At 71.1% G+C, this 57453-nt stretch carries 45 protein-coding genes, 1 tRNA gene, 3 pseudogenes and 1 riboswitch (1 of these 50 only partly in view); of the genes and pseudogenes, 24 read left to right on the top strand and 25 right to left on the bottom strand.

Features of this window, described 5'->3' with window-relative positions; translation table 11 throughout:
- Positions 1–11 carry the 5' portion of a tRNA (adenosine(37)-N6)-threonylcarbamoyltransferase complex transferase subunit TsaD gene (tsaD, locus tag J7F03_RS05475; protein WP_214947566.1) on the bottom strand. 1045 nt of this gene lie to the left of the window's left edge, so the window shows 11 of its 1056 coding nt (coding positions 1–11); it begins with the start codon at positions 9–11; the stop codon falls past the left edge of the window.
- A gap of 151 nt (positions 12–162) precedes the next feature.
- Here tsaD and J7F03_RS41915 point away from each other — a divergent pair, with 151 nt between their 5' ends.
- Entirely contained in the window at positions 163–1158 is a 996-nt protein-coding gene (locus J7F03_RS41915; protein WP_214947507.1) for a serine protease, read from the top strand.
- 348 nt (positions 1159–1506) lie between these two features.
- Here the strand turns inward: J7F03_RS41915 and J7F03_RS05465 are convergent, their stop codons facing one another.
- Positions 1507–1929: a hypothetical protein gene (locus J7F03_RS05465; protein WP_214947506.1), complete on the bottom strand. Its 423-nt coding sequence runs from the start codon at positions 1927–1929 to the stop codon at positions 1507–1509.
- A gap of 68 nt (positions 1930–1997) precedes the next feature.
- Positions 1998–2954, bottom strand: a complete 957-nt coding sequence (locus J7F03_RS05460) for an oxidoreductase (RefSeq protein WP_214947505.1) — start codon at positions 2952–2954, stop codon at positions 1998–2000.
- A 182-nt stretch (positions 2955–3136) separates the two neighbouring features.
- Here J7F03_RS05460 and cbiE point away from each other — a divergent pair, with 182 nt between their 5' ends.
- The 6 genes from cbiE to J7F03_RS05430 all read left to right on the top strand — a co-directional run bounded on the left by cbiE (position 3137) and on the right by J7F03_RS05430 (position 8802).
- Positions 3137–4405: a precorrin-6y C5,15-methyltransferase (decarboxylating) subunit CbiE gene (gene cbiE / locus J7F03_RS05455; RefSeq protein WP_214947504.1), complete on the top strand. Its 1269-nt coding sequence runs from the start codon at positions 3137–3139 to the stop codon at positions 4403–4405.
- Complete coding sequence (gene cobM / locus J7F03_RS05450) at positions 4402–5151, top strand: precorrin-4 C(11)-methyltransferase (protein ID WP_214947503.1); 750 nt, start codon at positions 4402–4404, stop codon at positions 5149–5151. Before cbiE ends, cobM begins: the two co-directional genes overlap by 4 nt.
- Complete coding sequence (locus tag J7F03_RS05445; RefSeq protein WP_214947502.1) at positions 5141–6019, top strand: cobalt-precorrin-6A reductase; 879 nt, start codon at positions 5141–5143, stop codon at positions 6017–6019. The genes cobM and J7F03_RS05445 overlap by 11 nt, the downstream gene beginning before the upstream one ends.
- A 116-nt stretch (positions 6020–6135) precedes the next feature.
- On the top strand, positions 6136–6777 hold the full coding sequence (locus J7F03_RS05440; protein ID WP_214947501.1) for a DUF6461 domain-containing protein: 642 nt from the start codon (positions 6136–6138) through the stop codon (positions 6775–6777).
- Between the two features lie 41 nt (positions 6778–6818).
- Entirely contained in the window at positions 6819–8048 is a 1230-nt protein-coding gene (locus tag J7F03_RS05435; RefSeq protein ID WP_214947500.1) for a hypothetical protein, read from the top strand.
- Entirely contained in the window at positions 8032–8802 is a 771-nt protein-coding gene (locus J7F03_RS05430) for a hypothetical protein (RefSeq protein ID WP_214947499.1), read from the top strand. Before J7F03_RS05435 ends, J7F03_RS05430 begins: the two co-directional genes overlap by 17 nt.
- A 287-nt stretch (positions 8803–9089) precedes the next feature.
- Here J7F03_RS05430 and J7F03_RS05425 read toward each other — a convergent pair whose 3' ends face one another.
- From J7F03_RS05425 to J7F03_RS05415, 3 genes are read right to left on the bottom strand one after another with little or no spacing between them, the layout of a single operon-like run.
- A complete protein-coding gene (locus J7F03_RS05425) occupies positions 9090–10577 on the bottom strand; it encodes a precorrin-2 C(20)-methyltransferase (RefSeq protein ID WP_214947498.1) in 1488 nt (495 codons plus the stop codon).
- Positions 10574–11221, bottom strand: a complete 648-nt coding sequence (locus J7F03_RS05420) for a precorrin-8X methylmutase (RefSeq protein ID WP_214947497.1) — start codon at positions 11219–11221, stop codon at positions 10574–10576. The genes J7F03_RS05425 and J7F03_RS05420 overlap by 4 nt, the downstream gene beginning before the upstream one ends.
- Entirely contained in the window at positions 11218–12441 is a 1224-nt protein-coding gene (locus J7F03_RS05415) for a cobalamin biosynthesis protein CobG (protein WP_251071468.1), read from the bottom strand. The genes J7F03_RS05420 and J7F03_RS05415 overlap by 4 nt, the downstream gene beginning before the upstream one ends.
- Positions 12442–12665: 224 nt before the next feature.
- A riboswitch (cobalamin riboswitch) is annotated at positions 12666–12823 on the top strand.
- A gap of 32 nt (positions 12824–12855) precedes the next feature.
- On the opposite strand from J7F03_RS05415, the gene cobN reads away from it, so the two are divergent.
- Positions 12856–16473, top strand: a complete 3618-nt coding sequence (cobN, locus tag J7F03_RS05410; RefSeq protein ID WP_214947495.1) for a cobaltochelatase subunit CobN — start codon at positions 12856–12858, stop codon at positions 16471–16473.
- 30 nt (positions 16474–16503) lie between these two features.
- Positions 16504–16782 carry a hypothetical protein gene (locus tag J7F03_RS05405; protein WP_251071467.1) on the top strand — a complete coding sequence of 93 codons (279 nt, stop codon included), beginning with the start codon at positions 16504–16506 and terminating at the stop codon, positions 16780–16782.
- 47 nt (positions 16783–16829) lie between these two features.
- Here J7F03_RS05405 and J7F03_RS05400 read toward each other — a convergent pair whose 3' ends face one another.
- On the bottom strand, positions 16830–17051 hold the full coding sequence (locus J7F03_RS05400) for a hypothetical protein (protein WP_214947494.1): 222 nt from the start codon (positions 17049–17051) through the stop codon (positions 16830–16832).
- Positions 17052–17209: 158 nt separating this feature from the next.
- Here J7F03_RS05400 and J7F03_RS05395 point away from each other — a divergent pair, with 158 nt between their 5' ends.
- The 5 genes from J7F03_RS05395 to J7F03_RS05375 all read left to right on the top strand — a co-directional run bounded on the left by J7F03_RS05395 (position 17210) and on the right by J7F03_RS05375 (position 23141).
- Positions 17210–18052 (top strand): hypothetical protein, encoded by an 843-nt coding sequence (locus tag J7F03_RS05395; RefSeq protein ID WP_214947493.1) that lies wholly within the window; start codon positions 17210–17212, stop codon positions 18050–18052.
- Positions 18049–19002, top strand: a complete 954-nt coding sequence (locus tag J7F03_RS05390) for an ROK family protein (protein ID WP_214947492.1) — start codon at positions 18049–18051, stop codon at positions 19000–19002. The genes J7F03_RS05395 and J7F03_RS05390 overlap by 4 nt, the downstream gene beginning before the upstream one ends.
- Before the next feature lie 62 nt (positions 19003–19064).
- Positions 19065–19802, top strand: a complete 738-nt coding sequence (gene aroD / locus J7F03_RS05385; protein WP_214947491.1) for a type I 3-dehydroquinate dehydratase — start codon at positions 19065–19067, stop codon at positions 19800–19802.
- Between the two features lie 9 nt (positions 19803–19811).
- A complete protein-coding gene (locus J7F03_RS05380; RefSeq protein ID WP_214947490.1) occupies positions 19812–20687 on the top strand; it encodes a sugar phosphate isomerase/epimerase in 876 nt (291 codons plus the stop codon).
- 234 nt (positions 20688–20921) lie between these two features.
- Positions 20922–23141, top strand: coding sequence for a germacradienol/geosmin synthase (locus tag J7F03_RS05375; protein WP_214947489.1), 2220 nt, complete (start codon positions 20922–20924; stop codon positions 23139–23141).
- 78 nt (positions 23142–23219) lie between these two features.
- Here the strand turns inward: J7F03_RS05375 and J7F03_RS05370 are convergent, their stop codons facing one another.
- From J7F03_RS05370 to J7F03_RS05340, 7 genes are all read right to left on the bottom strand, one after another.
- Positions 23220–24464: a GNAT family N-acetyltransferase gene (locus tag J7F03_RS05370; protein ID WP_214947488.1), complete on the bottom strand. Its 1245-nt coding sequence runs from the start codon at positions 24462–24464 to the stop codon at positions 23220–23222.
- A 128-nt stretch (positions 24465–24592) separates the two neighbouring features.
- Complete coding sequence (locus J7F03_RS05365; protein ID WP_214947487.1) at positions 24593–25867, bottom strand: YncE family protein; 1275 nt, start codon at positions 25865–25867, stop codon at positions 24593–24595.
- A gap of 128 nt (positions 25868–25995) precedes the next feature.
- Positions 25996–27159, bottom strand: a complete 1164-nt coding sequence (locus J7F03_RS05360) for an XdhC family protein (RefSeq protein WP_214947486.1) — start codon at positions 27157–27159, stop codon at positions 25996–25998.
- A gap of 83 nt (positions 27160–27242) precedes the next feature.
- Entirely contained in the window at positions 27243–28706 is a 1464-nt protein-coding gene (locus tag J7F03_RS05355; RefSeq protein ID WP_214947485.1) for an NCS2 family permease, read from the bottom strand.
- Positions 28707–29076: 370 nt separating this feature from the next.
- Positions 29077–31482: a xanthine dehydrogenase family protein molybdopterin-binding subunit gene (locus J7F03_RS05350; protein ID WP_214947484.1), complete on the bottom strand. Its 2406-nt coding sequence runs from the start codon at positions 31480–31482 to the stop codon at positions 29077–29079.
- Positions 31483–31484: 2 nt separating this feature from the next.
- Positions 31485–32093, bottom strand: a complete 609-nt coding sequence (locus J7F03_RS05345; RefSeq protein ID WP_214947483.1) for a (2Fe-2S)-binding protein — start codon at positions 32091–32093, stop codon at positions 31485–31487.
- 2 nt (positions 32094–32095) lie between these two features.
- Positions 32096–32992 (bottom strand): xanthine dehydrogenase family protein subunit M, encoded by an 897-nt coding sequence (locus J7F03_RS05340; protein WP_214947482.1) that lies wholly within the window; start codon positions 32990–32992, stop codon positions 32096–32098.
- Positions 32993–33246: 254 nt separating this feature from the next.
- Here J7F03_RS05340 and J7F03_RS05335 point away from each other — a divergent pair, with 254 nt between their 5' ends.
- Positions 33247–34926, top strand: coding sequence for a PucR family transcriptional regulator ligand-binding domain-containing protein (locus tag J7F03_RS05335; protein ID WP_214947481.1), 1680 nt, complete (start codon positions 33247–33249; stop codon positions 34924–34926).
- A gap of 199 nt (positions 34927–35125) precedes the next feature.
- A complete protein-coding gene (locus J7F03_RS05330) occupies positions 35126–35902 on the top strand; it encodes a hypothetical protein (protein ID WP_214947480.1) in 777 nt (258 codons plus the stop codon).
- A 61-nt stretch (positions 35903–35963) separates the two neighbouring features.
- Here J7F03_RS05330 and J7F03_RS05325 read toward each other — a convergent pair whose 3' ends face one another.
- Entirely contained in the window at positions 35964–36626 is a 663-nt protein-coding gene (locus J7F03_RS05325; RefSeq protein WP_214947479.1) for a GntR family transcriptional regulator, read from the bottom strand.
- Positions 36627–36742: 116 nt separating this feature from the next.
- Between J7F03_RS05325 and J7F03_RS05320 the strand changes: the two genes are divergently transcribed.
- A complete protein-coding gene (locus tag J7F03_RS05320) occupies positions 36743–37597 on the top strand; it encodes a (2Fe-2S)-binding protein (RefSeq protein WP_214947565.1) in 855 nt (284 codons plus the stop codon).
- Positions 37598–37908: 311 nt separating this feature from the next.
- Complete coding sequence (locus tag J7F03_RS05315; RefSeq protein WP_214947478.1) at positions 37909–38976, top strand: DUF2637 domain-containing protein; 1068 nt, start codon at positions 37909–37911, stop codon at positions 38974–38976.
- Positions 38977–39012: 36 nt separating this feature from the next.
- Here the strand turns inward: J7F03_RS05315 and J7F03_RS05310 are convergent, their stop codons facing one another.
- The 5 genes and pseudogenes from J7F03_RS05310 to J7F03_RS05295 form a co-directional block, all read right to left on the bottom strand.
- The gene (locus J7F03_RS05310) at positions 39013–39411 is read right to left on the bottom strand and encodes an ATP-binding protein (RefSeq protein WP_251071471.1); all 399 of its coding nucleotides are present in this window, start codon (positions 39409–39411) and stop codon (positions 39013–39015) included.
- Positions 39412–39604: 193 nt separating this feature from the next.
- A pseudogene (locus tag J7F03_RS05305) lies at positions 39605–40522 on the bottom strand (thiamine pyrophosphate-dependent enzyme); the annotation flags it as partial.
- 48 nt (positions 40523–40570) lie between these two features.
- A complete protein-coding gene (locus tag J7F03_RS42595; RefSeq protein ID WP_374104272.1) occupies positions 40571–40723 on the bottom strand; it encodes a hypothetical protein in 153 nt (50 codons plus the stop codon).
- Positions 40707–41408, bottom strand: a complete 702-nt coding sequence (locus J7F03_RS05300) for a hypothetical protein (protein ID WP_214947476.1) — start codon at positions 41406–41408, stop codon at positions 40707–40709. The genes J7F03_RS42595 and J7F03_RS05300 overlap by 17 nt, the downstream gene beginning before the upstream one ends.
- 56 nt (positions 41409–41464) lie before the next feature.
- Positions 41465–41536, bottom strand: a tRNA-Pro gene (locus tag J7F03_RS05295).
- 391 nt (positions 41537–41927) lie between these two features.
- Here J7F03_RS05295 and J7F03_RS05290 point away from each other — a divergent pair.
- Both J7F03_RS05290 and J7F03_RS05285 read left to right on the top strand, forming a co-directional pair.
- A complete protein-coding gene (locus J7F03_RS05290; RefSeq protein ID WP_214947475.1) occupies positions 41928–43133 on the top strand; it encodes an IS4 family transposase in 1206 nt (401 codons plus the stop codon).
- A gap of 598 nt (positions 43134–43731) precedes the next feature.
- The gene (locus J7F03_RS05285) at positions 43732–44850 is read left to right on the top strand and encodes an IS630 family transposase (protein WP_214947474.1); all 1119 of its coding nucleotides are present in this window, start codon (positions 43732–43734) and stop codon (positions 44848–44850) included.
- Positions 44851–44881: 31 nt separating this feature from the next.
- On the opposite strand, the gene J7F03_RS05280 is transcribed toward J7F03_RS05285, so the two are convergent.
- The 4 genes and pseudogenes from J7F03_RS05280 to J7F03_RS05265 form a co-directional block, all read right to left on the bottom strand.
- Positions 44882–46450 carry a recombinase family protein gene (locus J7F03_RS05280; protein WP_214947473.1) on the bottom strand — a complete coding sequence of 523 codons (1569 nt, stop codon included), beginning with the start codon at positions 46448–46450 and terminating at the stop codon, positions 44882–44884.
- Between the two features lie 30 nt (positions 46451–46480).
- Positions 46481–47221, bottom strand: a pseudogene (locus J7F03_RS05275) (thiamine pyrophosphate-binding protein); the annotation flags it as partial.
- A 66-nt stretch (positions 47222–47287) separates the two neighbouring features.
- Complete coding sequence (locus J7F03_RS05270) at positions 47288–48799, bottom strand: protein phosphatase 2C domain-containing protein (RefSeq protein WP_214947472.1); 1512 nt, start codon at positions 48797–48799, stop codon at positions 47288–47290.
- 105 nt (positions 48800–48904) lie between these two features.
- Positions 48905–52695, bottom strand: a pseudogene (locus J7F03_RS05265) (S8 family serine peptidase).
- A gap of 201 nt (positions 52696–52896) precedes the next feature.
- Here J7F03_RS05265 and J7F03_RS05260 point away from each other — a divergent pair.
- The 3 genes from J7F03_RS05260 (at position 52897) to J7F03_RS05250 (ending at position 54847) form a co-directional block, all read left to right on the top strand.
- Positions 52897–53874 (top strand): helix-turn-helix domain-containing protein, encoded by a 978-nt coding sequence (locus J7F03_RS05260; protein WP_214947564.1) that lies wholly within the window; start codon positions 52897–52899, stop codon positions 53872–53874.
- 24 nt (positions 53875–53898) lie between these two features.
- Positions 53899–54390: a DUF456 domain-containing protein gene (locus J7F03_RS05255; RefSeq protein WP_214947471.1), complete on the top strand. Its 492-nt coding sequence runs from the start codon at positions 53899–53901 to the stop codon at positions 54388–54390.
- Positions 54391–54469: 79 nt separating this feature from the next.
- A complete protein-coding gene (locus J7F03_RS05250; protein WP_214947470.1) occupies positions 54470–54847 on the top strand; it encodes a PPOX class F420-dependent oxidoreductase in 378 nt (125 codons plus the stop codon).
- 112 nt (positions 54848–54959) lie between these two features.
- Here the strand turns inward: J7F03_RS05250 and rsgA are convergent, their stop codons facing one another.
- On the bottom strand, positions 54960–56108 hold the full coding sequence (rsgA, locus tag J7F03_RS05245) for a ribosome small subunit-dependent GTPase A (protein WP_374104270.1): 1149 nt from the start codon (positions 56106–56108) through the stop codon (positions 54960–54962).
- A 400-nt stretch (positions 56109–56508) separates the two neighbouring features.
- On the opposite strand from rsgA, the gene J7F03_RS05240 reads away from it, so the two are divergent.
- Positions 56509–57393 (top strand): TetR family transcriptional regulator, encoded by an 885-nt coding sequence (locus J7F03_RS05240; protein ID WP_285440400.1) that lies wholly within the window; start codon positions 56509–56511, stop codon positions 57391–57393.
- The last annotated feature ends 60 nt before the right edge of the window (positions 57394–57453 follow it).

Below are 57453 nucleotides of genomic sequence, written 5' to 3'. Positions count from 1 at the left end.
CCGAGCACCACCGGAGACCCCGTCACACCCTCACCCTCACCCTTATTGCGAACTATTCGCAATAAGGGTACCGGCCTGCACGCGCCCGCCCGCCCACCACGCACCGCATCTCAGCGATCATGGACCGATCGCAGGAGTACTTCGTCGGGGCGGGAGTGCCACATGTTCACCAAGGTTCGCGGGAGGGCCGTACGGGGCTTCGCGCTGTCCGGGATCTGCTGCGCCCTGCTCCTCGGGGGCGCCGGGTACGTGTGGGGGCTGCGCGGCCTGGCCGGGTACGTCGCGGAGGGGGATCCCGGCCGGGGCCGCTACGTCCAGGACCCCCGGAGCGCCGACAGCGCGGTGGTCGAGCTGCTGGACGGCGTCGCCGGCGGCGAGGACTCCGGCAAGGGGGGCGCCGCCGAACCGCTGCCCGCCGGGTCCCCCGGGCCCCCCGGGTCCCCCGACTCCCCCATCTCCCCCGACTCCTCAGGTCACTCGGAGCTCTCCGTACGCTCCGAGCCCTCCGGCCCCCCGACCGCCGGACCCGTCCCCGCCGAGCCGGCCGTCGGCGCGCTGTTCTCCCCCGGCGCCGACGGCGACCCCGGCCACCACTGCTCGGCCGGCGTGGTCCACTCCCCCGGCGGTGACCTCATCGTCACCGCCGCCCACTGCGTCCACACGATCGGCTTCCGCACCAACCTCGTCTTCGCCCCCGGCTACCACGACGGCGCGTTCCCCTACGGGGTCTGGGTCCCGACCCGGATCCACGTGGATCCCCGCTGGACCGCCGGCCGCGATCCCGATCACGACGTGGCCTTCGTGCGCGTGCGCCGCCCGGGCCACCCCGGGGAGCGGCTGGAGGACGTCACCGGCGCCGCCTGGACGCTCCGCTTCGGCACCGAACTCCCGGTGCCCGCCCGCCTGGTGGGCTACCCGAACACCTCCGAACGGCCTCTGGCCTGCCTGACCCGGGCCGTGGCCGCCGGGCCCGCGCAACTGCGGCTGGACTGCCCGGACGTACCCAACGGCACCAGCGGCGGGCCGGTGCTGACCGACGGGGACGCCCTGATCGGGGTGATCGGCGGCCGGGACGGAGGCGGCGACGACGAGACCTCCTACAGCTCCTCCTTCGACGGCAGCACCCGCGAGCTCTACGAGCGCGCCGTCAGCGGTTAGGCCCAGCCGCCTGCCGGAGGCGGGCCATCCCTTCGGCTGCCCGTGGTGGGCCGGGCAGTCGGCGGTCTCCGGGACGGCCGGCAGCCCGGCCGTCCCCGCTCCGAGGACCACCGCGTGGGTCCCCGGGCTCGGAGTCGGTGTGGGTGGTTGTCCGTAGCGTCGTCGTCCATTCCGCCGAGTCTGCTGCGGACCGGGCGCCCGGGTCAGGGCCCGGACGGGGCGCCCTGAGGCTCGACGGGGGCGGACGGGCTCATACCGGGGCGCCCACACGGCCGTTCGACCTGGGCGGGGGCCCGGCGGGGGCCGGTCTGGGGCCCGATCAGGGGCACAGGACGGTCCAGGTGACCTTCACGTGCCCGCCGTCGTCCCCGTGGAAATCGCTCGTACGGGTCCGACGAGGAGCGCGACCACACGGCGCTGCGCGTACCGTCGCCGGTCCGGACCACGATGTCCCCGTACAGCGCGGGCCGGGTCGTGCCGTCGTCGAAGTAGGTCAACTCCGCCCGGTCCACGCGGACCCGGTCGCGGCCCAGTCGTAGCCGAACGCGGCGAGGTCCTCGACAGCCGGCCCTGCGCGTGCAGGAAGTCCTCGAGCCCGTCGAGGGAGGCCGCGGTGTCCCCGTAGCCGTGGACGAGGACGACCGGCGTACGCCGCTCCGCGCTCGCGGCGGCCCGCGCGGGCGGGGCGGTGAGGACGGCCGCGACGAGCGCGGCGACCGTGGCGATGAGCAGCGGGAACAGCAGGGGCACGGGCAGGGCGGCTCTGCGCATGGCTCTCCCAGGGGATGCGGCCCGACAGCCTGAAGTGACTGGCGAGTGGCAAGTTGGCCCCCGGGCATTCAGCGCGATAGGGACGTGTACGAGACTCCCGTGAGCTTTTCGGAGGCGGCCCAGAGCCGTTCGCCGGACGTGTCGTCCAAGGTCCATTTCGCGCGCCAGGAGCGGGCGGGCGCCCCGCGCCAGCCGAGCCGCGGGCCGATGAACTCGTCCGGCCGGATCCCGGGCGCGGTGGCCGCGTACAGCGCGGGCAGGGCGCCGGAGGCGGCGGACTGCGCGATGACGGTGTTGCCCACGGCGTTGCCGAGGTGGTTGGCGGCGACCGCGATCCGCGAGGTGAGTGTGGTGCCCGCCTGCGGGGTCGCCCCGACGTGCAGGTTGGTGGCGGAGTAGCCGGGATGGGCGGCGGCCGTGACGATCCCGGAACCGGCGGCCGCGAGCCGTCGGGCGAGCTCGTGGGTGAAGAGCAGGTTGGCGGTCTTGGAGCGGCCGTAGGCGATCCAACGCCGGTACCGGCGCTCGCCGTTCAGATCCTCGTGGTCCACGTCCCCCAGCGCGTGGAAGCCGCTGGAGAGGTTCACGATCCGGGCCCCGGATCCGGCGGCGAGCAGGCCGGGCAGGAGCAGCCCGGTGAGGGCGAAGTGGCCGAGGTGGTTGACCCCGAACTGCGTCTCGAACCCGTCGGCGGTCCGCCCGTACGGCAGGGCCATCACCCCGGCGTTGTTGACGAGGAGGTCGAGGCTGCCGTGCCGCTGCCCGAACTCCCGCGCGAACTCCCGGACGGTGGCCAGGTCGGCGAGGTCCAGCGGCATGAACCGCACGTCCGCGCCGGGCACTTCGGCGCGCAGCCCGACCTCGGCCGCCCGCCCCCGGGCCGCGCTGCGGCAGGCCAGCACGACCGTGGCCCCGCGCCGGGCCAGCTCGCGCGCGGCGAAATAGCCGATCCCGCTGTTGGCCCCGGTGACGACGGCCGTGCGGCCGCTCTGGTCGGGTATGTGCGCGGCCTTCCAGCCCGGCATGACAGCTCCTCACGTCGGCCGGGTCCGCCCGGGGCGGCCCCGGCGGCCTCCCGGCACCCTACTCCCGGCCACTCGCCGCCGCCTCCGGCCTGGTAATCCTCGTCACCCTGGCCCCGGGGAGCGGGCCCGGGCCCAGTAGGCTGCGGGTCCACCCCCTTCCCGTACCCCCGAGGTTCCGCGCAGTGAGCTCCGCACCGCCACCGCCCCCCGTACCCGTGTCGGTCGTCGGCCTCGGCGCCGACGGCTGGGGCGGGCTGACCGCTTCCGCGCGGGCCGCGCTGGCCGGGGCCGAGGTGCTGATCGGCGGGCCCCGCCAGCTGGACCTGCTCCCGCGCGAGGAGTGCGGCGGGGTCAGGGTGGCGTGGCCGAGTCCGCTGCGCCCGGCCGTGCCCAAGCTGACGGCGGAGCACGCGGGCCGCCGGATCGCGGTGCTGGCCAGCGGCGACCCGATGTTCTACGGGATCGGCCGCGCGCTGTCCGAGGAGCTCGGCCCGGGCGCCCTGCACGTCCTGCCGCACCCCTCCTCCGTGTCGTACGCCTGCGCGCGCCTCGGCTGGCCGGTGGAGGACACCGAGGTCGTCACCGTCGTCGGCCGCCCGGTGGCCCGGCTCGCGGCCGCGTTGTACGAGGGCCGGCGGGTGCTGGTCCTGAGCGCCGGAGCAGTGACCCCGAACGAGATCGCCGCTCTGCTTCGAGAGCGGGGCTTCGGCCCCAGCCGGATGCGCGTCCTGGAACAGCTCGGCTCCGAGCACGAGGACGCGTACGAGGGCCTCGCCCGGAGCTGGGACCACGCGCCCGGCGACCCCCTCAACGTGGTCGCCGTCGACTGCCGTCGCGACCCCGCCGCCGAGGCCCCCCGGCTCGGCGCGACCCCCGGCCTGCCCGACGCCGCCTACGAGCACGACGGCCAGCTCACCAAACGCCACGTCCGCGCCGCCACCCTCTGCGCGCTCGCCCCCGCCCCCGGCGAACTGCTGTGGGACATCGGCGGCGGCTCCGGCTCCATCGGCATCGAGTGGATGCGCACGCACCCCTCCTGCCGCGCCGTGACCGTGGAGCGGGTGACCGAGCGGGCCGCGCGGATCACCCGTAACGCGGCGGCACTCGGCGTGCCCGGCCTGCGCGTGGTCACCGGCGCCGCGCCCGAGGCGCTCGCCGGACTGCCCGCACCCGACGCGGTGTTCATCGGCGGCGGCCTGACCGCGCCGGGCCTGCTCGACGCGGCCTGGGAGGCGCTGGCCCCCGGCGGCCGGCTCGTGGTCAACACGGTCACCCTGGAGTCGGAGGCCGTCCTCACCGAGCGCTACCGGCGCCACGGCGGCGAACTGGTGAAACTGGCCGTGGCGCACGCCGTGCCGGTCGGCGGCTTCACGGGCTGGCGCCAAGCGATGCCCGTCACCCAGTGGTCGGTTACCAAGCCCTACCCCGAAATGGTGGATCAGACGATATGACCGTGTACTTCATCGGTGCGGGCCCCGGCGCCGCCGACCTGATCACGGTGCGCGGCGCCCGCAGGCTGGCCGCCGCCCCCGTCTGCCTGTACGCCGGCAGCCTGGTCCCGCGCGAGCTGCTCGCCGAATGCCCGCCGGACGCCCGGCTGATCGACACCGCGCAGCTGAACCTGGACGAGATCATCGCCGAGTGCGTACGGGCGCACGCGGCCGGCCAGGACGTGGCGCGGCTGCACTCCGGCGACCCGTCCGTCTTCAGCGCCGTCGCGGAGCAGATGCGGCGGCTCGACGCGGCCGGCATCCCGTACGAGGTGGTCCCCGGTGTCCCCGCCTTCGCCGCCGCGGCCGCCGCGCTGAAGCGGGAACTCACCGTCCCCACCGTCGGCCAGACCGTGATCCTGACCCGGGTCTCCCAGCAGGCCACGCCCATGCCGCCCGGCGAGGACCTCGCCACCCTGGGCCGCAGCGGGGCGCTGCTGGTGCTGCACCTGGCCACCCGCTACGTCGACCGGGTCGTGGACGAGCTGCTGCCGCACTACGGGGCCCAGTGCCCGGCGGCGGTGGTCGCGATGGCCAGCCGCCCCGACGAGCTGATCCTGCGCGGGACGCTGGGCGACATCGCCGGGCAGGTGAAGGAGGCCGGACTGGTCCGCACCGCGGTCATCCTGGTGGGCCGCACCCTGGGCGCCGAGCAGTTCCGCGACAGCCACCTGTACTCCGCCGAGCGCGACCGGCATGCCTGCTGATCCCGGTGGCCCCGGCCGCCCGCACGTCCTGATCCTCGGCGGCACCACGGAGGCCCGCCGCCTGGCGCAGGCGCTGGCCGCCGAGGACGGCGCCCCGTACCGGGTGACCACGTCGCTGGCCGGCCGGGTCGCCTCCCCGGTGCTCCCGCCGGGCGAGACCCGGATCGGCGGCTTCGGCGGCTCGGCCGGGCTCGCGGAGTGGGTCACCGCCCACAGGGTCACGCACCTGGTCGACGCCACGCACCCCTTCGCGGAGCGGATGAGCTTCAACGCGGCCGAGGCGGCGGCCCTTTCGGGCGTCCCGCTGCTGGCGCTGCGCCGCCCCGGCTGGGCCCCGGACCCGGGGGACGACTGGCATTTCGCGGACTCCCTCGCCGAGGCGGCCGCCCTGCTGCCGGGCCTCGGCTCCCGCGTCTTCCTGACCACCGGCCGGATGGGCCTGCACAGCTTCGCGCACCTCACCGAGCCCTGGTTCCTGGTGCGTTCGGTGGACCCTCCGGCCGCCCCGGCGCCGCCGCGCCTCGAAGTGCTGCTGGACCGGGGCCCGTTCGGTCTCGAAGCCGAGCGGGAGCTGCTCGCACGGCACCGCATCGACGTCCTGGTGACCAAGGACAGCGGCGGCTCCGCCACCGCCCCCAAGTTCACCGCCGCCCGTGAGGCCGGCATCCCGGTGCTCGTCGTCCGCCGCCCCCCGATCCCGGCGGGCGTGCCCCAGGCGGCCTCGGTCCCCGAAGCGCTGCACTGGCTGGACTCGCCCCGGGACGCGCCCCCGGCCGCCGAAACCTCCCGGCCGGCGGAACGGACGCCCACCCCGTTCGACCCGAAGGACCCGTCGATCCCGACGGTGACCCTGCCGCCGCTGCGGTAGCGGGCCCGCGCGACGCGAAAGACCCGGGGCAGCGAACCGGACGCTGTTGGTCAATTCGGGCCTCCACCTGGCAGGCTGGCCCGTCGTGCGATCGTGGTGACGTATGGAGGTATGAAGTGACGGCAAAGCTCCTCCCGAATTCGCAGCTGTACGACACCGGCTATTGCGTTATTTTTGCAAGAAATGTTTCCGCAGTCGAACTTTTGTCCAGAGTTTCACGCGAGGGCATCCAGCCAATCTCGCTGAGCCGGATGGCGGCGGAAGCCATTCGGATGCTTGGTGAAGATGAAGACGCCGAAGACGGGGCCGTCCCCGAGGCAGACATGGAAGACCTTGAGCGTGCTGGGATTCTGGTAAATGACGGCCCGCTATTGCGTGCTGGAACTCACGGAAACTGGTCTTTCGTGGTGGAACCCGAGGGGCCGTATCTCGCGGGCCCAGGGCTCCTTGAGGCAGCCTCTCGCGGTACGGCCGCCCTGTGCGTGCAGTTGAGTGAGGCAATGGCTGCATGGATTTCATACGCAGAGGACGGGGAAGTTCTATCCTCTTTCGATCCCCTTTTCCCTGACCGCGATTATGGGGCGCGGCCTGAAATTCTTGAATCTCTCACGGGCTACAGGTCGGCCATCGACAGTGGAGATCCTGCCTTTGCCTACGAGAGTGCGCTACGGAAGATTCAGCAGGAACTTCGGTGCGCGGTACCGCAGGAAGTTGATGCCGATCTGCTGCCTGCGATCCGAGTCCATGGAGGATATTAACCCGTTGCCCACTGTCGAGCCCGAATGACAGGTACCGTTTGATGGACACAACAGAGCTGACAGAAGCCTGCATCGAGGATGCGAGCAACACCTTGGTTGCGCCTTCGATGTTGCAAGATAATGACTTGATCAGGGACTTCTTCGGGTCCATAATCACGCCAGAGGACCTTGCTTCCGGTTCGCCCAACCTCGCGCAGAAGACTGTCTACCTGTGTGGCGATATATCCGGGATCAGTGGCCGCCAACTGCACGCGGCTGCCCGGGTATTCGTTATCCGGGAGCTATCACACGGTTACCGCGAGGACGTCGACAAACCTTGGACCCTCGTCGACGCCGGCCGAGTTCCCATCCGGGTACACGGCGTCGGCGTGTACTACCGCCGCTTTTTCGGACTCGGCGCCGATCACTTCGGACGGATCCGTGCGGAGCACGCGTTCCAGTCCCTGACGGAGTCCACCAAGCCTGGAACAGCCCATCGCAGCGGAATCTATCTGACGCCCGTCACACGGAACGGTGACGAACTACATTTCCGCCTGCTCCGGTGCTCCACGAATCTCTCGGGGCCGACCGAGAGCTTTCGCCCGACCGATACGCGCATCGTCGAGGCTCTGAACCGCGAGGCCGCCGCCGTCTTCCGGAACCAGGCGCCGCTCAATCACGTCCTCGCTCAGATCTACCACAACACCCTTGCCACGGCCGAGCGCAAGCAGTCCAAGGCCAAGATCTCGGCCCATGCCGACAAGACCAAGGACATGCCCGTCAATGGCATCATGGCCTTCTGCACCTTCTATGACCGGCCCGACAAGCTGCAGCCCCTGGCCGAAGACGCCTTCGACTATGGCGTGAAGGGTGCCAGCGGGCTGACCAAACTCCACTTTCGCCTCAAGGAGCCGACCGAAGAACGCGACGGGGTCGCGCTCCCCCCGCAGTTCACCCTGACTCTCTACCCCGGCTCCGTGTTCTTCATGCCGCTGTCCACCAACCGCCTGTATACGCACGAAATCCGGCCCTCAACGTTGGACGCCGAGTTGCTCCCGACCCGACTGGGATACGTGGTGCGCTGTTCGAGCGCCGAAGCCGTTCACAAGAACGGTGACACGTTCCTCAAAGTGGCCGGAGATTTGGTGGAGCTGGGGCCACCCACACCGGCCGGCATGGACGAGCTGCGCAGGCTGTACGCCGAGGAGAACAGGACCTCGTCCTTCATTGATTACGGCGACGAATTTCTCTTCAGCATGAACACGGGAGACTACGTTGCCCCTCGGGTCTAGGATCTCGGATGAGATCCTCTCGTGCGCTTTGCCAACCGAGGAGAATCTCTTCGCGGAGCTGTCCGCGTCGGCTCGTTTGGAAGACGTAGGAAAAGGCCGGCGAGGCGCCGCGCTTACCAAGATCGACGAGGCGGGTGGTGTGCCTCTCGTACGTACTACCACTCGATACAGCAGCCCGACGCAGAGTTTCCGGGCGGTGCACGAACGGCTGGCGCAACAGATTCAAGAACGTGCGGCGCTTTCGGTCGGCTTCAACAACGCTCTCATCGAGAGCTACACGAACGCTTACACAACCATGGGCAGCCATTCCGACCAAGCCCTCGATCTGGCCAACGAGTCGTTCATCGCCGTCTTCTCCTGCTATCAGCATCCCGAAGCGAGCCCGCCGAGGAAGCTGATCTTCGAATCAAAGGGGTCCGGTGGCGAGAAATTCGAGATCCCCCTCGCCCACAACAGTATCGTCGCGTTTTCTGTCGACTCGAATCGGCGACTCAGGCACAAAATCGTATTGGACACGCCTGTCCAGACGGCGGACAACCAATGGTTGGGTGTAACGTTTCGAACGTCAAAGACCTTCGTTCGGTTTCGCGACGGACATGCATACCTCCCGCAGGGTGAGCGCCTCATGTCGGCCGACGATGAGCAGAGGCGCGAGTTTTACCGACTACGGCGCCGTGAGAACACTGAAACGGACTTCATCTACCCCCTGCTGACGTACACCATCAGCGAGAGCGATCTGATGCCGCCCATCTGACCTTGAGGGCTCGTTGACGTTCGTCGCGGTCGTGATGACCGTGAGCGGGGTCCCGGACCCGGATCGCCGGACTCCCCTTCGGGAACGCGGCCCGCGCCACCCGTACCGTCTCCACCGGGATCTCCCCCGACGCCTTCGGCTGCAACGACGTCGACACCCTCCCCGAACGACAACGTCGGTCCCCAAGACCACAACCAGGTCTTGAGGACCGACGTCACGCACGGGCCCGAATTGACCGACAGCGTCCGGCGAACCGTCCCGGGCCTCGTCTCAGCGCTTGCTATCGGTCACGGGTAGCGGCGCGGCGTCCATGTCACCCTCGACCCGTCGGGCCGCTCGGTGACCTGCGTCTGCGAGGAGCCGATCAGCAGGATCGTCCTCATGTCCACTTCGGACGGCTCCAGTTCGGCCAGCGTGACGATGCGGACCGACTGCTGCGGGCCGCCCACGTCGCGCGCGACGACCACCGGGGTCTCGGGCGCGCGCAGCTCCAGCAGCAGCTCCCGGGCCTGCGCCACCTGCCACGTCCGGCTCCGCGAGCCGGGGTTGTACAGGGCGAGCACGAGGTCGGCGGCGGCGGCCGCGCGCAGCCGCTCCGCGATGACCTCCCACGGCTTGAGCCGGTCGGAGAGCGAGATCGTGGCGTAGTCGTGGCCGAGCGGCGCACCGGCCGCGGCGGCCGCCGCGTTGGCGGCCGTCACCCCGGGCAGCACCCGTACCGGCACGTCCTTGTACTCCGCCTGCCCGGCGACCTCCAGGACGGCGGTGGCCATGGCGAAGACCCCCGGGTCGCCGCCGGAGACCACGGCCACCCGCTTGCCGCGCCGGGCGAGGTCGAGCGCGAACTCGGCGCGCTCGGACTCGACCTTGTTGTCGGAGCCGTGCCGGATCTGGCCCGGCTTCACCGGGACCCGGTCCAGGTACGTCGTGTACCCGACCAGCACCTCGGCGTCGGCCAGCACCCGCCGGGTCTCGGCGGTCAGCCACAGCGGCCCGGCCGGGCCGGTGCCGACGACGGCGACCTCGCCCGGTCCGGACGGCACGCTGCCCGGGTTGCCGATCCGGCTGGGCACCACGGCGACGGCGAAGTAGGGCACGGTCTCGGGGTCGGTGTCGGCGAGGAGGCCGGTCCGCTCGCCCGCCATCGTCGCGCGCTCCACGTACCGCGCCTCGGCGAGCCGCCCGCTGTTCTCCATCGCCCGCCGCACGGTCGGGAAGGTGCGGCCGAGCTTCATCACGACCGCCGAGTCGGTGGCGGCGAGGCGCGCGGTGAGCTCCTCCTCGGACAGGGTGCCGGGCAGGATGGTCAGCACCTCCTCGCCCTCCACGAGCGGGGTGCCGAGCCGGGCCGCGGCGGCGCTCACCGAGGTCACTCCGGGGATCACCTCGGCCTCGTAGCGGTCCGCGAGCCGCTTGTGCATGTGCATGTACGAGCCGTAGAAGAGCGGGTCGCCCTCCGCGAGCACGGCCACGGTGCGGCCGGCGTCCAGGTGGACGGCGAGCCGTGCGGCGGAGGCCTCGTAGAACTCCTCCATCGCGCCCTGGTAGCCACCGGGGTGGTCGGTGGTCTCGGTGGTGACCGGGTAGACCAGCGGCTCCTCGACGTGGTCGGCGCGCAGGTGCTTCGCGGCGATCGAGCGGGCGATCGAGCGGCCGTGGCGGGCGGAGTGGTAGGCGACGACGTCCGCCGCCCCGATCACCTCGACGGCGCGCAGCGTCATCAGGGAGGGGTCGCCGGGCCCGAGCCCGACTCCGTACAGCTTGCCCGTGCTCATTCGGCCACGCTCGCGATGGCGTTGACGGCGGCCGCGGCCATGGCGCTGCCGCCGCGCCGGCCCCGGACGATCAAGTGGTCGAGCCCCGAGGGGTGTTCGGCGAGGGCGTCCTTGGACTCGGCGGCGCCGATGAAGCCGACGGGGACCCCGATGACGGCGGCGGGGCGCGGCGCGCCCTCCTCGATCATCTCCAGCAGCCGGAAGAGCGCGGTCGGCGCGTTCCCGACGGCGATCACCGAACCCTCCAACAGCCCCCGGTCGCGCCAGACTTCGAGGGCGGCGGCGCTGCGCGTCGTGCCCATCTTCGCGGCGAGCTCCGGCACGGCCGGGTCGGAGAGCGTGCAGATCACCTCGTTGTCGGCGGGCAGCCGCTTGCGGGTGACCCCGCTGGCGACCATCTGCACGTCGCACAGGATCGGCGCGCCGGCCTCCAGGGCGGCGCGCGCCCGCAGCACGACCTCGGGCGTGTAACCCAGGTCGTGCGTCAGGTCGGTCATCCCGCAGGCGTGAATCATGCGCACCGCGACCTGGGCCACCGAGGCGGGCAGCCCGGAGAGGTCCGCCTCGGCGCGGATCGTGGCAAAGGACTGGCGGTAGATCTCGGCGCCGTCCTTCTCGTACTCGAACACGGTGTACTCGCTCATTTCTTCACTGCGTCTTCTGAAACCTGGGGGACATGGGTGGAGTTGCGCGCTGCGGCGAGGGCCGCGGCAAGGTCGTGGGCCGGTACGGGTACGGACCCGCCGTCGATCCGGTAGCCGTCGTCCGTGGCCACCACGTCCACCCAGGCGGTGCCGCGCGGATGTCCGCAGCGGCGTTCGCACCCGGACCAGTGGACGGGCAGCGGCCCCCGCGCCCGCTCGGCGACGGCTCGCGCGTCGGCGCGTACGTCGGCCAGGGACTTGGCGCAGCCGGGCCGGCCCGTGCAGGCGGTGACGGACTCCCAGGGGCCGTCGGGCACGGTGACGAGCCCGACGGGGCGGGCGGCGGTGTCGGTGACGAGGATGCTGCGCCACGGCGTGATCCGCAGCTCGCCGCGCAGTTCCCGCCACTGGTCGGTGCTCAGCCGGCCGAGGGGGACCAGTACGCAGAGCGCGTCCGCGTGCACCCCGGGCGCGGGCGGGTCCGCGTACGGCCGGGGCGCGTCGGGTACGTACCGTGCGCGGATGCCCCGCCCGATCAGCCTGGCGGTGAACTCCTCGGTGTCCAAGGCGTGTCCGGCGGGCAGTTCGGCGATCCGCCAGGCCCGGGTGCCGGCGGCGGCCGCGGCGTCGAGGAAGTGGTGGGCCGCCTGAAGCGCGGCCGGCGCGGCTTCGGCGGCTGCCACCTCCACGGCGTCCGGCGCGGCGCCGAGCCGGACGAGCACCCGGCCGCCGGGCTGCGCGAGCAGGGTCACGTCGGGGTCGAGGGCGGCCACGTCCCCGCGCCCGTCGTCGACGGCGAACAGGAACCGGCCGGACAGGGCGGCGGCCTTCGGGTCGGCGCAGAGCGCCTCGTCCAGGGCGCGCACCGGAGCGGGATCCGCCAGCGGGCTGGCGACGATGTTGCGGATCCGCTCGTGCGAGGGCGCGGGCAGCAGCCCGGCCGCGTCCAGCAGCTCCGCGAGTCCGCTCCCGCACCCGTCGGTCAGAGCGCGCAGTTGGACGTTCCCGCGCGAGGTGAGTTCCAGGTGCCCGTCACCGAAGCGGTCGGCGGCCTCCGCCAGCGCGGCGGCCTGCGCGGCGCTGAGCAGCCCACCCGGGATCCGTACCCGCGCGAGGAACCCGTCGTCCGCCGCGTGCAGCCGCAGCGCGCCCGGGCAGGCGTCGCCGCGATCCCGTATGACGGGTTCGTCCCGCACTGCGGCGGAAGGGGGCGTGGGCATGGCGGCGAGCATACCCACGATTCTGTGCCCGTCCCCTGTGTCGATCACCACCCCGAACCGGCCACAACCAGCGGCACCCGGCCCCGCCAGTGCCATCTCCCGGCCCCGCCAGTGCCATCTCCCGGCCCCGCCTCGTCCGGCCCCGCCGGCCTTTGAGGCGCGGGGTCCGGGGCAGAGCCCCGGCAACGGGGCCGCACCCGCCCGCCTGCCCGCACCCAGCGGCCCCTAAGATGAGTCCTCGGCGGCCAACAGGCCCGCCATCGCCGAGGACGGCGACATGGGAGGAAGCCCGGTGTGAATCCGGCGCGGTCCCGCCACTGTGAATCCGCGAGCCCACGGCCACCGGATGAGTCAGGAACTCCCGCTGTCCTCACTGCCCGGGGCGCGGAAACCCCGAGGAAGGCCTGCCGCCGCATGATCCTGCTGCTGTCGACGTCCGACACCGATCTGCTCAGCGCTCGCGCCGCGAACACGGCGGACGGCCCCGTCCCGTACCGGTTCGCGAACCCGTCCCGCCTTCCCCTCGACGACCTCCCCGGTCTCCTCGACGGCGTCGACCTGGTCGTCGTACGCCTCCTCGGCGGTCTGCGCGCCTGGCAGGAGGGCCTGGACCTGCTCCTCGCCCCCTCCCAGACCCGTCCGGTCGTCGTCCTGACCGGCGAACAGGCCCCCGACGCCCAGCTGATGGAGGCCTCGACGGTCCCGATCGGCATCGCGGCCGAGGCGCACGGCTACCTCGCCCACGGCGGCCCGGCCAACCTGGACCAGCTGGCGCGCTTCCTCTCCGACACCGTCCTGCTGACCGGCCACGGTTTCGAGCCCCCGGCGGCCTCTCCCACGTGGGGCCCGCTGGAGCGCACCGCGCAGCGGACCGAGGGCCCCCGGATCGCGGTGCTCTACTACCGCGCGCACCAGATGAGCGGCAACACCGGCTTCGTGCACTCGCTCTGCGAGGCCATCGAGGCCCACGGCGCCCAGCCGATCCCCCTCTACGTCTCCTCGCTGCGCAGCCCGGAGCCGGGGCTGATCGCCGCGCTGGAGTCGGCCGACGCGATCGTCACCACCGTCCTCGCGGCCGGCGGCACCAAGCCCGCGACCGCCTCGGCGGGCGGCGACGACGAGTCCTGGGACGCGGGTGCGCTGGCCGGCCTCGGCGTGCCGATCCTGCAGGCCCTGTGCCTGACCGGTTCGCGCAGCGCCTGGGAGGAGAACGACGAGGGCCTGTCCCCCCTCGACGCCGCCACCCAGGTCGCCGTCCCGGAGTTCGACGGCCGGCTGATCACGGTCCCGTTCTCCTTCAAGGAGCTGGACGAGGACGGGCTGCCCGCCTACGTCGCCGACCCCGAGCGGGCCGCCCGCGTGGCCGGCATCGCCGTGCGCCACGCCCGGCTGCGGCACATCGAGCGCCGCGACAAGAAGATCGCGCTCGTCCTCTCCGCGTACCCCACCAAGCACTCCCGCATCGGCAACGCGGTCGGTCTCGACACCCCGGCCAGCGCCGTCGAGCTGCTGCGCACGCTCATCGCGGGCGGCTACGACTTCGGTCCCGTCGAGGACGTCCCGGGCCTGGTGTCCGGCGACGGCGACGAGCTGATCCGCGCCCTGATCGAGGCCGGCGGCCACGACCAGGACTGGCTGACCGAGGAGCAGCTGGCCCGCAACCCGGTCCGGATCCCGGCGGCCGACTACAAGCGCTGGTTCGCCGAGCTCCCGGCCGAGCTGCGCGAAAGCGTCGAGCAGCACTGGGGCGAGGCCCCGGGCAACATGTTCGTGGACCGCTCCGCCAACCCCGAGGGCGACATCGTGCTCGCGGCCCTGCGCCGCGGGAACCTGCTCATCCTCATCCAGCCGCCGCGCGGCTTCGGCGAGAACCCGATCGCGATCTACCACGACCCGGACCTGCCGCCCTCGCACCACTACCTGGCCGCGTACCGCTGGATCCAGGCCCGCGCCGAGGACGGCGGTTTCGGTGCCGACGCGATGATCCACCTGGGCAAGCACGGCAACCTGGAGTGGCTGCCGGGCAAGAACGCCGGCCTGTCGGCGGCCTGCGCCCCCGACGCCGCGCTCGGCGACCTGCCCCTCATCTACCCGTTCCTGGTCAACGACCCGGGCGAGGGCACCCAGGCCAAGCGCCGCGTGCACGCCACCCTGGTCGACCACCTGGTGCCGCCGATGGCGCGCGCGGAGTCGTACGGCGACATCGCGCGCCTGGAGCAGCACCTCGACGAGTACGCCCAGATCTCCGCGATGGACCCGGCCAAGCTGCCGGCCATCCGCGCCCAGATCTGGACGCTGATCCAGGCCGCGAAGCTCGACCACGACCTGGGCCTGGCGGAGCGCCCGGACGACGACGGCTTCGACGACTTCCTGCTGCACGTCGACGGCTGGCTGTGCGAGGTCAAGGACGCCCAGATCCGCGACGGTCTGCACGTCCTGGGCGGCGCCCCGACCGGCGCGGCCCGCGTCAACCTGGTCCTCGCCATCCTGCGCGCCCGCCAGATCTGGGGCGGCACGACGGCGCTCCCGGGTCTGCGCGAGGCGCTCGGCCTCGACGAGTCCGCGGCCACCCGCACCACCGCCGACGAGGCGGAGGAAACAGCCCGCGCGCTGGTCCAGGCGATGGAGGACGCGAACTGGGCCCCGGAAGCGGTGGCTTCCGCGGCTGCCGGATACTCCGCGGACGTGGCGGCCGTACTGGACTTCGCGGCCCGCGAGGTCGTCCCGCGCCTGGCCGGCACCACCGACGAGATCGCCCACGTCGTCAGCGCCCTGGACGGCTGCTTCGTCCCGGCGGGCCCCTCCGGGTCCCCGCTGCGCGGCCTGGTCAACGTGCTGCCGACCGGCCGGAACTTCTACTCGGTCGACCCGAAGGCCGTCCCCTCCCGCCTGGCGTGGGAGACCGGCCAGGCCCTGGCCGACTCGCTCCTGACCCGCTACCGCACGGACAACGGCGAATGGCCCGCCTCCGTCGGCCTGTCCCTGTGGGGCACGAGCGCGATGCGCACCTCCGGCGACGACGTGGCCGAGGCCATGGCGCTGCTGGGCGTCCGCCCCGTCTGGGACGAGGCCTCGCGCCGGGTGACCGGCCTGGAGCCGATCCCGCTCGCCGAGCTCGGCCGCCCGCGCATCGATGTGACCCTGCGCATCTCGGGCTTCTTCCGCGACGCGTTCCCGCACGTCATCGGCCTGCTGGACGACGCGGTACGGCTGGCGGCCTCGCTGGAGGAGCCCGCCGAGGACAACTTCGTACGGGCCCACGCGCAGGCGGACCTGGCCGTGCACGGTGACGAGCGGCGCGCGACGACCCGTATCTTCGGCTCGCGCCCGGGCACGTACGGCGCGGGCATCCTGCAGCTGATCGACTCCCGCGACTGGCGCACCGACGCCGACCTCGCGGAGGTCTACACGGTGTGGGGCGGGTACGCGTACGGCCGCGGCCTCGAAGGGCGCCCGGCGCGCGACGAGATGGAGACCGCCTACAAGCGGATCACGGTCGCCGCGAAGAACACGGACACCCGCGAGCACGACATCGCCGACTCCGACGACTACTTCCAGTACCACGGCGGCATGGTGGCCACCGTCCGCGCGCTGCGCGGCACGGCCCCCGAGGCGTACATCGGCGACTCGACCCGCCCCGAGACGGTCAAGACGCGCACGCTGGTGGAGGAGACGTCCCGCGTCTTCCGCGCCCGCGTCGTGAACCCGAAGTGGATCGAGGCGATGCGCCGCCACGGTTACAAGGGGGCCTTCGAGCTGGCGGCGACGGTCGACTACCTCTTCGGCTACGACGCCACGACGGGTGTGGTGGCCGACTGGATGTACGACAAGCTGACCGAGACGTACGTCCTGGACCCGGAGAACCGCGCCTTCCTGGAGGAGGCCAACCCCTGGGCCCTGCACGGGATCGCGGAGCGGCTGCTGGAGGCCGAGTCCCGCGGCATGTGGGAGAAGCCGGACCCGCAGGTCCTGGAGGCGCTGCGCCAGGTGTACCTGGACACGGAGGGCAACCTCGAGGCCGAAAGCGAGTAACCGTTCCGGGGCTGGATCAGACTGGGCCGCATGTGCCATTACTGCGGCTGCCGTGAGATCCCTCTGATCAAAGGGTTCATCGCCGAGCACGAGGCGGTGACGGACGCGGCGGGCGACGCCCTGCGCGCCCTGGACTCCGGAGACCTCCCGAAGGCGCGCGCCCTCGTATCGGACATGACGGCCGTCCTCCTCGCCCACTGGAAGGGCGAGGAGGACGGCCTCTTCCGCGCCTCCCTCACCGCCCTGACGGGCGACGACTGGACCTGTCCATCGCGGCCTGGCGCGCGGCGCATCCCGGTGGCGACCTGAGGCCCGCCGGGTAGCCGGGAGGCCCGGCCGGACGGCAGGGGGCCGGCCTAGTGCTTGACGGTCTGGTTCAGCGCGACCAGGGCGTGCGCCCAGCGCGCGTACTTCAGTTGGCCGAAGTCCGCGACGGTCTTCACGCCGAAGGCCTCCAGCAGCAGTTCACCGTCCTTGTCGGTGACGCCCTTGAGCGCGGCGACCGGAGCCGCGAGCACCTCCGAGAGCGGCTTGTCGACCCACGCCTTGTCCAGCACCTTGTCGAGTTCGATCGCCATGAGTGTCCCTCCCGGAACGCCGAAATCTGTACCGATGGGGCAAATCTAGAACAATTAGACAAACATCCCGCGCTACGACACCCTCCCGCGGCGCGTGACGGCTGGATAGGCTTGCGGACCGCAGGGGGACACGGGGACGCGCGAAACGGGGACGGGCAATGCGGGGGCAGCAGGACCAGGGGAACGAATCGGCGGTCGAATGGCTGAAGCTGGTGCTCGCGGTCGTCACGCTGGCCGCTCTGACCGTCATCTACTTCCTGCTTCCGCCTCCGGAACGAGCGGGCACCGGCATCGAGTTCATCAGGGCCTGCCTGCCCAACATCATCACGGCGCTCGTCGTCTTCCCGGCGCTGTACCTCGTACTCGGCCCCATCGGCCAGCGCAACGAGGACCGGCTCGCGCGCGTGGTGCAGAACAGCATCGGGGCGACCGAGGCGGGCATCAAGTTCCCCGACGACGTCAGCGGCACCGTCGACTTCATTCGCGAGATCGTCGCGAAGGAACCCTCGCAGCGCGGCCCCATCGACATCGAGATCCTCGCCTTCACCGGCGGCACCTTCACGACCGCGCTGCTCAGGGACCTCGTCCAGCAGAACCCGGACAAGCTGAACATCGTGATGCGGACGATCGACTTCTCCCTGACCGACGGCAGCCGGTACCCCGCGCACTGGGAGCGGGAGGAGGCCGAGACCGTGGACCGGCTGAAGTCCCTCTGCGAGGGGAAGGCCGGCCTGGAGATCTGGCACTATCCCGCCTTCCCCTTCCTCCTGGGCCTGTCCATCGGCCGCTCCCACCTGCTGGTCACCTTCCCGTCCTGGGACCTGCGGACCGGGCGGCTGGCCGACAAATCCCTGGAATACCGCTACTACGGACGGAACTCCCGGACCGAGCACCTCTTCGAACTCTTCGAGAACTGGAGCAGGCAGCCCGGCCAGATCCCCGTCCATCCGGCGCCCGTACCCGCATCCGCGTCCGCACCCGTACCGGCGCCCCGGACGTGACGGAGCCCCACCCGGACGAGGACGGCACCGCCGTCGTGGCCATCGACGCCGGGAAGACGAAATTCCTCATGGGCGTCTTCACCCGGTCGAAACCTACGGTCGAAGTCGAACGCCACCGCATTTCCGTCACCACGGCCTCCGAAACCCTGGAGCTGCTGGAATTGCGTGTCGCCGATCTCTTCCGGCGCCACGCCGTGGATTCCATCGGACTCTCGGTCTTCGGCCCACTGGAGACCGATCCGCTGCGGCCCGACTTCGGCGCGATCGTCGGAAGTTCCGAGCCGCAGTGGTCCGGAGTGAACATTCCGTCGCTGCTTTCCCACCGCTTCCGAGTGCCCGTCCATTTCGATTTCGACGTCAATTCCGCCGCATCCGCGGAGGAACGCGAACGTCCGCCCGCCTCGGCCGGATTCGTCTACCTCTCGATCGGAACCGGAATCGGCGGGGCCTTTTCCCGCCCGGTCCATCCGGTCGTCTCACCGGTCCCCTCCCCGGTCGAGCCGCCGCAACTCGGGCACATGCCGCTGCCACGGGAAACCGACGACCCTTATCCGGGGAGTTGCCGATTTCACGGGAGTTGTTTCCAGGGCCTCGCCTCCGGGCGGGCGATTTTCGGCCGTTGGCAGGTACCCGCGTGCGAACTTCCGGCCCATCACGAGGCATGGGACCTACAGGCGAGATACATTGCACGGGCCTGCGCGACCCTTGTATACTCCTCCCCGTTCACCACGGTTCGCGTCGGATCGGGTATCTCGCAAGTACCCGGACTGATCGCCCGTTCGAATGACTACCTTCGCAGATTCATGAACGGTTTCCCGGAAACCCTGTGCAGGGAGAAATTCGGGACCGATGTCATCCAGCACGCGGTGACCGCCCCCGACTCGTCACTCATCGGCGCGGCGATCCAGGCCGCCGAGGGAAGCGGATGGAAATTCGCACCCCGTCGGTGAAGCAGCAGGGCAGCAGAGCAGCACGGGACATGTCCAGGAATCGCAAAGGCTGTGACTAGTAAATGAACTCTATGCGGGCGCTCCTCGACGGCGGGATTCCGCTGGTGGCCGTCAGCTTCGACGACGACGAAGCCGCGCTGCGCGCGGAAGAGGCGAAGGCCGCCGGCGTCGACGTGGCCGAGCTGCGCGTCGACAGGTTTTCGCGCACCGGGGCGGACCACGTCCTGGCGCAGGTCGAGGCGTTCAAGGCCCTGCCGATTCTGGCCACGCTGCGCTCCACCCGCGAAGGCGGCGAATGGGCCGGCACGGAGGAGGAGCGCCTCGAACTCTTCCGCGCCCTCGCTCCCCGCGTGGACGCCGTGGACATCGAGCTCTCCTCCCGGGAAATCCTGTCGGAGGTCATCGCGGCCGCCCACGGGAACGACACCGTGGTGATCGTCTCCTACCACAATTTCGAATTCACCCCGAGCACCGAGGAACTCCAGGCCGTCATCGACGACGCGAAGACCGCCGGAGCCGATGTCGTCAAGGTGTCCGCCATGGTGACGTCCGAAAGCGACGTGCGCCGCCTCGCCTCCCTGCTGCTGCGCGCCGGCGAGGACGGCACCCGGCTGATCGTGATCGCCATGGGCGAGACCGGCGCCGTCTCGCGCGTCTTCTTCCCCGCCCTCGGGTCCCGGATCACCTACTCCTTCTTCGGGACCAGCTCCGCACCGGGTCAGCTCGACTTCTCCGAGACCTTCGGTCTGCTGCGCAAGTTCTACCCGGATTTCAACCAGCGGAAAATCGTTGAAATGTAGGCACTGACCATGGGAACTGTCGTTACCTGCCCTCTGACGATCAGTTCGCTGACCCTGGGGACGGCCCCTTTCCGGGAACGGATCCGGGCGGCGGCAGCCGCGGGTTTCCAGTCCGTGGGCCTCAGCGTCGAGGCCTACGGGGAGGCCCGCCGGTCCGGACTCGACGACGACGCCATGCGCGCCCTCCTCGACGAGCACGGGCTCACCCTCGGCGAGGTGGAGTTCCTCAGCGACTGGGCTCCCCGGGCCGACGGCCGCGCAGGAGACGGCGAAGGAGACGGCGACGGCGACGGCGACGGCGCGATACCTTCCGCGAAGGAACTCACCGCGTTCCACATCGCCCGCACCTTCGGGGCCGACCACATCAACGTCGGCCTCTTCGACGCGACGCCGCTGGACGTCATGGCCGACCGGTTCACGGCCCTGTGCGAGCGGGCCGGCGAACTGCGGATCGCCCTGGAGTACATGCCCTTCGGCGCGGTGCCCGACCTGCCCACGGCCTGGGAACTGGTGCGCCGCACCGGGCGCCCCAACGCCGGACTGGTCCTCGACGTCTGGCACTGGGTGCGCGGCGCGACCGCGCCCGAGGACCTCTCCCCCGTCCCCGCCGCGCGGATCTTCACCGTCCAGCTGTGCGACGTAGGACCCGATCCCCTGCCGGACATGCGGCAGGAGTCGCTCCACCTGCGTCTGGTCCCCGGCAGCCGGACCGATGCCGCCCGGCGGCTGCTGGGACTCCTGGAGGCACACGGCGTCCGGACCCGGGTCTCCGCCGAGGTGATGTCCGACGCCCTCCTCGCCCAGGGCGCCGAGGCCACCGCCCAGGCCGTGTACGCGGCCACCCGCGCCGTCCTGGCCGGGCACCCGGCCGTGTGCGCGGACTGACCCTCCCCGCCCCGGCCCAGCCCCGCCCGGCCCAGCCCCGCCCGGCCCAGCCCTTCCCCTTAACCTGCCGGCCGCTCCCTTCGTCCGGGAACCGCGCCCCTGTCACCTGATGAAGTGAACTCCCCCTTATCCCACCGGCACCACGGGTAGGGCACTGCTGATCTCGTGGGGAAGGCCGCTTCCAAGGCCTTCCGCTTCTTCATCGGGACAGACGGACGAAAGGCCCACCCCGCCGTGACGCAGCCGTTTCAACTGCCGGATTTCTATGTGCCTTATCCGGCGCGACTGAACCCCCATCTGGAGGACGCGAGGTTCCACACCAAGAAGTGGGCCCGCGGCTTCGGGATGCTGGAAGGTTCCGGCGTCTGGGAGGAGAGCGACCTCGACTCGCACGACTACGCCCTGCTGTGCTCCTACACCCACCCCGACTGCGACGGCGAGGCGCTGTCGCTGGTCACCGACTGGTACGTGTGGGTGTTCTTCTTCGACGACCACTTCCTGGAGATGTACAAGCGCTCCCAGGACCGCGACGGCGCCAAGAGCTACCTGGACCGGCTCGCCGCCTTCATGCCCATGGACCTGGCCGACGGCTTCCCCGAGGCCACCAACCCCGTCGAGGCCGGCCTCGCCGACCTGTGGGCCCGTACCGTCCCGGCCATGTCGATGGACTGGCGGGAACGATTCTCCGAGTCCACCAGGAACCTGCTCGACGAGTCGATGTGGGAGCTCGCCAACATCAACATCGGGCGGGTCGCCAACCCCCTCGAATACATCGAGATGCGGCGCAAGGTCGGCGGCGCCCCCTGGTCGGCCGGGCTCATCGAGTACGTGTCCGCCGAGGTCCCGGCGCGCGTCGCGCACTCCCGGCCGCTCGGGGTGCTGCGCGATGCCTTCTCCGACGCCGTGCACATCAGGAACGACCTCTTCTCCTACCAGCGCGAGGTCGCCGACGAGGGCGAACTCTCCAATGCCGTCCTGGTGTTGGAGACCTTCCTCGGCTGCAGCACCCAGGAGGCCGCCGAGGCCTCCAACGACCTCCTCACCTCCCGGCTCCAGCAGTTCGAGCAGACCGCCCTCGCCGAACTCCCCCAGCTCTTCGCCGACCACGCCATGAACCCGGCGGAGATCGCCGCCGTCCTCGCCTACGCCAAGGGCCTCCAGGACTGGCAGTCCGGCGGCCACGAGTGGCACATGGTCTCCAGCCGCTACATGAACAAGGAGGCCCGGGCCACCGCGCCGCTCACCCTGCCCTTCCTCCCCTCGGGCCTGGGCACCACCGCCCTCGACCTCCGCTCGATCCTCGCCCCCCGCGCCCTGGAGATGCGCCGCCGCTCCTTCACCCACGTCCCCTTCGAGCGCACCGGCCCGTCCGTCGTCCCGGACGTCTACATGCCGTTCCCGCTCACGCTCAGCCCGCACCATGCCCGCGCCCGCGAGGAATCCGTCGCGTGGGCCCGGGAGATGGGCCTGCTCGACCCGCAGATCGGCGACCCCGGCTCGGCGATCTGGACCGAGGAGAGGCTGCGCGGCTACGACTTCGCGCTCTGCTCCGCCGGCCTCGACCCCGACGCCACGCCCGAGGCCCTGACCCTCAACGCCTCCTGGCTGACCTGGGGCACGTACGGGGACGACTACTACCCGGTGGTCTTCGCACAGGCCAGGAATCTGCCGGCCGCCAAGGCCACCCACGCCCGGCTCGTCGCCATGATCCCGGTGGACCACGCCGAGCAGGCGGCGCCGTCCACCGCGATGGAGCGCTCGCTCGGCGACCTGTGGGTGCGCACCAGCGGGGACATGAGCCCCCGGGTGCGCACGGAGTTCCGGGCCACCCTCGTGGACATGCTGGAGAGCTGGCTGTGGGAGGTGGAGAACCAGATCCTGAACCGCATCCCGGACCCGGTGGACTACGCCGAGATGCGCCGCCGCACCTTCGGCACCTACCTGACCATGTACCTGTGCCGCCTCGGCCAGGCGGGCCGGGGCATCCCCGAGGAGATCTACGCCTCCGGCACCATCCGCTCCCTGGAGAACGCGGCAGCCGACGCCGCTTGCCTGATCAACGACATCTTCTCGTACCAGAAGGAGGTGGAGGTCGAGGGCGAGGTGCACAACTACGTGCTCGTCACCCGGAACTTCTTCGACATCGGCTACGAGGAGGCGCTGCACATCTGCCACTCGTTGATGACGCAGCGGACCGAGGAGTTCGAGCACATCGTCGCCGGCCGGCTGCCGCTGCTCTACGACGACTGGAAGCTGGAAGCGGGGGCGCGGGCCGGACTCGACGCCTACGTCACCGAGTTGCAGGACTGGCTCGCCGGAATCCTCAACTGGCACCGGAAGGCGAAGCGTTACCGCGAGGAGGACCTGCACCGGCTGGGCGACGGGATCTCCACCGCCGCCTGGAGCTCCTCCTTCGGCATGTCGGCGGCCCGGATCTCCCTGCCCGCCCGCTGAACACCGGTCGCCGCGTCACCGGGCGGGGGCGGTCCGCTCGCCCGCCCCCGCCCCGCTCCGCCGACGCGGCGGCCGGCTCTAGAACTCGTCGGCGGTGTGCGGCAGCAGCTCGGTGCGCAGGCCCGCGTCCAGGGTGGCCGCCGCGCCGGGGGTGTGCTCCACCACCAGGGCGGCCGCGACCAGTTCGACGGCCCGGGTCCCGCCGAGGTAGCAGGCCGCGAGCTCCCGTACGTCGAGGGTCAGGTCCGGCGCCTGGCCGTCGGCGGGCTCGTACGCGGCCCCGGCCGGCCCCGCCTTCAGCCGGAAGAGCCCCGCGTTCGCGGGGACCCGTACATCGGTCAGCTCCAGTACGAGTTCCACGGGCGCGGCCCACGACCGCCCGGTCAGCGCCGCCGCCACGTCGACCAGCCGCAGCCAGAGCGCCGGGAACACAGCGGTGACCCTGACCTGGTCCCGGTCGGCCGCGAAGTGCAGCAGCGGGTCGTCGGCCGGGCGGCCCCACGCGCTGACCTTGCCGGTGAGGTCGAGGGAGGCCAGGCACTCCCACAGTGCGGCGGCGACCGCCGGGGTGTCCGCCTCCAGTTCGTAGACCTGCACCAGGCCCGGGGTGCGCACGGAACCGGCCCCCGTCTCGGAGGACTCCGCCTTCGTGCGGTAGAGCACGTAGCCCGCGATCGGTTCGCCCGGATCACCGAGGACGATGATCCGGGGCGGGCCGAGCTCCTCGTCCTCCTCGTCCTCCTCGGGCAGCCACTCCTCGGTCCAGCGCCAGGCGGTGCGGGTCGGCCGGCCGGCCCGGGTCGCGCGGGCCGCCTCGTGGTACGGGCCGACGACGGCGACCGCGTCCCCGGGGTCCACCAGGCGCAGCGGGCGCCGGTCCGGGTCGATGCGCAGGGCCAGCGGCCGGGTGGAGTCGATCTCGATGGTGGCGCCCTGGGTGGCGCTGCCGTAGCCGAAGCGCCCGTAGATCGCCGACTCGGAGGCCCACAGGGCGGCGATGGGACTGCCGGCGGCCCCGGCGCGCCGCATCATCTCTCCCATCAGGGCCGTCAGGACGCCCCGGCGGCGGTGGGTGGGGGTGACGGAGACGAAGGTGAGCCCGGGGCAGGGCAGGTCCGCCCCGGGCACCGAGAGCCGGAAGTCGTGCGCGGCCATGAAGCCGACGATCGCGTCCTCTTCGTAGGCGCCGATCCGCACGCAGTGGCGGAGCATGTCGTGGTGCCGCTCGCGCCCCTCCTTCTCGGGGCGGTCGTGGAAGACCAGGTACGCGAGCTCCAGAGCGCGGTCGATGTCGGCCTCGGGTACCTCGCGGATGTCTACCATGATCCGGAGACTAATCGGTCATCGCGGACCAGTCACTTCATAAAGGGTGGCTTCGCCGGCGCTGCCGGATCCGGAGCCCGCCCGGGGCCGCGCCCTGTCGGGTCACGGCCCCGGGCCGTTCCTTCCGGTCAGCGCGCCGCCGGACCCGTCCAGCCCTCCGGGACGTGGCCGATCCGTACCCGCTGCGGGTGGTCGCCGACGGGGACGGAGACCCGCTTGGTGCCGGTGGCGAAGTCGATGGCCGTGACCCGGTCGGCGCCGCTCTCGGAGATCACGCAGCCGGTGCCGTCTCCGTCGACGGTCGCCCAGTACGGCTTGACGGCGGGCACGAGCGGGCCTTCGGCGAGGGTGGCCCGGTCCACGACGGTCACGTAGTCGTCCATGGTCCCCGCGACGCAGAGCCTGGCCCCGTCGGGGCTCATGGACATGCCGTGGTGGCGGGAGTCGTTGACCCAGGTGGTGCGGTCGGTGCTGGTGGCCGGGTTCTCGGGCAGGGTCTTGATCCGCGTGATCCGGTCGGCGGCCACGTCGTACTCGACGACGCCGTTGAAGAACGACACCTGGAAGTAGAGCTTCGACTCGTCCGGACTGAAGGACATGGGCCGTACCGCGTCGGACAGGTCGGAGCGCCCGAAGGCGTCGAGGCGCGCCCGCATGTCGATCGTCCGGACCGGGCGGAAGGTCTGCGCGTCGACGACGGTGATCTTCCGGTCGCCCTTCGTCCAGTCCAGCCACGTCGCGTCGAGGGCGGAGGTCACGTCACCGATGGAGCTGTTCCACAGGAAGCGGCCGCCCTGGGTGAAGGTGTTCTCGTGCGGTTTGTCGCCCGTGGTGAAGGAGCCGGCCTGGCGGCCGGTGGCGATGTCGAGGACGTGCACGGTGTTGGCGGTGGAGGCCGAGACGGCGACGCGGGTGCCGTCCGGGGAGAGCGCCATATGGTCGGCCCGGTAACCGGCCACGGGGAAGCGCCAGTTGATCCTGCCGGTGCGCAGGTCGATGGAGACCACGTCGGCGAAGCTGGGGCGGGAGGCGACGACGGCGGTGCCGTCCGGGGTGGTGTACATGTCGTCCACGAACTGGTCGTGACCCTCGCCCGCCGTGAGCCGGACGCCCAGGAAGTAGCCGAGCTTCACGGGGTTGAGGTAGATCTCCCGGAGCCGTTCCGCCTTGTCCGGGACGATGTCGATCCGGCCGATGCGGGCCAGGTCGCCGGTGGAGGCGAGGACGTCGGCGGTGCCCTCCCAGTTGTTGCCCACGAACAGCACCTCGCGGGGGGCCGGTCCGGCGGCGGTCTCGGCGCCCGCCGCGGGGAGGGGTCCCGCCAGGAGGGCGGCGGAGGCCAGAGCGACCAGGGCCGCCAGAGCCCCAGCGGTACGGCGGGCACGTATAGGAACGGCAGACATCCGGTCAACTCCGTTGCGGGGAGACGCTGTTACCGGCGGGTAAAATAGACCGAACGCCGAAAGGACGCAACCCCGAAACCTCCGACGGGGTTGCGCCCTTCCACACCGTGTTACAGCTCGCTACCTCTTCAAGCGACGGACCCGATCCGGCTGATCACCGTATTGGAGGTGTCCGGGTGGATCGGGATGTGCGCGCCGGTCAGGGCCGCACCGGTGCCGCCGCGCCGGTTGGCCACGATTTCGGCGGCGATGGACAGCGCGGTCTCCTCCGGGGAGCGGGCGCCGAGGTCCAGTCCGATCGGGGAGCGCAGCCGGGCCAGTTCGAGCTCGCTCACACCGACTTCGCGGAGCCGCTTGTTGCGGTCCTCGTGGGTGCGGCGGGAGCCCATGGCGCCGACGTAGGCGACGGGAAGCCTCAGGGCCAGTTCGAGGAGCGGCACGTCGAACTTGGCGTCGTGCGTGAGGACGCACAGGACGGTCCGGCCGTCGACGGCTCCGGCGGAAGACTGCTCCTCCAGGTAGCGGTGCGGCCAGCCGACCACGATCTCGTCCGCTTCGGGGAAACGGTTCTTCGTGGCGAACACGGGCCGCGCGTCACACAGGGTCACCCGGTAGCCGAGGAACTTGCCGATCCGCACCAGGGCGGACGCGAAGTCGATGGCGCCGAAGACGATCATCCGCGGCGGCGGGACGCTGGACTCGACCAGCACCTTGAGCGGCTCTCCGCAGAGGCGGCCGTCGGCGCCGATCTCCAGCACGCCGGTCTTGCCGGCGTCGAGCATGGCGCGGGCCTCGTCGGCGATGGCCCGGTCCAGCTCGGGGTGTCCGCCGAAACCGCCCTCGTGGGCGCCTTCGCCGCGGACCAGTACGGCGCGGCCCATCAGCTCGGCCGGACCATCGGCGATCCTCGCGACCGCGGCCGCCTCACCTCGGGCGGCGGCGGCGAGCGAGGCCGCGAACACCTCCCGTGCGGGAGAGCCCGCGTGGAGCGGCGTGACCAGGATGTCGATGATCCCGCCGCAGGTCAGACCCACCGCGAAGGCATCGTCATCGCTGTAGCCGAAGCGCTCGAGGATGCTCTCGCCGTCCTCCAGCGCCTGCCGGCACAGCTCGTAGACCGCACCCTCCACGCATCCGCCGGAAACCGAGCCGATGGCCGTGCCGTCACTGTCGACGGCGAGGGCCGCTCCGGGCTGCCGGGGAGCGCTGCCGCCGACGGCCACGACCGTGGCGACGGCGAAATCGCGTCCCTGCTCGACCCACCGGTTCAGTTCTTCGGCGATGTCCAGCATTGCGGCCTCCTCGGAGGGGTTCGGTTTCCAGTATCGGATACGTGGAGTGTGCGGTCGTTCGCTACGGATCAGGTCCGGCCGGCTCAGCCGACGCCGAGCCAGCCCTCGATCGGGTGCAGGGCGTAGAAGACCACGAAGATCGCGGTCAGACCCCACATGAAGCCGCCGATCTCGCGGGCCTTGCCCTGAGCGATCTTGATGGCGACGAAGGAGATGACGCCCGCGGCGACACCAGCGGTGATCGAGTAGGTGAACGGCATGATCACGACGGTCAGGAAGACCGGGATCGCGGTCGCGCTGTCGGCCCAGTCCACGTGGCGGGCGTTCTGCATCATCATCGCGCCGATGACGACCAGGGCCGCGGAGGCGACCTCACCCGGGACGATCTGAGTGATCGGGGTGAAGAAGAGGCAGGCGGCGAAGAACAGGCCGGTGACGGCGGAGGCGAGGCCTGTGCGGGCACCCTCACCGACGCCGGTCGCGGACTCGACGAACACGGTCTGGCCGGAGCCGCCCGCGATGCCACCGATGGCGCCACCGGCACCGTCGATGAACAGCGCCTTGGACAGGCCCGGCATGCGGCCCTTGTCGTCGGCGAGCTTGGCCTCGGTGCCGACGCCGATGATGGTGGCCATCGCGTCGAAGAAGCCGGCGAGCACCAGGGTGAAGACGATCATGCCGACCGTCATGTAGCCGACTTCGCCCCAGCCGCCGAAGGAGACGTCGCCGAAGAGGGAGAAGTCCGGCATCGAGACCGCGGAGCCGCTGAGCTCCGGCGGGCCGCTCTTCCAGGCCTTCGGGTCGATGTCGACCACGGCGTTCACGATGGCGGCGAGAACGGTTCCGCCGACGATGCCGATCAGGATCGCGCCGGGAACCTTGCGTGCCTGCAGCATGAAGATGGCGAGCAGGGTCAGGCAGAAGATGAGGACGGGCCAGCCGGCGAGTTCACCGACGGAACCGAGCTGCACGGGGGGACCGAATTCCGGGCCTCTGCCCACGAACCCGGCCTTCACGAGGCCGATGAGGGCGACGAACATGCCGATGCCCATGGTGATCGCATGCTTGAGCGCGAGGGGGATCGCGTTCATGATCATCTCTCGGAGGCCGGTGACGACCAGGAGACAGATCACGACGCCGTAGACCACGCACATGCCCATGGCCTGCGGCCAGGTCATCTGGGGGGCCACCTGCGAGGCCAGCACGCCGGACACGGAGAGACCCGCGGCGAGCGCGAGCGGGACCTTGCCGACGAAGCCCATGAGGAGCGTCGTGACGGCAGCGGCGAACGCCGTGGCGGTGATGATCGCCGAGGCGGCCATCGAGGTGCCCGCGACGTCCTTGCCCGAGAGGAGCAGGGGGTTCAGCAGGAGGATGTAGGCCATGGCCATGAAGGTCGTGATACCGCCACGGACTTCGTTGCCGACCTTGGATCCACGCTGCGAGATGTGAAAGTACCGATCGAGCCAAGACCGTCCGGCGGGGTTCAGAGAGCCGTCGCCGGCCTCTTCCGCACTGGTCTTGGGCTCCACTGACGATTGGGTCATGGTGCCTAACTCCCAAGGTTCAAAGGGGCACCCGCATAAAGATTGGAGACACGGGATTTGGGAAACTGCGTTGGCTGCACGACCCGGGGTGACGGCCCGAGGCGACGCGAATGTTCACTGCGTGTACTGCGGGTACTGCGGGGTTTCTGCGGTACTGCTGGTACTGCTGGTGGCACCGGGGGTGGTTGGTACGACCGCAGGTTCTTCTGGGGGGGACTGCCGGTGAAACTGACCGCGAGCGGTGCGGTACTGATGACTCCGGACTTCTGTGCTCCGGGCGGTGCGACTGAAAAGTGTGACGTTCCCGTGTCGCACCGCCCGGAAATCTGTGGGGGGTCCGGGGGCCTCGCGGCCCCCGGACCACGCCGTCCTAGAGGGTGCCGGTGAGGGCTTCCGGACGGATCGGCGTCTTGTTGAGCTCGAGACCGGTCGCCTGCCGGATCGCCGCGAGGACGGCCGGGGTGGACGAGAGGGTCGGGGCCTCGCCCATACCGCGCAGGCCGTACGGGGCCTTCGGGTCGGCGAGCTCCAGGACGTCGACCGGGATGGTCGGGGTGTCGAGGATGGTCGGGATCAGGTAGTCCGTGAAGGAGGGGTTGCGCACCTTCGCGGTCTTCGGGTCCACGATGATCTCTTCCATGATCGCGACGCCCAGGCCCTGGGTGGTACCACCCTGGATCTGGCCGACCACGGAGAGCATGTTCAGCGCCTTGCCGACGTCCTGGGCGGTCGCGAGCTCGACGACCTTGACGAGGCCGAGCTCGGTGTCCACCTCGACGACCGCGCGGTGCGCGGCGAAGGTGTACTGGACGTGGCCGTTGCCCTGACCGGTGACCAGGTCGAACGGGACGGTCGGGTGGTGGCGGTACTCCAGCTCCAGGTCGATCGCCTCCTCGCCCTCCAGGATGTCGGCCAGGTCCGCGAGGACCTCTCCGCCATCGGTGACGACCTTGCCGCCTTCGAGGAGCAGCTCGGCGGTCGCCCACGCGGGGTGGTACGAGCCGTTCTTGCGCCGGCCGATCTCCAGGACCGCCTCGCGGACGGCCTCACAGGTGTTCTTCACGGCGCCACCGGTCATGTACGTCTGCCGCGAGGCGGACGTGGAACCGGCGGAGCCGACCTGCGTGTCGGCCGGGTGGATGGTCACCTGCGTGACACCCAGCTCGGTACGGGCGATCTGCGCGTGGACGGTGATGCCGCCCTGGCCGACCTCCGCCATGGCCGTGTGGACCATCGCGACGGGCTCGCCGTTGATGACCTCGAGGCGCACGCGGGCGGTCGAGTAGTCGTCGAAGCCCTCGGAGAAGCCGACGTTCTTGATGCCGACCGCGTAGCCGACGCCGCGGACGACGCCCTCACCGTGGGTGGTGTTGGAGAGGCCGCCGGGCAGCGCGCGGACGTCCGCGTTCTCGCCGGCGGTCTCCCACTGGCGCTCGGGCGGCAGCGGGCGGGACTTGACCCGGCGCAGCAGCTCGGCGACGGGCGCCGGGGCGTCCACGACCTGGCCGGTCGGCATGACCGTGCCCATCTCCATGGCGTTCAGCTGGCGGAACTCGACCGGGTCCATGCCCAGCTTCGCCGCGAGCTTGTCCATCTGGGCCTCGTACGCGAAGCAGGCCTGGACGGCGCCGAAGCCGCGCATCGCGCCACAGGGCGGGTTGTTCGTGTAGAGCGCGATCGCCTCGATGTCCACGTCCTCCAGGACGTAGGGACCCACCGAGAGCGAGGAGGCGTTGCCCACGACCGCCGGGGAAGCGGACGCGTACGCGCCGCCGTCCAGGACGATCTTGCACTTCATGTGCGTGAGCTTGCCGTCCTTGGTGGCGCCGTGCTCGTAGTAGAGCTTCGCCGGGTGACGGTGCACGTGGCCGAAGAAGGACTCGAACCGGTTGTAGACGATCTTGACCGGCTTGTTCGTGGCCAGGGCCAGGAGGCAGGCGTGGATCTGCATCGAGATGTCCTCGCGGCCACCGAAGGCACCGCCGACGCCCGAGAGCGTCATGCGGACCTTCTCCGGCGGGAGGCCCAGGACCGGGGCGATCTGCTGGAGGTCCGAGTGCAGCCACTGGGTGGCGACGTACAGCTCGACGCCGCCGTCCTCGGACGGCACGGCCAGACCGGACTCCGGGCCGAGGAAGGCCTGGTCCTGCATGCCGAAGGTGTACTCGCCCTCGACGATGACGTCGGCGCGCTTGCGGGCCTCTTCCACGTTGCCGCGGATGATCGGCTGGCGGTGCACGATGTTCGGGTGCGGGACGTGACCGATGTGGTGGTCGTCGCGGCCCTCGTGGATCAGCGGCGCGCCGGGGGCGAGGGCGGAGGCCTCGTCCGTGACGAGCGGCAGCTCCTTGTAGTCGATCTTGATCTTGGCGGCCGCGCGGCGGGCGGTCTCCGGGTGGTCGGCGGCCACGAGGGCGACCGGCTCACCGTGGTGGCGTACCCGGCCGTTGGCGAGAACCGGGGTGTCCTGGATCTCCAGGCCGTAGTTCTTCATCTCGGCCGGCAGGTCGTCGTACGTCAGGACCGAGTAGACACCCGGCATCGCCAGGGCCTCGGAGATGTCGATCGAGACGATCTCGGCGTGGGCCACGGTGCTGCGGAGCGTCTGGCCCCACAGCATGTCCTCGTGCCACATGTCCGAGGAGTACGCGAACTCACCGGTCACCTTGAGGGTGCCGTCCGGGCGCAGCGTGGACTCGCCGATGCCGCCCTTGTTGTGCTTCTGCGTGACGTTGGTCGGCGTACCCGCCGGGACCGTGCGCGTGTTCTGGGCCATGGTCAGACCGCCTCAGACTGACGGGCGGCCGCGAGGCGGACCGCGTCGAGGATCTTCTCGTAGCCCGTGCAGCGGCAGAGGTTGCCGGACAGGGCCTCACGGATGTCCTGGTCGGACGGGGAGGAGTTCTCCTCCAGCAGCGCGTCCGCCTGGACCAGCAGACCCGGGGTGCAGAAACCGCACTGGACCGCGCCGGCGTCGATGAACGCCTGCTGGATCGTGGAGAGCTCCACGCCCTCGCCGGTCTGCGAGTCGCCGGGCTTGGCCTGCCACTGCTTGGCCGCGTCCAGGGAGACGCCGCCCTTGCTGCCGCAACCGCCGCCGGTGCCGCAGGCACCGCCGTGGCCGTGCTCGTCGCGCTGCTTGGCGAACTCCGCCAGACCCTCGACGGTCACGACGTCGCGGCCCTCGACCTGACCGGCCGCGACCAGACAGGAACAGACCGGCACGCCGTCGAGGCGGACGGTGCAGGAACCGCACTCGCCCTGCTCACAGGCGTTCTTCGAACCGGGCAGGCCCAGGCGCTCGCGCAGGACGTAGAGGAGGGACTCGCCCTCCCAGACGTCGTCGGCTTCCTGCTGACGGCCGTTGACAGTGAAATTGACGCGCATGATTACGCAGCCCCTTCAAGCGAGCGGCCGTTGTTCGAACCGCGGTACTGCTCCCACGTCCAGACCAGCTGGCGGCGAGCCATGATGCCGACCGCGTGACGGCGGTACTTCGCCGTGCCGCGGACGTCGTCGATCGGGTTGGCCGCGCCGGAGGCGAGGTCACCGAACTGCTTGGCGATCGACGGGCTGATGACCTTGCCGGACTCCCAGAAGCCGCCCTCTTCGAGCGCGGCGTTCAAGAACTCCTCGGCGGCCTTCGCCCGGATCGGGGTCGGCGCGGCCGAACCGATGCCGGTACGGACCGTGCGGGTCTCGGGGTGCAGTGCCAGACCGAACGCGCAGACCGCGATGACCATCGCGTTGCGGGAGCCGACCTTGGAGTACTGCTGGGGGCCGTCCGCCTTCTTGATGTGGACGGTCTTGATGAGTTCGTCGGCGGCGAGCGCGTTGCGCTTGACGCCCGTGTAGAACTCGTCGATCGGGATCAGGCGGGATCCGCGTACGGACTCCACCTCGACCTCGGCACCCGCCGCGAGCAGCGCCGGGTGGGAGTCGCCTGCCGGCGAGGCGCAACCGAGGTTGCCGCCGACACCGCCGCGGTTGCGGATCTGCGGGGACGCGACCGTGTGCGAGGCGAGCGCGAGTCCCGGAAGCTCCGTGCGGAGGTTCTCCATGATCTGCGTGTACGGGACGGAGGCGCCCAGACGAACCACGTCCTCGCCGACCTCCCACTCCCGCAGCAGACCGATGCGGTTCAGGTCCAGGAGGTACTCCGGCCGACGGTGGTCGAAGTTGATCTCGACCATCACATCGGTGCCACCCGCAATCGGCACAGCTGTGGGGAACTCGGCCTTAGCGGCGAGCGCCTCCTCCCAGCTGGCGGGGCGAAGGAAGTCCATGTACGGCTCTCTTCTTCTTCATCGGGTCGTTCACTTCAAGCCAGGAGGCCTAAGGACCCTCGACTGGTCGTTCACGTGCTGTTAACGCGGTGTGGACTCAGTACACCGGCCGCCTATCCCCCGGGTGCAGTCACCGAAACCATGAAGGAGTTGGCTGGCGGCCTCCCTCGTCTTGTAGATTCGTATGAAAGGCAGGATGCGACGACCTGCCCGATTTCCAACGGCAACATTCGAGACAGATCGGCGGCGACATCATGCGGCTGCGCGCACTGCTGGAAACCGAGGCGCTGGGGCTGCGGCTGCTCGGCGGCGAGGAAGAACTCGACCGGACGGTCCGCGGGGTCATGACGACCGACCTGCGTGATCCCAGCCGATACCTCTCGGGAGGCGAACTCGTCCTCACTGGCCTGGCCTGGCGACGAAATTCAGCCGACTCCGAGCCATTCGTACGAATCCTCGCGAGCGCCGGTGTCGCGGGGCTCGCGGCCGGCGAGGCGGAGCTGGGCGACATTCCCGACGACCTCGTCACGGCGTGTCTGCGCAACCGTCTGCCGTTGTTCGCTGTAAACGAAGACGTTGCATTCGCCACGATCACCGAGTATGTGGTCCGGCAGGTCTCCGGCGAGCGCGCCGGCGATCTCGCGGCAGTCGTGGACCGCCACCGCCGCCTCATGACCTCGGGTCCGGCCGGTGGGGGCCCCGATGTGGTGCTCGATCTGCTCACCACTGACCTCGATCTCCGGGCCTGGGTGCTCTCGCCCACGGGCCGGCAGATCGCCGGGGCCGGGGAGCCGCTGGCGCCGGGCGTCTGCGCGGCACTGGCGAGCGAACACCTCGCGGCGGTCCGGACGGGCCGCCGGGGCCCGCACCGGATCTCCATCCAGGGTATTACCTACTCCCTCTTCCCGATCAGGGGAGCCGGGCGGGCCCCGGGCGCCCCGGGAGCCCGTGACGTGCGCGAGAGCGTGCTCTCCGACTGGCTGCTGGCCGTCGAGGCCGACGCGGGCGACTGGCCCGCCGAGCGGCTCGACCTGCTCCAGGGCGTCACCCAGCTGATCGCGGTCGAGCGGGACCGCCGCGACGCGGCGCGCACCGTGCGCCGCCGCCTCGCCCAGGAGGTCCTGGAGCTGGTCCAGACGGGCGCGCCGCCCGCCGAGATCGCCGCCCGCCTGCGGGTGGCCGCGCCGGTGCTCCTGCCGGGCCTGGGGACCGCCCCGCACTGGCAGGTCGTCGTGGCCCGGGTGGACTGGGACGGCGGAGACATCGCCGGCGGGCCCGTCGCCCAGTCGCTGCTGGAGGAGATCCTCGTCGACCCGTCCGTCTCCGGGCCCGAGCCCGCGGACCGGATCGCCGTCGCGCACGCCGGGGACGAGGCGATCGCCCTCGTACCGCTGCCCGCACCGGCCGGGGAAGCCGGGGAGGAGAAGGGCCCCGACACCGCCCTGCACGCCGAGACGCTGCTCGCGGCCGTACGCGAGCCCCTGGCGGCCGGACTCGCCGACGACGGCCGGCTCACGCTGGGCGTCAGCGCGGCCGTGCACTCCGCCGAGGGGCTGCGCGGGGCCCTGGAAGAGGCCCGGCACGCCCGCCGGGTCGCGGCGGCGCGCCCGGGCCGGGTCTGCGCGGCCGGCCACCACGAGCTGGCCTCGCACGTCCTGCTGCTGCCCTTCGTCCCGGACGACGTGCGCCGCGCCTTCACGGCCCGGCTGCTGGACCCGCTGCGCGACTACGACCGCCGCCACCGGGCGGAGCTCATCCCCACGCTCGAGGCCTTCCTCGACTGCGACGGCTCGTGGACCCGCTGCGCGACCCGGCTGCACCTGCACGTCAACACGCTGAGGTACCGGGTCGGGCGAATCGAGCAGTTGACGGGGCGGGACCTTTCCCGGCTGGAGGACAAGCTCGACTTCTTCCTGGCACTGCGGATGAGCTGAGAAGATCCGCTTCCTGACCGGCCCCGAGGGCCGGTCGGGGCCGGGCGGGGGCGGGGTGGAGCCGGAGCGGGTCGGCTGATGATCCGTCCGGACTTTGTGAAAGAGTTCACCCGACCCCTTGGCCGAACCCGCCGATCCGTGCTCTCATTTCGCCCCAGGGCTCAACGACGTGCTGCTTGGTTGCTTTGGGGAGGGCAATGTGGCGGATACCGCCATGTCCGGTGCCGGAACTACCGGGGGAGACGACCCCCTCCAGCGGGCGATATGGCGGCTGCGCTCGCGCGGCTGTTGGACCGACGCGGCGGCCCTGCTGACGCCGCACTTGCACGATGCCGGAGCCGCCGTACAGCGGACCGCGCTGCTGGTCGAGCGCTGCCTGTTCACCGGGCAGGGCTGGGCCGAGGCCGAGGACGCGCTGCGCGTGGCCGAGGCCGTGTCCCAGGACGACGACGACCGGGGCGCCGCCGCCTGCGAGCGCGGTCACCTGGCGTACGCGGCGACCGTACTGGGCGTGCGGGACCGGGCCGACGAAGCCCGCTCCGCGCTCGGCCGGGCGGCGGCGCTGCTGTCGCCGGGGTCCCGGACCCGACCGCTGCTGGACTTCCGGCGGGGCCTGGTCGCCGAGCACCTGGCGGACGCCCCGCAGTCCGCGCTGCCCGCGTACCAGCGGGCCCACGCGGGGGCGCTGGCCCACGGCGACACGCTCCTGCTGTCCTTCACGTGGCGGCACCTGGCCGCGCTGTCCCTGCGGGACGGGGAGGTCGCCGAGGCCCGCAAGGGCTTCGCGGAATCCCTCCGGATCCGCGAGGACCTGGGCTTCCTGGTGGGCACGGCTCCGGCGCTGGCGGCCCTGGCCGAAGCCGAACCGGAGCCGGAGGCCACCCGGCTGCGCGCGGAGGCCCGCCGCCTGTTCCACCTCCTGGGCGGCATCCCCACCTGGCTGGCGGACCAGCTCCACCCGGCTCCGGCGGCCTGACCGGCGGGCCGGATCCGGCCCCGCCCGGGGGCCCCTCCAAGGGGTCCCCGGGACGTCCGCGTCAGGCTCCCGCGAAGTGCTCCCGTACCAGGGACTCCACCACCGGCAGGTCGCCCGCCACCAGCGCGTCCAGCAGCGCCACGTGCTCCGCCGCGTCCGCGACGAGGTCCCCGCGGCGCGCCCGCGCGGCTCCCGGCAGGGGCCACTGGGAGCGGCGGTGGAGGCCGTCCGCCACCAGGAGCAGCTGGCCGTTGCCCGCCAGGGCAAGCACCGCGCGGTGGAAGGCCCGGTCCGCGTCCGCGTAGCCCGCCAGATCGCCCGAGACCGCGGCGTGTGCCGTCGCGGCCGCCGCCGGGCGCAGCGCGGCCCAGGCCTCGGGGGCCACCGTGCGGGCGAGCCGCAGCATCACGGGGACTTCGAGCAGCGCCCGGACCTCGGCCAGCTCCGCCAGCTCCCGCGGGGTGCGGGTCAGGACCCGGAAGCCGCGGTTCGGCAGGCATTCCACCGCCCCCTCCAGCGCCAGCTGGGCCATCGCCTCGCGCACGGGCGTCGCGGAGACCCCGAACCTCTCCCCCAGGGCCGGTCCGGAGTAGATCTCCCCGGGTACCAGCTCGCCTTCGACGAGCGCGGCGCGCAGGGCGTCGAGGATCTGCCCGCGCACCGAATGGCGGGACACCTTCCGCGTCTGCTGTGCCGGAACCCGGGCTCGGGCCGTGTCACGCACTCGGTCCTCCTACGGGTCTAGACCTGACCAGAGGGTATCCCGAACCGGAAAGAGTTCAGGTAAGGTAAGGCTCACCTGTTAACGATCGTGTGATTCGGTGGCCCCCCATGACCGTCATGGCCGTCAAGCCCGTACGAGCCCACGCCCCGGCCGGCTCTCCGGTGGCGTCGGCCTACGCACGGCTCGGCGGGGCGTACGGCGCTCTGCGCGTCACCGAGCTCGCCCCGCACGAACCCTCCCCTCGCGGTGCGGGGTGGGTCGGCGCGGACGGGCTCGCGGCGGGCGGCGAGGCCCTGGAGGCGTTCCTGGCATGGGACGACGCCCAGGTGCTGCGCGACCACGGACGCCAGGCCCGGCCCCACGTGGTCGCGGGCTTCGGGTTCCACCGGTACGCGTGGCCCGCCTGCCTGCTGATCACCATGCCCTGGTTCCTTGACCGGCGGGTGCCCCTGCTGCCCCCGGACTCGGTGTCCTTCCACCGGACGGAGGGCCGCATGGCCGTGCGCGTCGGGCCCTTCGCCTGCCTGCCGGACGACCCGGCGGCCGCGCTCCCGGGGGCCCGGGTCGTGCCCGACGAGGAGGCGCTGCGCCAAGAGGTGCGGGTCGCGGTGGCCCGGCACCTCGAACCGGTCCTGGAGGGCTTCGGCCCGCGCATGCGGCGCGGGCGGCGCGCCCTGTGGGGCATGGCGACCGACGAGGTCGTCGAGGGCCTCTGGTACCTCGGCCACCTGCTCGGCGAGGCCGAGGAGCGGCGGGCCGTGCGCGAGCTGGAGCTGCTGCTCCCCGGCGCGACGCTCCCGTACACGGGCGGCGCGGGCTTCCGCACGCTCGAGGGCCCGGACGGCCGGGAGCTGCCCACCCGGGACCGGGCGAGCTGCTGCTTCTTCTACACGGTCCGCCCCGAGGACACCTGCGTCACCTGCCCCCGCACCTGCGACGCGGACCGCGTGGCACGGCTGACGACGAGCTGACGACGGGCCGGCTTCGGAGCGACGGCTCACCGACGGCCGGGGCCGTCGCGCTCCGGGTCGTCGACGCCCGGGACCGAGTCGTCCGGCACCGACTGAACCCACCCGTCCGGCTGAACCGGAATCGAACCCAAACCATCGCGTACGAACGGTAGTTCGAGCCGCAACACCCTATCCGGCGGGCTCCACCCCCCGATGGCGTCCACTTGCCCCGAAACCCGCGTGTACGGCTCACCGCCTGCGCCACTATGGCGCCCGGAAAGCCGCACCGGCCACAAGCCGAACAGCCGCATACGCGAGGCAAGGACATCCGCATGAGACTGACCGACATATCGCTCGACTGGCTGCTGCCCGGCAGCCTGCTGATCCTGGGCGTACTTGCGGCAGTGGCGGTACTGGCCCGGGGCAAGCGCGAAGGCGAGAAGGCCGCGGCGGCCGAGGACAGCTGGGAGCGCAGCGAGGAGCGGCGGCGGCGCAAGGAAGCCGTCTACGGGACCGCCTCCTACGTCCTGCTCTTCTGCTGCGCGGCGGTGGCCGCCGCGCTCTCCTTCCACGGGCTGGTCGGCTTCGGCCGGCAAAACCTCAACCTCTCCGGGGGCTGGGAGTACCTGGTCCCCTTCGGGCTCGACGGCGCCGCCATGTTCTGCTCGGTGCTCGCCGTCCGCGAGGCCAGCCACGGAGACGCGGCCCTCGGGTCGCGCATGCTGGTCTGGCTGTTCGCGGGCGCGGCCGCCTGGTTCAACTGGGTGCACGCCCCGCGCGGCATCGGCCACGACGGCGCCCCGCAGTTCTTCTCCGGCATGTCTCTCTCGGCGGCCGTGCTCTTCGACCGCGCGCTGAAGCAGACCCGTCGGGCCGCACTGCGCGAACAGGGCCTGATCCCGAGGCCGTTGCCGCAGATCCGGATGGTGCGCTGGCTGCGGGCCCCCCGCGAGACCTTCGGCGCCTGGTCGTTGATGCTGCTGGAAGGGGTGCGCACGCTCGACGAGGCCGTGGACGAGGTGCGCGAGGACAAGAAGGAGAAGGAGCAGGACCGGCACCGCAGGCGGGAGCAACACCGCCTGGACCGCGCGCACATCAAGGCGCTCGGCCGGCAGAACCGGGCGTTCGGGCGCGTGGCCCGCGCCCGCCAGGTCGACGTGCCGGGGCTGGCCCCCGGAGCGGGCTCCGCGCCGGTCGGCGCGGAGCCGGCCATAGCGGAAACGGGACAGCTGCCCCTACGACGAAGGCCCTCCCTGCTGGCCGTGAGCGGAACGGAATCCGCTGACACGGCCGGTGGCCCCCGGACGGTGGACCTCACCGCCGAGGACGACACCCAGACGCTTCCCCGGCTCGATTCCCTCGAGCGCAAACTGAAGGATCTGGAACAGCAGTTCGGCTGATCGGAACTCCCGCGCGGGGCCGGCCCGACCTCTCGGTCAGGCCGGCCCCGCGTCGGTCGCCCCTTCGAGCTCGAACCACACCACCTTGCCACCGTCCAGCGCCAGCGCGTCCACGCCCCAGGCGTCGGCGAGCGTCTGGACCAGCACCAGTCCCCTGCCGTGCGTACCGTCGTCGGCGGACGGTACGTACGGCCGTGGCCGGCGGGCCGCGTAGTCCCGGACCTCCACCCGCAGGCGGTCCGCGGCGATCGTCGCGGAGACCTCGGCGCCCTGATCGGTATGCACGAGGGCGTTGGTGACGAGCTCGGTGATCAGCAGCTCGGCCACGTCCGCCGCATCCGACCGGCACCGGTGGCGCATCAACTCCCGTAACGCCCGGCGGACTTCTCCCACCGCCTTGAGATCGGCCCGCCGCACGCTACGGGTGATCCCCAGCGCGTCCACCGCTCCCCCGTCCTCGACGGACGGTTCACGCGGTACCGGCCGCCCTCTCTTCCACAGTTTTCCGGTCTTCGCCCCCACCCGCACGGCGATGTACCTCCCGAATGCACTCGACCCCGAATCGGCCCGCCTCTCGAACAGGCCTACGGGATGCATGCCCGCCGGGGGAATCCGCACGCATCCGGGCTCACGGGCGCGGTACGTTGCGCAGGTTGGATCGCGCCATCTGGATCATCCGGCCGACCCCTCCGTCCAGCACGATCTTGCTGGCGGACAGTGCGAATCCGGTCACCATCTCAGCGCTGATCCTCGGAGGAATCGACAGGGCGTTGGGGTCGGTCACCACGTCCACCAGTGCGGGTCCCTTGTGCTTGAAAGCATCCTTCAAAGCCGCCGTGAGCTGCTTGGGCTTCTCCACCCGGACCCCGTACGCGCCGGCGGCGCGCGCGATCGCCGCGAAGTCGGGGTTCTTGTTCGTCGTTCCGTACGAAGGCAGGCCGGAAACGAGCATCTCCAACTCGACCATCCCGAGGGATGAGTTGTTGAAGAGAACCACTTTGACGGGGAGGTCGTACTGCACCAGGGTGAGGAAATCTCCCATCAGCATGGAGAAACCGCCGTCGCCCGACATCGACACCACTTGACGTCCGCGATCGGTGAACTGTGCCCCGATGGCCTGCGGGAGGGCGTTGGCCATGGAGCCGTGGCTGAAGGAGCCGATGATGCGGCGCTTGCCGTTCGGGGAAAGATAGCGCGCCGCCCACACGTTGCACATGCCCGTGTCGACGGTGAAGACGGCGTCCTCGTCGGCGAGTTCGTCGAGTACGGCGGCCACGTACTCGGGATGGATGGGCGTGTGCTTCTCCACCTTGCGCGTGTACGCCTTCACCACCCCCTCCAGCGCGTCCGCGTGCTTCTTCAGCATCCGGTCCAGGAACCGGCGGTCCGTCTTGGCCTTCACCCGGGTGTTCAGCGCGCGCAGGGTCTCCCGTACGTCACCCCAGACCGCGAGGTCCAGCTTCGAACGGCGCCCGAGGTGCTCGGGCCGGATGTCCACCTGCACGATCTTCACGTCGTCGGGGAGGAAGGCGTTGTACGGGAAGTCACGGAAAAGCCCCGACCACCGTAGGGTGGTCGGGGCTCGTCTACCAGATCAGCCGGTCAGCGCGCCAGCCGGTAGCACTTCTCGCGCCTGCTTCATCAGCGGCTCGTTGACGATCAACCTCTTCCGGCCGGTCGACTCATCAATCTCGGTCCCGTCGATGAGGGTGAACCTGCCCGTGTACAGCTCAGAGTGCCCGTACATGAAGGCGCTCCCCTTGTCCACCGTCGACCGTGATGAAGCCGCCCTTGTCGAAGCGGAGGAAGTCACCGTGGTCGTATTCGACCTTGCAGTCACGGAAGCTGAAGTTCAGGAACTGATCCTGCGCCGCGTGGGCCGTCATCCCGCTCCAGAGGAACGCAACGTCGTAGGAACCGTTCACGTGGCATCCGGTGAACGTCCACTCTGAGTTGCAGTTCGACGCGGCTGGACCGTCAAGGCCGATGCCGTAGCGCCACGTCCCGCGCCACTCACAGTTCGTGAAGCCCCAGTCCTCAGCGCCGCCCGTGGAGGAGCTGTAGAGGAATGAAGCCCTGGGGTTCGTCGACCTGAACGACACGTCGTAGAACCTGACGCCCATCCATCGATCGGCGTTCACGAGGAGCGGCTCAGGGCCCGTCATTACGATCTCTGACGAGCGCTTTCCGATTCCGCGGATCGTCAGGCCCTGAGCACGGCCAGGAGCGGACTCCATGATGGTGCGGCTGACGCTGTACGTCGACGACAGGAGCACAGTCACCGTAGAGACGGGGACGCCTCCACCCGCGTCCGGCTTCAGCCGGCGGTTGACCTCCGCGAAGAGCTTGCGGAAGGCGTCCGTGGCGTCCGCCCCGGGCTTCGCGCCGAAGTCTTCAGGTCTCAGGGTGTAATCGGTCGTTGGCGTCGTCATGGGATCCTCGTCGTCGTCGTGGGACGACGGGCGCCCCTGTGTAGGTGGTGCCTGTGTCGGGACGGCAGGGATCGAACCTGCGACATCCGGCTCCCAAAGCCGGCGCACTACCTCTGCGCTACGTCCCGCGGTGGGGTGCGCCCGGGATCGAACCGGAGCAGCTACCTGACCCCGTAACGGTCACGCACCCTCGTCCGGACCGTGAGGTCCAGGTGTAGACCGTCGCGGGCAGTGCGGCTGGGAAGTCTTGGGACAGACCGACGCCGCTCTACCGCGCATCTACCCGGAGGAGAGTGCGGGGAGCGCAGGAGCGGCGCCGGCCGTCGGAGGGAGGGGATCGTCCGCCAATCGCGACGATCGCCGATCTTCCCTCTACTAGTGTTATGGGTCGCGTGTGACGCGGGAATGATCTTGCTCGTCCCCCGCCGCAGACAGACTTGAGTCAAAGCGTCAAACTAACCCCAATACCAGTGACTTAAGGATCTTGGCTGGTAGGCTGCCTGTTCAGGAGGTGCCTGGATGCCACGCCCTGGACAGGTCAAGCCGGAAACGGACGAGCGGTTGTCTGATCGGATCGCGATTGGACTGCTGACGCGTACGTTCCCGCCGGATCTGGTGGACCGGATTGTGGAGGAATCCGGGAAATCCGGGCAGCGCAGCCGGTTGCTGCCTCCGCGAGTGGTCGTCTACTTCGTGCTGGCGATGTGTCTGTTCTCCGGTCAGGGTTATGAGGAGGTCGCGCGGCTGCTGACCGAGGGCCTCGCGTGGGCGCGGCGCTGGTCGGGGTCGTGGCAGGTGCCGACGCCCGGTGCGATCTCCCGGGCCCGGGTCAGGCTCGGGCCGGAGCCGCTCAAGGCGCTGTTCGAGCAGACCGCTGGGCCTGTGGCGACCGAGTCAACTGCCGGTGCCTGGTACGGCCGTTGGCGTCTGGTCGCGGTCGATGGGACCACGTTCGATGTGCCGGACAGCGAGGAGAACGACGCGCGGTTCGGCCGTCCCAAGACCCATCGGGGCGAGCGGTCCGCGTTCCCGCAGGTGCGGGTGGTGGCGCTGGCCGAGTGCGGCACGCACGCGATCACCCACGCCGCTCTGGGGCCGTTCACCACCGCCGAGTCCGTGATCGCGCGGGAGCTGTTCGATGCCCTTGGGCCCCATGACCTGCTGATGGCCGACCGGGGCTTCGCCGGCCTGGAACAGTGGCGGGCGGCATCGGCCGGCGGTGCCGACCTGCTGTGGCGCATCAAGTCCAACGCCGTCCTGCCCGTGCGGCGCGAGCTTCCCGACGGCTCCTACCTGTCCGACATCGCCGCCGCGGGCGACCGCAAGCGCGCCGACGCGACCGTCGTGCGCGTCATCGAGTACACCCTGGACGACCCCGGCCGACCGCAGCACACCGTCCCGTACCGGCTGATCACCACCATCCTTGACCACGAGGCGGCACCCGCAACGGAGTTGGCGGCCCTCTACAACGAGCGATGGGAGATCGAGACCACGCTGGACGAGCTGAAGACCCACCAGCGCGGCCCCGCCCAGGTCCTGCGCTCCCGTTCGCCCGACGGCGTCGAGCAGGAGGTCTGGGGCCACCTGCTCGTCCACCATGCGATCCGCCAGCTCATGCACACCGCCGCCGAAGGCGCCGGCACCGATACCGACCGGCTCTCCTTCACCCGCACCCTCCGCCTCGCCCGACGTCAAGTCACCGCGCAGGCGGCCTTTTCCCCCTGACCACCTGGCGGCAGCCCTCACAGACGGGTTGCGCGAGATAGCCCGCCACCTGCTGCCCCTACGCCGCCGACGCTCGAACGCCCGCGTCGTCAAACGCAAGATGTCCAACTTCGGCGTCAGACGAGCCGAGCACCGGCTCTGGCCGCAGCCCACACTCGACCCAGCCAAGGCCGTGACCATCGCCCCGCACCACAAAACTGCCCCGATCAACCCACCAGTGAAGGTCCCACGCGCCTGGGATCATTAAGTCACTGGTATTGGGGTTAGTTTGCCATTTTGAGCGAGGTTTCGACGCGACGATGCACGCAGAGTAACTTGAACGTGCTCAGTTGCTACTTAATGCAGTTATCCACAGGCGGGCTGTGGATAACTCAGAACCGCGCGGCTGGGGGAGGATGTTCGGCTGACGAGGGAGGGCGATGAGCCGCGTCCACATTCGCCCGTCAACCGTACAGCCTTCGTTACCTAGTCGTTATCTAGTGCGTTGGCCACGAACCTTGACCGGGTCTGGTGACACGCCGGTGGATGTTCGCGGTGTCGGGGTCTGACGGCCTCACTCTCGCTGGCAATGTGGTTGCTGATGAGAGTGAGGTCTTGAATGGCAGAGCCGGTCAGGGCACGGCGGTTGACTGATCAAGAGGGACAGAGACTGCAGCAGATCGTCCGGCGGGGCCGCCACGAGTCGGTGCGGGTCCGTCGGGCACTGATCATCATGGCGTCGGCATCGGGCACCACCGTGACGGCGATCGCGCAGTTGGTCGCCGCCCACGAGGACACCGTCCGGGACGTGATCCACGCGTTCAACGAGAAGGGCCTGGCCGCCCTGGACCCTCAGTGGGCGGGAGGCCGTCCCCGCCTGATCAGCGATGACGAACGCGAGTTCATCATCGCGACGGCCAAGACCCGCCCGGTCGCGCTGGGTCGCCCCTTCACGCACTGGAGCCTTCGTAAGCTCACCGACTACCCGGCCCGCAACCGGGTCAGGACGGTGAAGATCGGCCGGGAACGACTCCGGCAGATCCTGCGCGAGCACGGGATCTCCTTCCAGCGCACCCGAACCTGGAAGGAGTCCAAGGACCCCGACAAAGACTCCAAACTCGACCGCATCGAGCACGTGACCAGCCACTTCCCGGACCGGTGTTTCGCCTTCGACCAGTTCGGCCCGCTGTCCATCCGCCCCTGCCACGGCTCCAGCTGGGCCGAGGCGAAGAAACCGGACCGGCTGCCGGCCACCTATCACCGCACTCACGGCATCCGGTACTTCCACGGCTGTTACTCCCTCGGTGACGACCAGTTGTGGGGTGTGACCCGCCGCCGTAAAGGCGGTGACCATAGCCTGGCGGCGCTGAAGTCGATCCGGGCCGCCCGGCCCGACGGCGCCCCCATCTACGTGATCATGGACAACCTGTCGGCGAACAAGACCCCAGCGATCCGGACCTGGGCGGGGAGGAACAAGGTCGAGCTGTGCCTGACGCCGACCAGTGCATCGTGGGCCAACCCGATCGAGGCCCAGTTCGGACCGTTGCGTAACTTCGTCATGGGCGGCTCCAACCACCCCAACCACACGGTGCTCGCCCGGAAACTCCAGGACTACCTGCGGTGGCGCAACGCCAATGCCCGTCACCCCGACGTCCTGTCCGCCCAACGCCGTGAACGTGCCAAAGTCCGCAGCGAACGCCAGCAACGCTGGGGTCGCCCACGACTCAAAGCCGCCTGATCAAACCCGGCGAACGTTCGTGGCCAACGCACTAGAGCGATGACTGATAGGCCGCATCGTCCAAGGCATCCTGCTCCAGGTCGACGTGATCGGGCGTCACGATATCGAAGCTCAGCCGTGCCGTGACGTCCCGGGCCCCCCGATACGTCTCCCCCACCTCTACGCGCACGCCGACGTTGCGCAGCATTTCGCGGCACTCCCCGATATCGCCCCGCGCCTTGGCACGCATCCATGCCTCTGCGTACGTCACACCTGTGCGCACCTCTTCTGTGCGGGCGGGGACGACGGGTTGGGCCTCCAGCCGCTCCAGCTTGTCCGAACGCCCCTGGAGCTGCTTGGCGACGGCTGCGGCTGCTGCGCCACGCATGTTGCCGAGCTGCCCTGCCAGTGTCTGGATATCCGCAGTCAGTTCCGCAATCTCGTCTCGGTGGTCAACGCCGGGGATGGTGATGACCTCCACAAGCTCCACTCTCCCGAAGTGGGCGGTGAACTTCTCGTCAACGTAGGCGTCAACCGGATCGGCGGAAACGTACGCCGGCTTCGCGCACACACGGCCATGTGCCTTGGCTGCGCACCGGTATTGGCGTTTGGCCACCTTCCGATTGGGCCCGGGAGACATCCAACCCTGATACAGCTTGCCCCCGCATGTGCCGCAGAAGAGCACGCCCAAAAGCGGGTGTGCGTCGGACTTGTTGCGTTCCGCGTCGGGCAGCTCTCGACTGTCCATTTCGACCTGAAGCCGGCGCCACGTGACATCGTCAATGAGAGGAGGGCCAATCTTGACGGGTTCCCCCTCTTCATCCCGCACGGGCTCACCATTCAGCATTCCCCATCCGCGAAGGGAAGGCTGCCGCAGGAGCGAGCTAACCATCCCGGGATTCCAGCGCGCGTCTTCCTTCGGTTCCCGCGGCGGGTGCGCCAGTGCGCGCCGGTGGTTGGCGGGTGTCTTCGCAGGGTGTTTGAGGTTCAGCCACGCAGCGACGGCGTTATAGCTCTTTTTGTCGAGTACGAGGCTGACAATGTCTTCGATGATCTCGGCGCTGTCATCGTGCTTGTCCAGCCACCACCCGCTCTCTTCCCTTGGGTGAGGTACCGGAATTCGACCGAAGGGAATCCGCCCTCCGCTCCAGCGGCCGACGGTCCGGAGGTACTCACTAGCGCCACTGGTGCGCTCCTGGATCGCCTGCACTTCCATCTGTGCGGCGAAGGCGAGGATCATCAGGATCAGCTCGGACATGGGTGACGTCATGTCCAGTTCCAGGCGTCCGCCCCCGGGGCCCTCAGCGAAGATCAGCCGCTTCTTATGGTCGCGTGCCCATCCGGCGAGCCATGCCATGTCCCGCATGCTGCGCACGGCACGGTCCAGGCGCCACCACGCGATGGCGTCATACTCGTCGGGACGGAGAAGCCAGGGGCCAAGCTCGGGGCGATCCTTGGGCGCTACCTTGGCGGCACTGACGTCAGGGTCGTCTGCCCAGTCGACCACTCGCCCCCCGATAGCCCGAGTAACGTCCTCGATGGCAAGTCCCTGGCGGTCGAACGACGTTGAGGTGTCGGTCATGCGGCTGAGGCGGCGCGCGCCCAGCACTCGCGTAGTCATGACGGGAGTGTACATGCGCAGGATCACTCAGTACGGGTTGTCGTACTGGATCCACTCCTTGCCGCGCAGGGCGTGCCCGACGGGGGCCTTGACCCGGCCGGCGAACTCCATCACCTCGGCGTGCGCCCCGGCGGTGCCGCTGCCGCAGAACAGCGTCACCTTGTCGGCCTCGTCGATCAGCCGGACCAGCTTGTCGATCTCCCCGTCGCCGGGCCGTACAGTCGGCCGCGCGGTGACGAGCGCGTGCTCGATGCTCTTGTCCGGCGCGGGCAGGGAGGCGATGTCGCCCGGCAGGGAGATCACCCCGACCCCGCTGCGGCCGATGGCGTGCTGGATGGCGCTCTGCAGGACCCGGGGCATCTGCTGCGGGTTGGAGATCAGCTCGCTGTAGTGGCTGCATTCGGTGAACAGCCGGTCGGGGTGGGTCTCCTGGAAGTAGCCGAGGCCGATCTCGGTGGAGGGGATGTGCGAGGCCAGCGCGAGGACCGGGGCCATCGACCGGTGGGCGTCGTAGAGGCCGTTGATGAGGTGCAGGTTGCCCGGGCCGCAGGAGCCCGCGCAGGCGGCGAGCCGGCCGGTGATCTGGGCCTCGGCGCCGGCCGCGAAGGCGGCGGTCTCCTCGTGGCGGACCTGGATCCACTCGATGCCGCCCGTCCGGCGGATCGCGTCCACGACGGGGTTGAGGCTGTCGCCGACGACTCCGTACATCCGCCGCACGCCCGCGCGTACGAGGATGTCGACAAACTGCTCCGCCACGTTCTGCTTGGCCATGGAGGGGGCGCCCTTTCCGGTTCGGCTCTGCCGCGTGCGCCTCCCATCCATGCACGGTCCGTCCGGTTACGCCTCCCAGACCGCGGCGGCCGTCCGGTCGTCGGCGTACCCCTTGAGGCGGAGCTGGGTGTCCGCGAGGAAGGCCGCCAGGCCCGGCGGGACCGTCCGCGACCAGCGGGCGGCGAGCTCCGCCGACAGCGGCTCCTCCTCCCGCATCGGGTCCGCGAAGCCGCCGGAGCACAGGAGCAGGGTGTCCCCGGGCCGGGCCACGGAGGCCCGGAAGCGGAACCCGCCGGCGTCCGCGGGCGGAACCTCCTCCAGGTCCCGCCACTGCCCCGCGCGGAGCCGGAACAGCCCGCCGGAGCCCGCGCCGAAGCAGACCCTGGTCCGGCACTGCGGATCGACGGGCAGCAGCAGGGCGCGCAGCCCGGCCGTGTACGCGTCCTCCTCCAGGCCCAGATCGGCCGCGCGGGCGCGCAGCCGCCCGTAACCCCGGTCGGTGAGCCGCTGGAGCCCGGAGCGCAGGGCCTCGCGGCGCCCGGCGCGGATGTCGTCGGCAAGCCGCTCCTGGCTCCGCCCGACAGCCCCCGCGACGGACCGGCACACCTCGGCGGCGGCCTCGGCGGCTCCGGGCGCGGCCCGGTCCCCGCCGGCGAGCACGACCAGGACCAGGGCGTCGGGGCCGCTGCCGAAGCGGGCGGTGAGCAGGAAGTCCCGCCGGGCCTCGCCCCGGAACCGGGCGGAGTCCCCGCGCAGGGAGGCGGCGCGCAGGGTGTAGGCGCCGTACTGGGCCCCCTCCAGCACGGTGTCGGGGGTCAGCGCGTCGAGCCCGCCCGGATCGGCGGCGGGCAGCGCGACGGGCTCGGCGGCGTAGGTGGGCGGCCGGTCCCCCAGATGCGTGACCGCCGGCCGCGGCGGAACAGGCTCCTCCACCGGCTCCGGCCCGGAGGCCCGGGCCCCGTCCGCGTCCCCGTCCGCGTCCGCGTCAGCCCCGGAGTCTGCACCTGGACCGGGGCCGGCGTCAAGGCCCGGAGCGGGTCCGGGATCGGCCTGGCCCCCTGGGCCGGAACCGGCACCGGAGTCGGGACCGGAGTCCCAGCCGGATCCGGCACCGGGGCTGGACCCGGGTTCGAAGCCGGGGCCGAGGCCGGGGCCGAAGCCTGATCCCGGCTCCGCCTCGGCGGGCAGCGCGGGCGGAACGGCGACGTCGCCCAGCGCGTACCAGGTCTGCCCGCCTTCCCGGGGATCCCGTGGAGGCGGCAGCACCGAGTCGGTGTACGCGGCCTCCGGCTCCGGCAGGGCCGCGGAACCGGGCGCGGTCCCGAGCGCCGGCGGGCGGTCGTCCGGCACCGGCCAGGACTCGGGAACCGGCTCCGGCGGCCCGGACGCCGGGGCCGGTGCCCGTTCCGCCGGCCGCTCCGGGTCCCTGCGGGGTGCCGGGACCGCCGGTCTGGCCACCAGGACCGCCGCCGAGCGGAAGCGGTGGTCCAGCGTGTCCCGGGGGTCGGGGTCCGGGCCCGTGTCGGGGTCCTCGTAGTAGAGCTTCTGCCACCAGTCGTCCGCGCCCTGCTGACTCATGGCCCTCATTGTCGGGCCCCGGAGCGGCCGGAATACGGCGAACTCACGAAAAGGGGGGCCATCGGACCGCCGTCCGATGGACCCCCCTCGTATTCGGCGTACTACTTAGCGAATGCCGTACGCCCGCGCGACCGTCTGGGTGACGGTGGCGCCGTTCGTGTCGGTCAGCTCGACCTTGAGCATGACCTGCTTGCCCGCGGCGCCGGCGTGGTCCACGGTCGCCGCCCACTGCCCGCCGCTCGCGCTCGCCTTCGCCTCGGTCCAGCTCTCACCGTCGTACGAGTACGACAGCTTGGCCGACTTGAGCGCGCCGGGCGTGTAGCCCGCGTGCCCGCCGACCCCGAGGGTGATCTTCTGGCCGTCGGCCGCGGCGAGCGTCTTCATGCCGTCCAGCGGAGCGGAGATCCGCGGGAAGAGGATCGGCAGGGGCTGCGAGTACTGCGCGGCGTCCAGCTTCGAGCGGAAGGTCCAGGAGGTGAGGACCGCCTGGGAGCGCTGCCAGGTCCGGGCCGGCTGGCCGAACTTCTCGATCTGCTGGGTCAGTTCGTACGTGGCCTCCCCGGCCGGGACCTCGAAGACCCCGGACGGGTAGCCGCTGTCGCCCAGCGATTCGCCGTCGCGCTTGAGCGAGACGTTGCCGAGGTCGCCGAAGCCGCCCTGCTGCGCGTAGTGCCCGCTGTCGCCCCACATCGCGGAGGCGAAGCCGATCAGGTTGCCCTGGCGCTCGGCGGCCAGCAGCTCCTTGCCCGCGGTGTCGCGCGGCGCCACCGGGCCGATGACCCCGTCGTACCAGTTCTCGGCGCGCCGGGAGCCGGCCTTGTACGTGCGGTGCTGGTCGGTCATGAACTCGCCCCACGGGAAGCTGCTGGAGACGAGGTGGTCCCAGGCCGTGTCCCCCGCGGAGTAGAACTCCGTGCGCTTGCCCGGCACCGCGACGGTGTCGAGGCTGCCGAAGTACACGGCGTTGCCGAGCGGGCGGTAGGCGCCGGTGACGTCGATGAAGTCGGCCGCGACGCCCATCGACTGGTAGGCCGACTCGACGGTGGCGAGGTCCCGGTCGCGCACCCGGTAGGTGCGGTCGCCGTGGACCTGCCCCTTCTCGATCTGCGCGAGGTTGTAGACGTACGGGCTCTTCGCGTTGCCCTTCCAGCTCAGCGTGACCTTGCCCTGGGGGGCCTTGGCGAGCTTGGCCAGCAGGGCCTGGCCCTCGCCGGCCTCGATGGACATGGCCGGGAGCGCGCCGCCCGCGTAGCCGGTGAAGCCCTGCCAGCGGCCGGGGGCGTCGCGGTGGGCGAGGACGGCCTTGGCGCCGGCCTTCTTCGCGTTGTCCGCGATCTCGTACAGCGATGCGTCTTCCGTCTTGACCAGCACGATCGCGTCCTTGGCGGCGACGGCGGCGAGCTCCTCGGCCGTACCCGCGCCCGCGTCGACGAGCGGGGCGCTGCCGGTGCCGTCGAGGTTGTCGCTGCCCGTGGAGGCGGTGAGCGGGTGCAGCACCGGGCCGCCGTCCGCCTTCAGCTCGGAGAGCAGCGGCGCGGCCGCCCGCCAGTAGCTGCCGAACTCGTACTCGCCGTCCTTCGCCTTGCCCTCGACGGAGGCGTAGTAGCCGCGGATGGTGCGCCCGCCCATGGCGGTGCCCGCGTGCAGCCAGGCCTCGTCCCAGTAGCGGGAGAAGGCGAGGGTGGTGCCGCGCGCCTCGGTGGGCTTGTCGGTCCCGATGCTCAGCCTGGCCGCCTTGCGGGCGTCCAGCACGATCACCGTGTCCTTCTTGATCTCCGTCTGCGGACGGCCGAGGTAGGTGAGCGAGTCGGTCATCGTCGCGTTCTCGCCGGCGTCGGGGGTGCCGACGAAGGCGGAGAGGAAGTACGCGCCCGGGCGGACCCGGTAGACCTGGTCGGCGGAGCCGTCGTTGAAGCGGCGCTCACCGGAGGCGTCGTCGGTGCCGATCACGTCCAGGGAGGACGGGCCGGCGGCCGGCTTGCCCGCGCGGTCGACGAGCCTGACGCGCAGGGTGACCGTCTCGGGCTCCACGTAGAGCGAGAAGGGGGTCGAGACGTGCACGCCGTCGGCGGTGGCGACGACACGGCCGGCGACGTCCCCGTACTGGGACCGCTCCAGCTTCGCGGAGGGGTCCAGGGCGAGCGGCACCTTGACGGTGGCGCCGGCCGGGACGGTCACGGTGCGCTTCTCCAGGCGGGCGACCTGGCCGCGGACCGTGGAGCCGTCGTTGCCGGTGACCTTCTCGACGGAGAGGTTCAGCGTGACGGGATTGGCGCCCGGGTTGGTGTACGGGACCTCGACGCTGGTGCGGTCGCTGCGGTCCTGCGGCCAGTTGTAGGCGCCGCCCTGGAGCGAGGAGGCGCCGACGACCGTGGTGTCGACGGCCGCCTTGACGTCGAGCCGGCCGCCGCCGGTCTCCCGTACGTCGCCGGGGATCGCGGTGTTCGCGGAACCGACCAGCGCGGCCTTGATCTGCTGCGGGGTCCAGTCGGGGTGGCGCTGCTTGACGATGGCGGCGGCGCCCGCGACGTGCGGGGTGGCCATGGAGGTACCGGACATGGACTGGTACGCGTACACCCCGCGGCCGCCCATGTTGGCGGCGGAGATCCCGACGCCGGGAGCGGCGATCTCGGGCTTGAGGGTGTGCTGCAGGCCGGCCGGGCCGCGGCTGGAGAAGGGGGCGGTCGTGTCGTCGCGGTCGACGGCGCCGACGGTCAGCACGCTGGGCGCGCAACCGGGCGACGAGACGGTGTTGTTGCCGGGGCCGGAGTTGCCGGCGGCGATGACGAAGAGCGTGTTGCCGCTCTTGGCCAGCGCCTCGGTGGCGGCGGCCATCGGGTCGTCGCAGGAGAGCTGGGAGGGGTCGCCCAGGCTCATGGAGACCACGTCGGCCTTGCTGTCGACGGCCCACTGCATGCCCGCGATGATCCACGAGTCCAGGCCGTAGCTGAGTCGTTGAGGACCTTGCCGCTGAGCAGCCGGGCGCCGGGGGCGACGCCCTTCTTCGCTCCACCGCTCTCGGCGCCGGAGCCGCCGACGGTGGAGATGGTGTGGGTGCCGTGGCCCTGGCGGTCCTCGGCCGTGTCCGAGTCGGTGAAGTTCTTCGCCTCGGCGACCCGGCCCTTGAGGTCGGGGTGCTCCAGGTCGGTGCCGGTGTCGAGGACGGCGACCTTGGTGCCCGTACCGTCGAGTCCGGCGGCCCACGCGGCGGTCGCGTTCACCTGCTTGGTGGAACGCTCCAGGTTCGCCTGGACCTTGCCGTCCAGCCACAGCTTCTTCAGCGGGGCGGAGGCGGCGGACCGCGAGTGGGCGCCGGTGGCGGCCCCGGTGACGTCCGACCAGAAGTCGGCGGCCTTCTCCTTGTCGGCGGCGAGCGCGACACCGCCGATGGAGTCGAGGACGAGCGAGCGCTCGGCGCCGCGCGGCACGGGCGGGGCGCTGCGCGCCAGGCTCGCGGAGCCCTCGTAGACCGCGATGAGCGGGAGCTTCTTGGTGTGAGCGTCGTCGTAGCCCTGCCGGATCAGGCCGGTGACGTTGAAGAGTTCCTCGTCGACCTTGCCCGCGGCGAGCGCCTTGACCGCGCTCTCGGGGTAGACGTACAGGTCCTTGCCCGACTGGCGGGTCTGCACGAGCGGTTGCGAGCCGTCCGCGCGGGGCATCGCGGTGGCGGCGCTGCGCCCCGCCGCGTCGGTGGAGACCAGGACGCGGTCGCCGGTGACCAGTGTCACCGTGACGGGTGCGGTGGGCTGCTGCGCCGCCGCCCCGCTGCCCGTGAGGGGCCTCTTCGCTGTCCCGGACGCACCGTCGCTCGGCTGTGCCGTGGACGGGCCCACGGCGGTGACGGCCAGGACGGCCGCGATGGCCGCTCCCAGTGCCGTACGCGATATCGGACGCATCGCTCTCCCCAGGTGAATTCCGGCCAACTGGTGCATTGCACGGCGAAAGCGCCGCGTAAATGGCTTCTGGCCAGCGGATGTTGGTGCTGCGGTGGCGTCACCTTGGCAGAGAGGCGGGGGGTGCGGCGATGATGTCGGCGGCGGGTTCGCGCCGTGGCCGCTTCCCGCCAGGAACGATGTGAAGAGGGTGGGATGGACCGGATGCTGGGTGCGATAGGCCTCGACGAGGGGCAGGAGTCGGCGTACCGCGCGCTGGTCGCGCTGGGGGCGGCGGAGATACCCGACCTCGCGCACCGGCTGACGCTGCCGGTGCCGCAGACCGAACGGGCCCTGCGCCACCTGGAGCGCCAGGGGCTGGCGGCCCAGTCCTCCGCCCGGCCCGGCCGGTGGGTGGCGGCCCCGCCGGGGGTAGCTCTGGGCGCTCTGCTCACGCAGCAGCGGCACGAGCTGGAGCAGGCGGAGCTGGCGGCGGCGCTGCTCGCCGAGGAGTACCGGGCGGAGGCGTCAGAGCCGGCCGTGCACGATCTGGTGGAGGTGGTGACGGGCGCGAGCGCGGTGGCCCACCGCTTCCACCAGCTCCAGCTGGGCGCGGCGGAAGAGGTGTGCGCGCTGGTCGGCGGCCGCCCCCAGGTGGTGACGGGGACGGAGAACGAGGCGGAGGAGCGGGCCTCGGTACGGGGCGTCGCGTACCGGGTGGTCATCGAGCGGGAGGTACTGGCCCTGCCGAGCGGGATCCGGGAGGCGTCGACGGCGCTGGCGCGCGGCGAGCACATCCGGGTGACGGGCCAGGTGCCGACCAAACTGGTGATCGCGGACCGGACGCTGGCCATGGTGCCGCTGACGGCGCGCGGCGCGGAGCCGGCGGCGCTGGTGGTGCACGCGTCGGGGCTGCTGGAATCGCTGATGGGCCTCTTCGAGGCGGTCTGGCGGGAGTCGCTGCCGCTGCGGCTGGGCTCCTCCGGAGCCCCGGAGGAGGGGGACTGCGGCCCGGACATCACGGACCTCGAGATCCTTTCGCTCCTCCTGGCGGGGATGACGGACGCGAGCGTGGCGAAGCACCTGGAGCTGGGTCTGCGGACGGTGCAGCGGCGGGTCAAGGGCCTGATGGAGCTGTCCGGGGTCACGACCCGGCTCCAGTTGGGCTGGATCGCCTACGAACGGGGCTGGGTGGCCCGATAGCCCCAGGCCAGGCACGCTGAGCAGATGGATCTGCCTCAGCTGCCCCAGCTCCTCCTCGTGGGGATGGTGCTGCTGCTCGGGGTGGTCGGGGTACTGATCCCGGGCGCGCCGGGAACCCTGCTGGTCTGGGCCGGGCTGCTGTGGTGGGCGCTGCACGAGCGCTCGGCGGTGGCGTGGGGCCTGCTGGTGGGGGCGACGGCGCTGCTGCTGGTGGTGCAGGTGGTGAAGTGGCTGCTGCCCCCGCGCCGGCTCCGGGGCGTGGGCGTCACCCGCCGGATGGTGGTCTACGCGGGCACGGGGGCCGTACTGGGCTTCGTGCTGCTGCCGGTGGTCGGGACGGTGCCGGGCTTCGTGGGCGGGATCTACCTCTGCGAACGCCGCCGGCTGGGCACCCACGGCGAGGCGTGGGCGTCGGTCCGGGCGGTGATGCGGGCGGTGGGGACGAGCGTGCTGGTGGAGCTGTTCGCGTGCCTGCTGGCGGTGGGGGCGTGGGTGGGCACGCTGGTGGGGGCGTAGGCCGGCCGTCCGGCCGGGCCGTTCGGCGTAGGTCCACGGCCCGATGCGCCGGGCGGCGCGGGCTGGGATCGTCTGCCGCATGACGGACTTCGAGGGTTTCAGCGAACCGGAACTGGCATACCTGCGCTCGCAGCACCTGGGGCGGCTGGCGACGGTCGACGCGGCCGGGCAGCCGCAGGCGAACCCGGTGGGGTTCTTCCCGCAGGACGACGGGACGCTCCTGGTGGGCGGGCTGGCGATGGGCACGACGAAGAAGTGGCGCAACCTCGCCGGGAACCCCCGGCTGTCCCTGGTCGTGGACGACCTGGTGAGCACCCGCCCGTGGAAGGTCCGCGGCGTCGAGATCCGCGGCCACGCCACCCTGGAGAGCGGCCCCCACACCCTGGGCCCCCACTTCAGCCCGGAAGTGATCCGCATCCACCCGGCCCGGGTCCTCACCTGGGGCCTCGACACCTAAGGGCTGTCCCGTAATCCGTCTCTTTCCCCGCGCAGCGGTACACCCGCGGCCTCCCCGGGTGATTCCGAGGAGGCTGCGGGTTTCCGGATCCGGGCCGGGACCCGGCGGGAGGTCAGGCCCGGCCGGTGCGCTTGGCCGCGTAGTTCGCGCGGCCCTCCGCCGAGCGCAGACGCCAGTCCCGCCTGAGCTCCGAGCGGAGCCTGGCGTCCGTCTTGGCGACGATCCGCTGGTTCTCCCGCAGCAGCTTGCGGTAGCTCTCGAGCCGTCGCTCGGGCAGTTCGCCGCCGGCCACCGCCGCCGTCACCGCGCACCCAGGCTCGGCCTCGTGCACGCAGTCGTGGAAGCGGCACTTGCGGGCGTACTCCTCGATCTCCGAGAAGACCTGCCCGACGCCCGCCTCCGCGTCGAAGAGCCCGACGCCCCGCAGCCCGGGGGTGTCGATCAGCACGCCGCCGCCCGGCAGCGCCAGGAGGTTGCGCGTCGTGGTCGTGTGGCGGCCCTTGCCGTCGACGTCGCGCGTCTCCTGGACCTCCATCACGTCCTCGCCGAGCAGGGCGTTGGCCAGCGTGGACTTGCCCGCGCCGGAGATTCCGAGGAGCACGCTCGTACCGCCGCCGACCACCGCGGCGAGCACGTCCGTGCCCTCCCCGGTCATCGAGGACACGGTGAGGACCTGGACGCCGGGAGCCGTCGTCTCGACGTCCTGGACGAGGTGTCCGAGGGTGACCGGGTCCGGCACGAGGTCCGCCTTGGTCAGGACGACGAGGGGCTGCGCCCCTGATTCCCAGGCGAGCGCGAGGAACCGCTCGATGCGGCCGAGGTCCAGTTCCACGGCCAGCGACACCGCGATGATCGCGTGGTCGACGTTCGCGGCGAGGATCTGACCCTCGGACCGCTGTGAGGAGGTGGACCGTACGAAGGCGGTCCGGCGCGGCAGGTACGTCTTGACGTAGCGCGGATTGCCGTGCGCCTCCAGTACCGCCCAGTCGCCGGTGCAGATGACCCGGAGCGGGTCGTGCGGGGTGACGAAGGCGGTGTCGGCGCGGACGGTGCCGTCCGCCGTCATGACGTCGCACTGGCCGCGGTCGACCCGTACCACCCGGCCGGCCACGAGGCCCTGCTCGGCGTACGGGGTGAACTCTGCCGCCCAGGCGTCGTCCCAGCCGTAGGGGCTGAGGGCGTGCGAGAGCGAAGCCTGCGGGAAGGAAGAGAAAGACAAGGGAAACCCTTCACAGGGTGGCCCCGGCGGCGCGCTGCTCACAGAGCGCGAGAGGAGTGTGAGGTCAGCCGGAGACCACAGAAGTGACATTGATGGTCTTCTGAGTGCGGGCAGCGCCCTGCGCCATGACAGTCATCAATGAACTCACCTCCGGGTCGTACAAACGTACTGACGAGCGGTCCCACGCCGATCGGCGGGAACGTCCCCACCGTAACAAGCCCTCTCAGGAGCGCGCCAGTTCTTTTACGGGCCGCGTCGCCGAGCAGGGCGTCGCGGCCGCGGGACGTCGCTCACGGAGGCCTCCTCGTTCTCGCGGTTCTTCGCGTTTGACGCCGGATCAGGCTCGGGGCGCCGAATCGGGACTCGGACGCGGACTTACCGTCGGTCAGGGACGATCTGAGGAACCTGCCTCCAAGTCGGGCAAGGCACTAAGCTGTTCCTCATGGAGAACCTCGAAACCGCAGATTCTGAGACGATTTACGAGACGCGAACTACCTTCGTCGCGTCTCGTAATGAGTCGATTATCGAGACGCCTTCCGACACCAGGAGGCGGATTCTGCGGGTGGCCATGGAGCTGTTCGGAGTCCACGGCTTCCACGAGACCTCGGTGCGGGAGATCGCCGAACGGGTGGGCGTCTCCAAGCCGGCGGTGCTCTACCACTTCCCCGGCAAGGCCGACATCCTCGGCGCCCTGGTCGAACCGATGCTCCGCGATCTGGCGGCCGCCCTGGCCCGCGCCGCGACCTCCGCCCCGGCGGCGTCCGGGTCGGGTGGGTCGGGTGGGTCGGGTGGGTCAGGTGGGGCCAACGGGTCGGGCGTGTCCGACCGGGCGCGGTGGGCCGCGATCGAGGGGGTCCTCGACGTCTGGCTGAAGCACCGCCACCTGCTCCGGCTGAACCTCCAGGACATGGACCTGGCCACCCCCGGCCCGGCCTTCGCCCGCCTGCGCGACGCCATGCTCCGGGCGAACTCCCTTGTCGCGGGGGCGGATCCGGGGTTCGCGGAGCGGGTGCGGGCCGCCCAGGCCATCGCGATGCTCTCCGACCCGGTGGTGCTCTTCGCGGACGCCCCGGTCCCCGATCTGCGCGCGGCCGTACTGGACGGCGTACGACGGCTGCTGGACGGGGCCGCCGAGGCCGCGCCCGCGACCGGGCGGCCCGTGCCCGGAGGCCGGCGCGGGCGCCCCGCCGCGATGAGCCCGGCCATGGTCGAGGCCGCCCGCCGGATGCACGCCGCGGGCAGTGGGGCGACCGCGATCGCCGCCGCCCTCGGCGTCTCCCGGGCCACGGTCTACCGGCACCTGCCGCCGGAGGAGGACGCCGAGTGAGGGTGTCCGATTCGTTCAAGACCGGCGGCCCCGGGCGCCCTAGTGCTGCTCCGCGGAAGT

The organism is Streptomyces sp. ISL-43 (assembly GCF_018614195.1).
GTDB lineage: Bacteria > Actinomycetota > Actinomycetes > Streptomycetales > Streptomycetaceae > Streptomyces.
Note: the sequence above shows the minus strand (reverse complement) of the source record. Positions and strands in the feature narration are given on the sequence as shown.

What these genes read in the sequence shown, in the direction of transcription:
- J7F03_RS05340 (WP_214947482.1), bottom strand. Translation starts at nt 32,992, where the DNA reads ATGGACTTCCTTCGCCCCGCCAGCTGGGAGGAGGCGCTCGCCGCTAAG.
- cobM (WP_214947503.1), top strand. Translation starts at nt 4,402, where the DNA reads ATGACCGTGTACTTCATCGGTGCGGGCCCCGGCGCCGCCGACCTGATC.
- J7F03_RS05290 (WP_214947475.1), top strand. Translation starts at nt 41,928, where the DNA reads ATGCCACGCCCTGGACAGGTCAAGCCGGAAACGGACGAGCGGTTGTCT.
- J7F03_RS05250 (WP_214947470.1), top strand. Translation starts at nt 54,470, where the DNA reads ATGACGGACTTCGAGGGTTTCAGCGAACCGGAACTGGCATACCTGCGC.
- J7F03_RS05435 (WP_214947500.1), top strand. Translation starts at nt 6,819, where the DNA reads ATGGACACAACAGAGCTGACAGAAGCCTGCATCGAGGATGCGAGCAAC.
- J7F03_RS05345 (WP_214947483.1), bottom strand. Translation starts at nt 32,093, where the DNA reads ATGCGCGTCAATTTCACTGTCAACGGCCGTCAGCAGGAAGCCGACGAC.
- J7F03_RS05405 (WP_251071467.1), top strand. Translation starts at nt 16,504, where the DNA reads ATGTGCCATTACTGCGGCTGCCGTGAGATCCCTCTGATCAAAGGGTTC.
- J7F03_RS05355 (WP_214947485.1), bottom strand. Translation starts at nt 28,706, where the DNA reads ATGACCCAATCGTCAGTGGAGCCCAAGACCAGTGCGGAAGAGGCCGGC.
- J7F03_RS41915 (WP_214947507.1), top strand. Translation starts at nt 163, where the DNA reads ATGTTCACCAAGGTTCGCGGGAGGGCCGTACGGGGCTTCGCGCTGTCC.
- J7F03_RS05460 (WP_214947505.1), bottom strand. Translation starts at nt 2,954, where the DNA reads ATGCCGGGCTGGAAGGCCGCGCACATACCCGACCAGAGCGGCCGCACG.
- aroD (WP_214947491.1), top strand. Translation starts at nt 19,065, where the DNA reads ATGAACTCTATGCGGGCGCTCCTCGACGGCGGGATTCCGCTGGTGGCC.
- J7F03_RS05335 (WP_214947481.1), top strand. Translation starts at nt 33,247, where the DNA reads ATGCGGCTGCGCGCACTGCTGGAAACCGAGGCGCTGGGGCTGCGGCTG.
- J7F03_RS05240 (WP_285440400.1), top strand. Translation starts at nt 56,509, where the DNA reads ATGGAGAACCTCGAAACCGCAGATTCTGAGACGATTTACGAGACGCGA.
- J7F03_RS05420 (WP_214947497.1), bottom strand. Translation starts at nt 11,221, where the DNA reads ATGAGCGAGTACACCGTGTTCGAGTACGAGAAGGACGGCGCCGAGATC.
- J7F03_RS05320 (WP_214947565.1), top strand. Translation starts at nt 36,743, where the DNA reads ATGGCCGTCAAGCCCGTACGAGCCCACGCCCCGGCCGGCTCTCCGGTG.
- J7F03_RS05300 (WP_214947476.1), bottom strand. Translation starts at nt 41,408, where the DNA reads ATGACGACGCCAACGACCGATTACACCCTGAGACCTGAAGACTTCGGC.
- cobN (WP_214947495.1), top strand. Translation starts at nt 12,856, where the DNA reads ATGATCCTGCTGCTGTCGACGTCCGACACCGATCTGCTCAGCGCTCGC.
- J7F03_RS05270 (WP_214947472.1), bottom strand. Translation starts at nt 48,799, where the DNA reads ATGAGTCAGCAGGGCGCGGACGACTGGTGGCAGAAGCTCTACTACGAG.
- J7F03_RS05400 (WP_214947494.1), bottom strand. Translation starts at nt 17,051, where the DNA reads ATGGCGATCGAACTCGACAAGGTGCTGGACAAGGCGTGGGTCGACAAG.
- J7F03_RS05365 (WP_214947487.1), bottom strand. Translation starts at nt 25,867, where the DNA reads ATGTCTGCCGTTCCTATACGTGCCCGCCGTACCGCTGGGGCTCTGGCG.
- J7F03_RS05285 (WP_214947474.1), top strand. Translation starts at nt 43,732, where the DNA reads ATGGCAGAGCCGGTCAGGGCACGGCGGTTGACTGATCAAGAGGGACAG.
- J7F03_RS05445 (WP_214947502.1), top strand. Translation starts at nt 5,141, where the DNA reads ATGCCTGCTGATCCCGGTGGCCCCGGCCGCCCGCACGTCCTGATCCTC.
- J7F03_RS05380 (WP_214947490.1), top strand. Translation starts at nt 19,812, where the DNA reads ATGGGAACTGTCGTTACCTGCCCTCTGACGATCAGTTCGCTGACCCTG.
- J7F03_RS42595 (WP_374104272.1), bottom strand. Translation starts at nt 40,723, where the DNA reads ATGTACGGGCACTCTGAGCTGTACACGGGCAGGTTCACCCTCATCGAC.
- J7F03_RS05280 (WP_214947473.1), bottom strand. Translation starts at nt 46,450, where the DNA reads ATGACTACGCGAGTGCTGGGCGCGCGCCGCCTCAGCCGCATGACCGAC.
- J7F03_RS05370 (WP_214947488.1), bottom strand. Translation starts at nt 24,464, where the DNA reads ATGGTAGACATCCGCGAGGTACCCGAGGCCGACATCGACCGCGCTCTG.
- J7F03_RS05260 (WP_214947564.1), top strand. Translation starts at nt 52,897, where the DNA reads ATGCTGGGTGCGATAGGCCTCGACGAGGGGCAGGAGTCGGCGTACCGC.
- J7F03_RS05415 (WP_251071468.1), bottom strand. Translation starts at nt 12,441, where the DNA reads ATGCCCACGCCCCCTTCCGCCGCAGTGCGGGACGAACCCGTCATACGG.
- J7F03_RS05350 (WP_214947484.1), bottom strand. Translation starts at nt 31,482, where the DNA reads ATGGCCCAGAACACGCGCACGGTCCCGGCGGGTACGCCGACCAACGTC.
- J7F03_RS05465 (WP_214947506.1), bottom strand. Translation starts at nt 1,929, where the DNA reads ATGCGCAGAGCCGCCCTGCCCGTGCCCCTGCTGTTCCCGCTGCTCATC.
- J7F03_RS05425 (WP_214947498.1), bottom strand. Translation starts at nt 10,577, where the DNA reads ATGAGCACGGGCAAGCTGTACGGAGTCGGGCTCGGGCCCGGCGACCCC.
- J7F03_RS05255 (WP_214947471.1), top strand. Translation starts at nt 53,899, where the DNA reads ATGGATCTGCCTCAGCTGCCCCAGCTCCTCCTCGTGGGGATGGTGCTG.
- J7F03_RS05315 (WP_214947478.1), top strand. Translation starts at nt 37,909, where the DNA reads ATGAGACTGACCGACATATCGCTCGACTGGCTGCTGCCCGGCAGCCTG.
- J7F03_RS05395 (WP_214947493.1), top strand. Translation starts at nt 17,210, where the DNA reads ATGCGGGGGCAGCAGGACCAGGGGAACGAATCGGCGGTCGAATGGCTG.
- J7F03_RS05360 (WP_214947486.1), bottom strand. Translation starts at nt 27,159, where the DNA reads ATGCTGGACATCGCCGAAGAACTGAACCGGTGGGTCGAGCAGGGACGC.